General features: G+C 61.3%; 52 protein-coding genes (1 of these 52 running past the window's edge). 34 read left to right on the forward strand and 18 right to left on the reverse strand.

From position 1 onward, the window contains the following. The 4 genes from xdhA to guaD all read left to right on the forward strand — a co-directional run. Positions 1 to 979, forward strand: the 3' portion of a protein-coding gene (xdhA, locus tag VMP31_RS17395) for a xanthine dehydrogenase small subunit (RefSeq protein WP_325508963.1). It extends 461 nt beyond the left edge of the window; 979 of the gene's 1,440 nt are visible here — the last part of the coding sequence; the start codon falls outside the window, past its left edge; the stop codon is at positions 977 to 979. Continuing rightward, positions 972 to 3,368, forward strand: a complete 2,397-nt coding sequence (xdhB, locus tag VMP31_RS17400; protein ID WP_325508964.1) for a xanthine dehydrogenase molybdopterin binding subunit — start codon at positions 972 to 974, stop codon at positions 3,366 to 3,368. The genes xdhA and xdhB overlap by 8 nt, the downstream gene beginning before the upstream one ends. 247 nt (positions 3,369 to 3,615) lie before the next feature. Then, positions 3,616 to 4,452 carry a xanthine dehydrogenase accessory protein XdhC gene (gene xdhC / locus VMP31_RS17405; RefSeq protein WP_325508965.1) on the forward strand — a complete coding sequence of 279 codons (837 nt, stop codon included), beginning with the start codon at positions 3,616 to 3,618 and terminating at the stop codon, positions 4,450 to 4,452. A gap of 61 nt (positions 4,453 to 4,513) precedes the next feature. Further along, entirely contained in the window at positions 4,514 to 5,818 is a 1,305-nt protein-coding gene (gene guaD / locus VMP31_RS17410) for a guanine deaminase (protein WP_325508966.1), read from the forward strand. A 250-nt stretch (positions 5,819 to 6,068) separates the two neighbouring features. On the opposite strand, the gene VMP31_RS17415 is transcribed toward guaD, so the two are convergent. After that, positions 6,069 to 6,839 (reverse strand): GntR family transcriptional regulator, encoded by a 771-nt coding sequence (locus tag VMP31_RS17415; RefSeq protein WP_325508967.1) that lies wholly within the window; start codon positions 6,837 to 6,839, stop codon positions 6,069 to 6,071. A 639-nt stretch (positions 6,840 to 7,478) separates the two neighbouring features. On the opposite strand from VMP31_RS17415, the gene VMP31_RS17420 reads away from it, so the two are divergent. Beyond that, entirely contained in the window at positions 7,479 to 8,828 is a 1,350-nt protein-coding gene (locus tag VMP31_RS17420; RefSeq protein ID WP_325508968.1) for an NCS2 family permease, read from the forward strand. A 65-nt stretch (positions 8,829 to 8,893) separates the two neighbouring features. Next, positions 8,894 to 9,520, forward strand: a complete 627-nt coding sequence (locus tag VMP31_RS17425; RefSeq protein WP_325508969.1) for a LysE family translocator — start codon at positions 8,894 to 8,896, stop codon at positions 9,518 to 9,520. Between the two features lie 155 nt (positions 9,521 to 9,675). Here VMP31_RS17425 and uraH read toward each other — a convergent pair whose 3' ends face one another. Next, positions 9,676 to 10,029 (reverse strand): hydroxyisourate hydrolase, encoded by a 354-nt coding sequence (gene uraH, locus VMP31_RS17430; RefSeq protein ID WP_325508970.1) that lies wholly within the window; start codon positions 10,027 to 10,029, stop codon positions 9,676 to 9,678. 406 nt (positions 10,030 to 10,435) lie between these two features. On the opposite strand from uraH, the gene puuE reads away from it, so the two are divergent. The 7 genes from puuE to VMP31_RS17465 all read left to right on the forward strand — a co-directional run bounded on the left by puuE (position 10,436) and on the right by VMP31_RS17465 (position 17,898). Further along, positions 10,436 to 11,380 (forward strand): allantoinase PuuE, encoded by a 945-nt coding sequence (gene puuE / locus VMP31_RS17435; RefSeq protein ID WP_325508971.1) that lies wholly within the window; start codon positions 10,436 to 10,438, stop codon positions 11,378 to 11,380. Continuing rightward, the gene (gene uraD, locus VMP31_RS17440; RefSeq protein ID WP_325508972.1) at positions 11,377 to 11,892 is read left to right on the forward strand and encodes a 2-oxo-4-hydroxy-4-carboxy-5-ureidoimidazoline decarboxylase; all 516 of its coding nucleotides are present in this window, start codon (positions 11,377 to 11,379) and stop codon (positions 11,890 to 11,892) included. Before puuE ends, uraD begins: the two co-directional genes overlap by 4 nt. A gap of 44 nt (positions 11,893 to 11,936) precedes the next feature. Beyond that, positions 11,937 to 12,932 (forward strand): allantoicase, encoded by a 996-nt coding sequence (gene alc / locus VMP31_RS17445; RefSeq protein ID WP_325508973.1) that lies wholly within the window; start codon positions 11,937 to 11,939, stop codon positions 12,930 to 12,932. Positions 12,933 to 13,089: 157 nt separating this feature from the next. Then, on the forward strand, positions 13,090 to 13,593 hold the full coding sequence (locus VMP31_RS17450; protein WP_325508974.1) for an ureidoglycolate lyase: 504 nt from the start codon (positions 13,090 to 13,092) through the stop codon (positions 13,591 to 13,593). A gap of 48 nt (positions 13,594 to 13,641) precedes the next feature. After that, on the forward strand, positions 13,642 to 14,955 hold the full coding sequence (locus VMP31_RS17455) for a urate hydroxylase PuuD (RefSeq protein WP_325508975.1): 1,314 nt from the start codon (positions 13,642 to 13,644) through the stop codon (positions 14,953 to 14,955). A 476-nt stretch (positions 14,956 to 15,431) separates the two neighbouring features. Further along, on the forward strand, positions 15,432 to 16,931 hold the full coding sequence (locus tag VMP31_RS17460) for a nucleobase:cation symporter-2 family protein (protein WP_325508976.1): 1,500 nt from the start codon (positions 15,432 to 15,434) through the stop codon (positions 16,929 to 16,931). Positions 16,932 to 17,025: 94 nt separating this feature from the next. Then, the gene (locus VMP31_RS17465; RefSeq protein WP_325508977.1) at positions 17,026 to 17,898 is read left to right on the forward strand and encodes an outer membrane protein OmpK; all 873 of its coding nucleotides are present in this window, start codon (positions 17,026 to 17,028) and stop codon (positions 17,896 to 17,898) included. A 116-nt stretch (positions 17,899 to 18,014) separates the two neighbouring features. Here the strand turns inward: VMP31_RS17465 and VMP31_RS17470 are convergent, their stop codons facing one another. From VMP31_RS17470 to moaA, 3 genes are all read right to left on the reverse strand, one after another. Next, entirely contained in the window at positions 18,015 to 18,464 is a 450-nt protein-coding gene (locus tag VMP31_RS17470) for a PA2169 family four-helix-bundle protein (protein WP_325508978.1), read from the reverse strand. A 243-nt stretch (positions 18,465 to 18,707) separates the two neighbouring features. Beyond that, positions 18,708 to 19,529 (reverse strand): transporter substrate-binding domain-containing protein, encoded by an 822-nt coding sequence (locus tag VMP31_RS17475; protein ID WP_325508979.1) that lies wholly within the window; start codon positions 19,527 to 19,529, stop codon positions 18,708 to 18,710. A 70-nt stretch (positions 19,530 to 19,599) separates the two neighbouring features. Next, positions 19,600 to 20,595 carry a GTP 3',8-cyclase MoaA gene (moaA, locus tag VMP31_RS17480; protein ID WP_325508980.1) on the reverse strand — a complete coding sequence of 332 codons (996 nt, stop codon included), beginning with the start codon at positions 20,593 to 20,595 and terminating at the stop codon, positions 19,600 to 19,602. Between the two features lie 216 nt (positions 20,596 to 20,811). On the opposite strand from moaA, the gene VMP31_RS17485 reads away from it, so the two are divergent. Then, positions 20,812 to 21,456 carry a TetR/AcrR family transcriptional regulator gene (locus VMP31_RS17485; protein ID WP_325508981.1) on the forward strand — a complete coding sequence of 215 codons (645 nt, stop codon included), beginning with the start codon at positions 20,812 to 20,814 and terminating at the stop codon, positions 21,454 to 21,456. A gap of 230 nt (positions 21,457 to 21,686) precedes the next feature. Here VMP31_RS17485 and VMP31_RS17490 read toward each other — a convergent pair whose 3' ends face one another. After that, positions 21,687 to 22,127: a GlcG/HbpS family heme-binding protein gene (locus VMP31_RS17490; RefSeq protein ID WP_090386575.1), complete on the reverse strand. Its 441-nt coding sequence runs from the start codon at positions 22,125 to 22,127 to the stop codon at positions 21,687 to 21,689. Between the two features lie 337 nt (positions 22,128 to 22,464). On the opposite strand from VMP31_RS17490, the gene gcl reads away from it, so the two are divergent. The 8 genes from gcl to VMP31_RS17530 all read left to right on the forward strand — a co-directional run bounded on the left by gcl (position 22,465) and on the right by VMP31_RS17530 (position 32,016). Continuing rightward, positions 22,465 to 24,240, forward strand: a complete 1,776-nt coding sequence (gene gcl, locus VMP31_RS17495) for a glyoxylate carboligase (protein ID WP_325508982.1) — start codon at positions 22,465 to 22,467, stop codon at positions 24,238 to 24,240. Between the two features lie 95 nt (positions 24,241 to 24,335). Beyond that, positions 24,336 to 25,118, forward strand: a complete 783-nt coding sequence (gene hyi, locus VMP31_RS17500) for a hydroxypyruvate isomerase (RefSeq protein ID WP_325508983.1) — start codon at positions 24,336 to 24,338, stop codon at positions 25,116 to 25,118. A 154-nt stretch (positions 25,119 to 25,272) separates the two neighbouring features. Beyond that, positions 25,273 to 26,163 carry a 2-hydroxy-3-oxopropionate reductase gene (locus VMP31_RS17505; RefSeq protein WP_325508984.1) on the forward strand — a complete coding sequence of 297 codons (891 nt, stop codon included), beginning with the start codon at positions 25,273 to 25,275 and terminating at the stop codon, positions 26,161 to 26,163. Between the two features lie 238 nt (positions 26,164 to 26,401). After that, complete coding sequence (locus tag VMP31_RS17510; RefSeq protein ID WP_325508985.1) at positions 26,402 to 27,688, forward strand: glycerate kinase; 1,287 nt, start codon at positions 26,402 to 26,404, stop codon at positions 27,686 to 27,688. Further along, positions 27,685 to 29,100: a pyruvate kinase gene (pyk, locus tag VMP31_RS17515; RefSeq protein ID WP_325508986.1), complete on the forward strand. Its 1,416-nt coding sequence runs from the start codon at positions 27,685 to 27,687 to the stop codon at positions 29,098 to 29,100. Before VMP31_RS17510 ends, pyk begins: the two co-directional genes overlap by 4 nt. 189 nt (positions 29,101 to 29,289) lie before the next feature. Continuing rightward, positions 29,290 to 30,243, forward strand: a complete 954-nt coding sequence (locus VMP31_RS17520; protein WP_325508987.1) for an urea transporter — start codon at positions 29,290 to 29,292, stop codon at positions 30,241 to 30,243. 198 nt (positions 30,244 to 30,441) lie between these two features. Beyond that, entirely contained in the window at positions 30,442 to 31,287 is an 846-nt protein-coding gene (locus tag VMP31_RS17525; RefSeq protein WP_325508988.1) for an ion transporter, read from the forward strand. Between the two features lie 312 nt (positions 31,288 to 31,599). Then, a complete protein-coding gene (locus tag VMP31_RS17530; RefSeq protein ID WP_325508989.1) occupies positions 31,600 to 32,016 on the forward strand; it encodes a CopD family protein in 417 nt (138 codons plus the stop codon). A 56-nt stretch (positions 32,017 to 32,072) separates the two neighbouring features. On the opposite strand, the gene VMP31_RS17535 is transcribed toward VMP31_RS17530, so the two are convergent. Then, positions 32,073 to 32,531, reverse strand: a complete 459-nt coding sequence (locus VMP31_RS17535) for a DUF2231 domain-containing protein (protein ID WP_325508990.1) — start codon at positions 32,529 to 32,531, stop codon at positions 32,073 to 32,075. Positions 32,532 to 32,675: 144 nt separating this feature from the next. Here VMP31_RS17535 and coxB point away from each other — a divergent pair, with 144 nt between their 5' ends. Genes coxB through VMP31_RS17555 form a run of 4 tightly spaced genes read left to right on the forward strand, consistent with a single transcriptional unit; the run spans position 32,676 to position 37,253 of the window. Further along, on the forward strand, positions 32,676 to 33,566 hold the full coding sequence (gene coxB / locus VMP31_RS17540) for a cytochrome c oxidase subunit II (RefSeq protein ID WP_325509465.1): 891 nt from the start codon (positions 32,676 to 32,678) through the stop codon (positions 33,564 to 33,566). Next, complete coding sequence (gene ctaD / locus VMP31_RS17545; protein WP_325508991.1) at positions 33,563 to 36,088, forward strand: cytochrome c oxidase subunit I; 2,526 nt, start codon at positions 33,563 to 33,565, stop codon at positions 36,086 to 36,088. Before coxB ends, ctaD begins: the two co-directional genes overlap by 4 nt. Next, complete coding sequence (locus tag VMP31_RS17550) at positions 36,088 to 36,441, forward strand: hypothetical protein (protein WP_325508992.1); 354 nt, start codon at positions 36,088 to 36,090, stop codon at positions 36,439 to 36,441. The genes ctaD and VMP31_RS17550 overlap by 1 nt, the downstream gene beginning before the upstream one ends. Then, positions 36,432 to 37,253, forward strand: coding sequence for a cytochrome c oxidase assembly protein (locus VMP31_RS17555; RefSeq protein ID WP_325508993.1), 822 nt, complete (start codon positions 36,432 to 36,434; stop codon positions 37,251 to 37,253). The genes VMP31_RS17550 and VMP31_RS17555 overlap by 10 nt, the downstream gene beginning before the upstream one ends. Before the next feature lie 5 nt (positions 37,254 to 37,258). On the opposite strand, the gene VMP31_RS17560 is transcribed toward VMP31_RS17555, so the two are convergent. From VMP31_RS17560 to VMP31_RS17605, 10 genes are all read right to left on the reverse strand, one after another. After that, positions 37,259 to 38,014 carry a transporter substrate-binding domain-containing protein gene (locus VMP31_RS17560; protein WP_325508994.1) on the reverse strand — a complete coding sequence of 252 codons (756 nt, stop codon included), beginning with the start codon at positions 38,012 to 38,014 and terminating at the stop codon, positions 37,259 to 37,261. A gap of 124 nt (positions 38,015 to 38,138) precedes the next feature. Further along, a complete protein-coding gene (argR, locus tag VMP31_RS17565; protein ID WP_325508995.1) occupies positions 38,139 to 39,122 on the reverse strand; it encodes a transcriptional regulator ArgR in 984 nt (327 codons plus the stop codon). 67 nt (positions 39,123 to 39,189) lie between these two features. Further along, complete coding sequence (locus tag VMP31_RS17570) at positions 39,190 to 39,954, reverse strand: ABC transporter ATP-binding protein (protein WP_325508996.1); 765 nt, start codon at positions 39,952 to 39,954, stop codon at positions 39,190 to 39,192. A gap of 18 nt (positions 39,955 to 39,972) precedes the next feature. After that, positions 39,973 to 41,085: a succinylglutamate desuccinylase/aspartoacylase family protein gene (locus VMP31_RS17575; RefSeq protein WP_325508997.1), complete on the reverse strand. Its 1,113-nt coding sequence runs from the start codon at positions 41,083 to 41,085 to the stop codon at positions 39,973 to 39,975. Positions 41,086 to 41,095: 10 nt separating this feature from the next. Continuing rightward, on the reverse strand, positions 41,096 to 41,794 hold the full coding sequence (locus VMP31_RS17580; protein ID WP_325508998.1) for an ABC transporter permease: 699 nt from the start codon (positions 41,792 to 41,794) through the stop codon (positions 41,096 to 41,098). A gap of 15 nt (positions 41,795 to 41,809) precedes the next feature. Next, positions 41,810 to 42,499 carry an ABC transporter permease gene (locus tag VMP31_RS17585; protein WP_325508999.1) on the reverse strand — a complete coding sequence of 230 codons (690 nt, stop codon included), beginning with the start codon at positions 42,497 to 42,499 and terminating at the stop codon, positions 41,810 to 41,812. A 176-nt stretch (positions 42,500 to 42,675) separates the two neighbouring features. Further along, positions 42,676 to 43,455, reverse strand: a complete 780-nt coding sequence (locus tag VMP31_RS17590) for an ABC transporter substrate-binding protein (RefSeq protein WP_325509000.1) — start codon at positions 43,453 to 43,455, stop codon at positions 42,676 to 42,678. Positions 43,456 to 43,993: 538 nt separating this feature from the next. Then, positions 43,994 to 45,949 (reverse strand): acetate--CoA ligase, encoded by a 1,956-nt coding sequence (acs, locus tag VMP31_RS17595; RefSeq protein ID WP_325509001.1) that lies wholly within the window; start codon positions 45,947 to 45,949, stop codon positions 43,994 to 43,996. Between the two features lie 319 nt (positions 45,950 to 46,268). Next, positions 46,269 to 47,186: a DUF4824 family protein gene (locus tag VMP31_RS17600; protein ID WP_325509002.1), complete on the reverse strand. Its 918-nt coding sequence runs from the start codon at positions 47,184 to 47,186 to the stop codon at positions 46,269 to 46,271. Further along, positions 47,183 to 48,256: a DUF2157 domain-containing protein gene (locus VMP31_RS17605; protein WP_325509003.1), complete on the reverse strand. Its 1,074-nt coding sequence runs from the start codon at positions 48,254 to 48,256 to the stop codon at positions 47,183 to 47,185. Before VMP31_RS17605 ends, VMP31_RS17600 begins: the two co-directional genes overlap by 4 nt. A gap of 367 nt (positions 48,257 to 48,623) precedes the next feature. Between VMP31_RS17605 and VMP31_RS17610 the strand changes: the two genes are divergently transcribed. Genes VMP31_RS17610 through VMP31_RS17620 form a run of 3 tightly spaced genes read left to right on the forward strand, consistent with a single transcriptional unit; the run spans position 48,624 to position 50,334 of the window. Further along, positions 48,624 to 49,292 (forward strand): CsgG/HfaB family protein, encoded by a 669-nt coding sequence (locus tag VMP31_RS17610; protein WP_325509004.1) that lies wholly within the window; start codon positions 48,624 to 48,626, stop codon positions 49,290 to 49,292. A 17-nt stretch (positions 49,293 to 49,309) separates the two neighbouring features. After that, positions 49,310 to 49,666: a DUF4810 domain-containing protein gene (locus tag VMP31_RS17615; RefSeq protein ID WP_325509005.1), complete on the forward strand. Its 357-nt coding sequence runs from the start codon at positions 49,310 to 49,312 to the stop codon at positions 49,664 to 49,666. Between the two features lie 5 nt (positions 49,667 to 49,671). Next, on the forward strand, positions 49,672 to 50,334 hold the full coding sequence (locus VMP31_RS17620) for a DUF799 domain-containing protein (protein ID WP_325509006.1): 663 nt from the start codon (positions 49,672 to 49,674) through the stop codon (positions 50,332 to 50,334). A 70-nt stretch (positions 50,335 to 50,404) separates the two neighbouring features. Here VMP31_RS17620 and VMP31_RS17625 read toward each other — a convergent pair whose 3' ends face one another. After that, positions 50,405 to 51,958, reverse strand: coding sequence for a sigma-54-dependent transcriptional regulator (locus tag VMP31_RS17625; RefSeq protein WP_325509007.1), 1,554 nt, complete (start codon positions 51,956 to 51,958; stop codon positions 50,405 to 50,407). A 261-nt stretch (positions 51,959 to 52,219) separates the two neighbouring features. Here VMP31_RS17625 and phhA point away from each other — a divergent pair, with 261 nt between their 5' ends. From phhA to VMP31_RS17650, 5 genes are all read left to right on the forward strand, one after another. Then, complete coding sequence (phhA, locus tag VMP31_RS17630; protein WP_325509008.1) at positions 52,220 to 52,999, forward strand: phenylalanine 4-monooxygenase; 780 nt, start codon at positions 52,220 to 52,222, stop codon at positions 52,997 to 52,999. Between the two features lie 110 nt (positions 53,000 to 53,109). Then, positions 53,110 to 53,463 (forward strand): 4a-hydroxytetrahydrobiopterin dehydratase, encoded by a 354-nt coding sequence (locus VMP31_RS17635; protein WP_325509009.1) that lies wholly within the window; start codon positions 53,110 to 53,112, stop codon positions 53,461 to 53,463. Beyond that, positions 53,460 to 54,656, forward strand: a complete 1,197-nt coding sequence (locus tag VMP31_RS17640; RefSeq protein WP_325509010.1) for an amino acid aminotransferase — start codon at positions 53,460 to 53,462, stop codon at positions 54,654 to 54,656. Before VMP31_RS17635 ends, VMP31_RS17640 begins: the two co-directional genes overlap by 4 nt. A 94-nt stretch (positions 54,657 to 54,750) precedes the next feature. Then, positions 54,751 to 56,127 (forward strand): DUF2254 domain-containing protein, encoded by a 1,377-nt coding sequence (locus VMP31_RS17645; RefSeq protein WP_325509011.1) that lies wholly within the window; start codon positions 54,751 to 54,753, stop codon positions 56,125 to 56,127. A gap of 201 nt (positions 56,128 to 56,328) precedes the next feature. Beyond that, on the forward strand, positions 56,329 to 57,609 hold the full coding sequence (locus tag VMP31_RS17650; RefSeq protein WP_325509012.1) for an MFS transporter: 1,281 nt from the start codon (positions 56,329 to 56,331) through the stop codon (positions 57,607 to 57,609). Positions 57,610 to 57,671 lie beyond the last annotated feature (62 nt).

The following is a 57,671-nucleotide window of genomic DNA, read 5'->3' on the forward strand; positions in this document are numbered from 1 at the left end:
GCAAGCCTGCTGCCAGAAGCAGCCGGACCAGTTCGACGCCGCCGAAGCGCAAACCGTCGCCCAACTGAAAGCCATCGCCCCGCAAGACACCGCTGAGCTCAACAGCGGCGACAAACGCTGCCTGCTGCCACTGACCGTCGCCGACCTAGCCGATATCTACGCGGCTAACCCGGAAGCGCGCCTGCTCGCTGGCGGCACCGATCTGGCCCTGGAAGTCACCCAATTCCACCGCGAACTGCCGGTAATGATCTACGTCGGCCATATCGAATCGATGAAGCGCGTGGAAGTCACCGCCGAGCATATCGAGATTGGCGCCGCTACCGCGCTGTCCGACTGCTACGAAGCGCTGGCCCAGGACTACCCGGACTTCGGCGAGTTGCTGCACCGCTTTGCCTCCCTGCAGATCCGCAACCAGGGCACCCTGGGCGGCAATATCGGCAACGCCTCGCCGATTGGCGATGCCCCGCCGCTGCTGATCGCCCTCGGCGCACAGATCGTCCTGCGCAAAGGCAACAACAGCCGCACCCTGCCGATCGAAGACTACTTCCTCGACTACAAGGTGACTGCGCGCCAGGAAGCCGAATTTATCGAGAAAATCATCGTGCCGCGCCATCAGGCCAGCCAGGCGTTCCGCGCCTACAAGGTGTCCAAGCGCCTCGACGATGACATCTCCGCCGTCTGCGCCGCCTTCAACCTGGTGGTCGAAGATGGCGTGGTGCAAAGCGCGCGTATCGCCTTTGGCGGCATGGCCGCCATCCCGAAACGCGCCGCTGCCTGCGAAGCCGCGCTGCAAGGTTCGGCCTGGTATCCGGGCGTGATCGAACGCGCCTGCGCTGCACTGGCCGAGGATTTCACCCCGCTCAGCGACTTCCGCGCCAGCAAGGAATACCGCCTGCTCACCGCGCAGAACCTGCTGCGTAAATTCTTCCTCGAGCTGCAAGCTCCCGAAGTCGAAACCCGGGTGACCGCCTATGTCTAACCACATCCAGCACAAAACCCAGGCCGAACTGGCCGAACTGTTCCGCGCCGATATCACCACCGGCGTCGGCCGCAGCGTCAAGCACGAGAGCGCGGACAAGCACGTCTCCGGCGAAGCCATCTACGTCGACGACCGCCTGGAATTCCCTAATCAGCTGCACGTCTATGCCCGCATGAGCGACCGCGCCCACGCGCGCATCGTCAGCATCGACACCGCGCCCTGCTATGCGATTCCCGGCGTGGCCATCGCCATCACCAGCAAGGACGTACCCGGCCAACTGGATATCGGCCCGGTAGTCGCCGGTGACCCGCTGCTGGCGGACGGCAAGGTCGAATACGTCGGCCAGGTGGTGATCGCTGTCGGCGCCGACAGCCTGGAAACCGCGCGTAAGGCGGCCATGGCCGCAATCATCGAATACGAAGACCTTGAGCCGGTATTGGACGTGGTCGATGCGCTGCGCAAGAAGCATTTCGTCCTCGACAGCCATCAGCACAAGATCGGCAACTCCGCAGCCGAACTGGCCACCGCGCCGCGCCGCCTGCAAGGCAGCCTGCATATCGGCGGCCAGGAACACTTCTACCTGGAAACCCAGATTTCCTCGGTAATGCCGAGCGAAGACGGCGGCATGATCGTCTACACCTCGACGCAGAACGCCACCGAGGTGCAGAAGCTGGTGGCCGAAGTGCTCGGCGTGCCAATGCACAAGATCGTCATCGACATGCGCCGCATGGGCGGCGGTTTCGGCGGCAAAGAAACCCAGGCCGCAGGCCCGGCGTGCCTGTGCGCCGTAATCGCGCACCTCACCGGCCGGCCGACCAAGATGCGCCTGCCGCGTGTTGAAGACATGCAGATGACCGGCAAGCGCCATCCGTTCTACGTCGAATACGACGTGGGCTTCGATGACAACGGCCTGCTGCATGGCATCGAGATTGAACTCGCCGGCAACTGCGGCTACTCGCCGGATCTGTCCGGCTCGATCGTCGACCGCGCGATGTTCCACTCCGACAACGCCTACTTCCTCGGCAACGCCACCATCAATGGTCATCGCTGCAAGACCAACACCGCGTCGAATACCGCCTACCGCGGCTTCGGCGGCCCGCAAGGTATGGTCGCTATCGAGGAGATCATGGATGCGGTGGCGCGCAGCCTGGGCAAAGACCCGCTGGAAGTGCGCAAGACCAACTACTACGGCAAGACCGAGCGCAACGTCACCCACTATCACCAGACGGTCGAGCACAACGTTATCCACGAGATGACCGCAGAGCTGGAAGCCAGCAGTGACTACGCCAAGCGCCGCGAAGAAATCCGCGCATTCAACGCCAAAAGCCCGGTACTGAAGAAAGGCCTGGCGCTGACCCCGGTGAAATTCGGTATCAGCTTTACTGCCACTTTCCTGAACCAGGCCGGCGCGCTGATCCATATCTACACCGACGGTTCGATCCACCTGAACCACGGTGGCACCGAGATGGGCCAGGGCTTGAACACCAAGGTCGCGCAAATCGTCGCCGAAGTGCTGCAGGTGGATATCTCGCGTATCCAGATCACCGCGACTAACACCGACAAGGTGCCAAACACCTCGCCGACTGCTGCATCCAGCGGTGCCGACCTCAACGGCAAAGCCGCACAGAACGCCGCTGAAACCCTCAAGCAGCGTCTGGTTGATTTTCTGGTGCGCGAATACAAGGTTACCCCGGAAGACGTCGAGTTCCGCAACAGCCAGGTGCGCGTGCGCGATCTGTTCCTGAGCTTCGAGGAAGTGATCCAGAAGGCCTACTTCGGCCAGGTATCGCTCTCCAGCACCGGCTTCTACCGCACGCCGAAGATCTTCTATGACCGTGACAAAGCCGCCGGACGCCCCTTCTACTACTTCGCCTACGGCGCAGCCTGCTCGGAAGTGATAGTCGACACCCTGACTGGCGAATACAAGATGCTGCGCACCGACATCCTGCATGACGTCGGCGCCTCGCTGAATCCGGCCATCGACATCGGCCAGGTCGAAGGCGCATTCGTCCAGGGCATGGGCTGGCTGACCATGGAAGAGCTGGTGTGGAATGGCAAAGGCAAGCTGATGACCAACGGCCCTGCCAGCTACAAGATCCCCGCCATCGCCGATATGCCGCTGGACCTGCGCGTGAATCTGGTGGAAAACCGCAAGAACCCGGAAGACACCGTGTTCCACTCCAAGGCCGTGGGTGAGCCGCCCTTTATGCTCGGCATCGCCGTGTGGTGTGCGATCAAGGACGCCGTGGCGAGCCTGGCGGACTACCGCGTACAACCAAACATCGACGCCCCGGCAACTCCTGAGCGCGTGCTCTGGGGGGTGGAGCAGATGAAGAAATTACAGCAACTGGCCAAAGCCGAAAACGCGACCGAGGTCGAACCGGCCTAATGCGAACCGCCGATCTGGTGGATGTGCTGCGCGACATCCACCCTACGCCAGGTAGGGTGAAAAACCGCGAAGCGTTTTACACCAGGGTCGCGAAAGAAGAACAAAGCAGGTGTACAACAATGACAAAACACACCGAACCGAATAGCAAAACACCGCGACCAATTCCGGTACCGATACTGGACCCGTCGCCGAGCAACTGGCGCTTACCGCGCCCCGGACAACTGCCGCCAACCTGGAGGCTGAGCAAATGAGCTGGATCAGCGCCCTCGCCGAACTGCAGCAGCAAGGTCAGCCTTGCGTGCTGGTGACCATCATCGAAGAACGCGGCTCAACCCCGCGCAATGCGGGCTCGAAAATGGTGGTCACCGCTGACCGCATCTTCGAGACCATCGGTGGCGGTCATCTGGAATTCAAGGCGATGGAGCTGGCCCGCGAAATGCTCAGCAGCCGCAGCCAGGACACCCGCCTGGAGCGTTTCAGCCTAGGCGCCAGTCTCGGCCAGTGCTGTGGCGGCGCCACCGTGCTGCTGTTTGAGCCCATGGGCCAACCCCAGGCGCAGATCGCCGTATTCGGGGCAGGCCATGTTGGCCGCGCCCTGGTGCCGCTGCTCGCCAGTTTGCCGTGCAAGGTGCGTTGGATCGACTCGCGGGAAAACGAATTCCCCGAGCAGATTCCCGCCGGGGTGGAAAAGGTGGTGAATGAAGAGGTGATCGACGAGATCGAACGCATGCCCGCTGGCAGCTACTTTGTCGTCATGACACACAACCATCAGCTCGACCTGGAGCTGACTGCAGAAATCCTCAAGCGCAATGATTTTGCCTACTACGGGCTGATCGGCTCGCAGACCAAACGCGCCAAGTTCGAACACCGCCTGCGTGATCGCGGCTTCGACCCAGCGGTAGTAGCGCGCATGCGCTGCCCGATGGGCCTGGCTGAGGTCAAAGGCAAATTGCCGGTGGAGATCGCTGTGTCCATCGCCGGTGAAGTAATCGCCACCTACAACGCCGCCTTTGGCCAAGAAAGCAAAAAGGGCCAGCCCAGCGTTGCCAAGCTGCTGCCCGCCTCTCGCCGCACCCAGGCCTGACTATCTGCCCAGGCGCACGCGCGCCTGGGCGACCAAATCCATAGATTGAGATAAGCGTTACATGACTAGCCCAGTGAAAGCCTACCGCGCCGCCATCCTGCACAGCATTGCCGACCCTGCCGTGGTGGGCGTTGAGCAATCCTATGAGTATTTCGAAGACGGCCTGCTGGTCATCGACAACGGCCAGGTGGCCAAAGTCGGCTACGCCGCCGACCTGCTGCCTACCCTCAAGGGCGTGGACATCACCGAATACCGCGATGCGCTGATCACCCCCGGTTTTATCGACACGCATATCCACTACCCGCAAACCGGGATGATCGCCTCCTACGGCGAGCAACTGCTCGATTGGCTGAACACCTACACCTTCCCCACCGAGCAGCAGTTCGCCGACAAGGCCCACGCCGCCGACGTGGCCGGTATCTTCCTGAAAGAGTTGCTGCGCAACGGCACCACCACCGCGCTGGTGTTTGGCACCGTGCACAAGCAATCGGTGGACGCCTTCTTCGAGGCTGCAGAAGCGCTGAACCTGCGCATGATCGCCGGCAAGGTGCTGATGGATCGCAATGCCCCGGACTACCTGACCGATACCCCGGAATCCGGCTACGCCGACAGCAAAGAGCTGATCGAACGCTGGCACGGCAAGGGCCGCCTGCATTACGCCGTCACCCCGCGCTTCGCCCCGACCAGCACCCCGGAACAACTGACCCTGGCCGGCAAGCTACTGGGCGAGTACCCGGACCTGTATATGCACACCCACCTGTCCGAGAACCGCAAGGAAATCGAATGGGTGAAAGCGCTATTCCCCGAGCGCAAGGGCTACCTGGATGTGTACGACCACTACAAGCTGATCGGCGCGCGCTCGGTGTTCGCCCACGGCGTGCACCTGTGCGACGACGAATGCAAACGCCTGGCCGAAACCGGTTCGGCGGTGGCCTTCTGCCCGACCTCCAACCTGTTCCTCGGCAGCGGCCTATTCGACCTGAACAAGCTGGAACAGCATGGCGTGCGCGTCGGCCTGGGCACCGATGTCGGCGCTGGCACCAGCTTTAGTCAGCTGCAATCGCTGAACGAGGCCTACAAGGTGATGCAGCTGCAGGGCAAGAAGCTCGATCCGTTCAAGTCGCTGTACCTGGCCACCCTCGGCGGTGCCAACGCGTTGTACCTGGACGACAAGCTCGGCAACTTCGAGAGCGGCAAAGACGCCGACTTCGTAGTGCTCGACTACAACGCCACACCGCTGATCAGCTACCGCATGCAGCAGGCCAAGACCCTGGACGAAAGACTCTTCGCCCTGACCATGCTCGGCGATGACCGCGCGATCAAGGAAACCTTTGCCGCCGGCGTGTCGGTGCATCGCAGGGATTGAGACAAACCGTGGGAGGCGCTTCAGCGGCGACTGTCGCGGCGAAAGCCCATCCCGTAGGGTGGGTTAGCGACGCCAAACTCCGAATGATCAGACACCTCGATAATGGCGCGACGCGTAACCCACCAGGCACTCCGCCTCGAAACTGGGCCGGGTTGCACCTATGGTGGGTTACGGTGCAGCGGATTTCGCTGGTTCATCGCTATTGGCAACATGCACCTAACCCACCCTACGGGTCGATTTCGATAGCTAATCAGCGACTAGCCGGACTACGCCCCGGCTTTTTCTTGTTGCTGGGCAACAGATGGGAGAACACCGCATGCAGATCATCGGAGGCGGTTTCGCCATCCAGATTGAGCTTGGCATCGACGCTGTCCATATGGCGCATCATCAGGTCGACGGCCACTTCAACATTGCCAGCCTCGATGGCATCGATCACCTGGTCGTGCTCGGCATCCGAGCAGTGGGTGCGACTGTTGCTCTCGTACAGGGCAATGATCAGCGAGGTCTGCGAGATCAGGCTGCGTAGAAAACCAAACAGGGTCTGGTTACCCGCGGCCTCAGCCAGTTTGAGGTGGAACTCGCCGGACAGGCGAATCCCCATGCCACGATCACCGCGGGCAAAGCATTCGCGCTCGTCGATCACCATCTGACGCAAGCCGGCGATCTGCTCGGGCGTAGCGTTTTTGCAAGCCAGTTCGGTAATGGCGCGCTCGATCATGCGCCGCACATAGAAAATCTGCTTGGCCTCTTCCGCCCCGGGGCTGGCGACTACCGCGCCGCGGTTAGGCCGCAGCAGCACCACACCTTCATGGGCCAGGCGCGACAGGGCGCGGCGGATAATGGTGCGGCTGACACCGAAGATCTCGCCCAGGGCTTCTTCGCTGAGCTTGGTGCCAGGAGCCAGACGCTGCTCCAGAATGGCATCGAAAATATGCGCGTAAACGACATCATCCTGAGTCCCGCTGCGAGTGCTTTTGCCTTCGCGCGACTGCTTCTTTAGGGGCTGCAATTGTTCGTTCATTCTGGCTCGCGTGAAAAAGTCCGGCGGTTTCTACTCGGGCAACCCTTCTGCCGTGCACTTGCTGGTTGGGCCAAGCAACGGATAGCGGAAAAGTTACAGATAAAATGCCCCAGCATTGTACACAATGTGACCAGTTCGTACACCGTCAGCGCAACAGCCCAGGGCCCACCGGGCCGGCTCCAGCCTCGCTGGCCCCTTCCCGCCTTACCGCTGAGCGGAATCGGTAAATTTATTTCTTCTAAGCAATCCCAATCTGTATCGATTAATCGCCTTAACACCCGAGCCAAAACACCGCGAGACGTCTCCGCGCGAATGGCAGCGCTACCTGGATAATCGCGAAAAAATCACACAAGCTTTTGTTTTTATTAATCTTTATCAAGAAACACGACTTAAATTAAGCGTGCATTTTATGTATCGACCGTGCATCACAATCCAGCTTCAGATACAGAACCACTCTAAAAACATTATTTGCTTTTTTTGTATACAAACGCATAATCGCGACAGTGTGCCTTCCTGACCGCTCGGTCAACAAGCAGGCCGACAAGCACACCGCAACGCACCATCTGCCTCAGAGAGTTGAAACCGTGCGCAGCACAGACTCTGGGTGGTACACAACAAGAGAGATAAGGAGTACCCACTGTGGAAAGCGCTAAACAAGAACAACATGCGACTCACGCCCAAGGGCTGATAAAGCCGGGTCTACTGGACCGTTTCTTCAAGTTGACTGAACACCGCACCACCATCAAAACCGAACTCCTGGCTGGCCTGACGACCTTTGTCACCATGGCCTACATCATCTTCGTCAACCCCAATATCATGGCCGGTGCCGGCATCGATCATGGCGCGGCGTTTGTCGCCACCTGCATCGGCGCGGCCATCGGCTGCTTCCTGATGGGGCTGTATGCCAACTGGCCGGTGGGCCTGGCACCAGGTATGGGCCTCAATGCCTTCTTCACCTACACGGTGGTCGGCGAGATGGGCTACAGCTGGCAGATCGCCCTGGGCGCGGTGTTTATCTCCGGCATCCTGTTTATGATCATGAGCCTGTCACGCATCCGCGAATGGCTGCTCAACAGCATCCCCATGAGCCTGCGTTTCGCCATGGGTGCGGGGGTCGGTTTGTTCCTCGGGCTGATCGGCCTGAAGACTGCCGGTATCGTCGTCGACAGCCCGGCCACCCTGCTGACCATGGGCTCGTTCGGCGAACCCAACGCGCTGCTCGCGGCCGTGTGTTTTCTGATGATCGCCGTGCTTAGCCATCGCAATGTATTCGGGGCCATCCTCTTCAGCATGCTGGCTGTTACCGCTGGCGGCTGGGCCCTGGGTCTGGTCGAGTACAACGGCCTGGTCTCGATGCCGCCAAGCCTGGCCCCGACCTTCCTGGCCATGGATATCGCCGGGGCCTTCAACGTGGCGATGATCAGCGTGATTCTGGCCTTCCTCTTCGTCAATATGTTCGACACCGCCGGCACCCTGATGGGTGTGGCCCATCGCGCCAACCTGGTGGATGAAGACGGCAAGATCCAGAACCTGTCCAAGGCCCTCAAGGCCGACAGTACCTCCAGCGTGATTGGTGCCATGGTCGGCTGCCCGCCGGTAACCAGCTATGTGGAAAGTGCCTCGGGCGTGGCCGCTGGTGGCCGTACCGGGTTGACCGCGGTCACCGTCGGCCTGCTGTTTCTCGCCGCGATGTTTTTCGCCCCACTGGCCGGCATGATCCCCGCCTACGCCACCGCTGGCGCGCTGATCTATGTAGCAATGCTGATGATGAGCGGCATGGCGCATATCGACTGGAAAGACCACACCGACACCATCCCGGCGATTGTCACCGTGGTCATGATGCCGCTGACCTTCTCCATCGCCAACGGTATTGCCTTGGGCTTCCTGACTTACGCCACGCTGAAACTGCTGACCGGTCAACGCGACAAGGTATCGCTTAGCCTGTACGTTCTATGCATTATTTTTATCGCCAAGTTCGCCTTCCTCTAAGGAAAGCCTGGCAGTAACCAGCCCCGGCGCGCGCGTTGGGGCTTTTCCACATCTGGAGAATAGGAATGAGTCTGGAAACCTGGCTGTTGTTCGCAAGCGCTGCACTGGTGGTGATTCTGATCCCCGGGCCGCTGTCGCTATTGATGGTCAGCAACAGCCTGAACTACGGCCTGCGCCGCTCGCTGCCGGCCTTTATCGGCGGGGTGTCAGCCTCGATCTGCCTGCTCAGTGCTTCAGCCCTGGGCCTTGGCGCGCTGCTGCTGGCCTCGGAGCAGCTGTTCAGCCTGCTGAAGATTGTCGGCGCGCTGTACCTGTTCTATCTCGCCTGGCAAAGCTGGCAGGCCTCACGCCAGGCCGCCAAGCCGGTGACGGCCGAAGAGCAGCCAGTCAACCCAGGCTTTCGCAGCATGTTCTGGAAGGCCTTCGGCCTGGGTGCGAGCAACCCCAAGGACATCCTGTTCTTCGCCGCTTTTCTGCCGCAATTTATCAGCGCCGAACGGCCGATGCTCGGCCAGCTGCTGCTGATGATCGCCACCTGGGCGGTACTGGATCTGGCCTGCAAGCTGTTCTACGGCCTCAGCGCCCAGGGCGCGGCACGCTACCTGCGCTCCGGCAAGGGCCAGGTGTGGTTCAACCGCATCAGCGCGGGATTGTTCGGCGGCGCGGGCGCGGCTTCGTTGCTAAGTCGCTAAAGCAGTGCAATGAAAGGAGGCAGGCGCATCACCCCGTAGGGTGCGCCGTGCGCACCGGCATCATTACCGCCCGATAAATCGCAGACAAAAAAAGGCCCGCAGTGTGGGCGGGCCAGGGACTCTTGAATGAGTCAGAGGGTGACAAGCATTCGCTCTCAACTACCGCGATAGGTGGAGTAGCTGTATGGGGAAATCAGCAGCGGCACGTGGTAGTGCTCCTGGTCGGCATCGATACCGAAACGCAGCACCACCACATCGAGAAAGGCCGGCTCAGGCAGGGCAACGCCACGGGCGCGGTAGTAATCGCCGGCATGGAAATGCAGCTGGTAAACGCCGGTGCGGTAGTCATCGCCCTGCAATACCGGCGCGTCGCAGCGGCCATCGCTATTGGTCTGTACGCTGTTAAGCAGCTCCAGCCGAGCCCCTTCAACGCGGTACAGCTCGATTTTCAGGGCGCTGCCAGGGCAGCCGTGCGCGGCATCTAGAACATGTGTAGTCAATCGTCCCATCGGTTAGGGGTGTCTACGCTGAGCAAATACCCAGGCAGGCACCACACCTCCTCTACTTGTAGTGAATTCGACAGATTACTCAGGCTTTGGCGGCCTTGACCTGCTGGCAGCATAGCATGTCAAAAACAAAATATAAGACACTTTTTAAAATAATTGTACACAATGCCAACAGCCAAATTCCCGCACAGCCGCCACCTGCTTGCCACGACCTAAAGCCAACCAGCGCTGCATCGGCGAGCGGGGTTAAAGCGTGGGCGGTTTTGTGGAAATGGCGTTTTTTTACAAAATAGGTAAATTTTCGATTTACAAAATGCAATGCACTTTGTATACAATTGAGCCATCGCGGTTACCCACCCTACCCTGGGCCAACCCAGTGACCGCAACAACACCAAGAAGGAAGACTGCAGTGAGCGCTGACTACCCACGCGACCTGATCGGTTACGCCAACAACCCGCCCCATCCGCACTGGCCGAATGATGCGCGTATCGCCCTGTCGTTTGTGCTCAATTACGAGGAAGGCGGCGAGCGCAATGTGCTGCACGGCGACAAGGAGTCCGAGGCGTTTCTTTCCGAGATGGTCTCCGCCCAGCCGCTGCAGGGCGCGCGCAATATGAGCATGGAGTCGCTCTATGAATACGGCAGCCGCGCCGGCATCTGGCGTCTGCTCAAGCTGTTCCAGCAACACGATATCCCGCTGACCATCTTCGCTGTGGCCATGGCCGCCCAACGCCACCCCGACGCGATCAAGGCCATGGCCGCCGCTGGTCACGAGATCTGCAGCCACGGCTACCGCTGGATCGACTACCAATACATGAGCGAAGCCGAAGAGCGCGAGCATATGCTCGAAGCCATCCGCATCCTCACCGACATCACCGGCGAACGCCCGCTGGGCTGGTACACCGGCCGCACCGGGCCGAATACCCGGCGGATCGTCATGGAGGAAGGCGGCTTCCTCTACGACTCGGACACCTACGACGACGACCTGCCCTATTGGGACCCGGCCAGCACCGCGGCCAAGCCGCACCTGGTGATCCCCTACACCCTGGACACCAACGATATGCGCTTTACCCAGGTGCAGGGCTTCAACACCGGCGACGACTTCTACCAGTACCTCAAGGACGCCTTCGACGTGCTCTATGCCGAGGGCGTGGCCGGCGCGCCGAAGATGCTCTCGATCGGCATGCACTGCCGCCTGCTCGGCCGCCCGGCGCGCATCGCCGCCCTGGCGCGTTTTATCGAATACGTCAAAGGCCACGAAAAAGTCTGGTGCGCCCGCCGCGTCGATATCGCCCGCCACTGGCACGCCACCCATCCCTTCTTCTTGAATCAACAGCACGAGAACAGCAAATGAGCCGCTTTCAGACCCTGACGCCTTCGAGCCTGAGCCGCGAGGATTTCGTCACTGTCTTCGCCGACATCTATGAGCACTCGCCCTGGGTTGCCGAGAAGGCCTTCGACCTGGGCCAGGACGAGAGCCTCAACCAGATCGACGGCCTGCATCAGCGCATGGCCGACCTGTTGCTCAGCGCCAGCCATGCGACACAGCTGGCGCTGATCAATGCTCACCCGGACCTGGCCGGCAAGGCAGCCGTACGCGGTGAGTTGACCGCCTCCTCCACATCGGAGCAGGCCGGTGCGGGCATTCACGCCTGTACCGCAGAAGAGTTCGCCCGCTTTACCGAACTGAACGATGCCTACAAGGCCAAGTTCGGCTTCCCCTTCATCATGGCGGTGAAAGGCAGCAATCGGCACCAGATCCTGGCGGCCTTCGAGGAGCGCATTCATAACTCCCCGGAGCAGGAATTCGCCTGCGCCCTGGCCGAGATCAACAAGATCGCGCTGCTGCGCTTGCAGCAGCTGTAAGCCCTCCGCCCTCTCCTAACGCCATCACCTAAGGCAGACACGATATGAAAGCTTACGCCGTACCCTTCGAGAAATACGTCAACCTGGCCGACGCGCGCCTGGGCACCCAGGCCATCTCGGTCACCGACGACTGGTTCGCCGACGTTAACCGTCTGTTCCAGCCGACCCCGGCCGTATGGAAGGAGGGCGTGTTCGATGACAACGGCAAGTGGATGGATGGCTGGGAGTCGCGTCGCAAGCGCTTCGAAGGTTATGACAGCGCGGTGATCCGCCTGGGCGTGGCAGGCTCGATCAAGGGTGTGGACATCGACACCAGTTTCTTTACCGGCAACTTCCCGCCGTCGGCGTCCCTGGAAGGCTGTTTTGTCGCCGCAGGCGACCCGACCGACGCCACCGAGTGGACCGAAGTGCTGGGCGCAGTCGAACTGCAGGGCAACAGCCACCACTACCATGAAATCGCCAATGCCCAGGCCTTCACCCACCTGCGCTTCAATATCTATCCGGACGGCGGCGTCGCCCGTCTGCGCGTATACGGCGTGCCGTTCCGCGACTGGAGCAATGTTGGCGACAACGAGCAGATCGATCTGGCTGCCGCGCTGAATGGCGGTCGCGCCCTGGCCTGTTCGGACGAACACTTCGGCCGCATGAGCAATATTCTCAACCCGGGCCGTGGCATCAATATGGGCGACGGTTGGGAAACCGCACGTCGCCGTACGCCCGGTAACGACTGGGTGATTGTCGCCCTTGGCCATCCGGGCGAGATCGAACGCATCGTCGTCGACACCCTGCACTTCAAAGGCAACTACCCGGACAGCTGCGGGGTCCAGGCGGCCTTCGTCAAAGGCGGCACCGACAACCAGATCGAGACCCAGAGCCTGTTCTGGCGCGAACTGCTGCCAAGCCAGAAGCTCTCGATGCACGCCGAGCACGAGTTCAGCGAGCAGATCAAGGCACTGGGCCCGATCACCCACGTACGGGTGAACGTGTTCCCGGACGGTGGCATCAGCCGCCTGCGTTTGTTCGGCAAAGTCGCCAAGTAAATGCACGACTGTAGGAGCGGGCTTGCCCGCGATACCTTTGAAAACTCACAGCATCGCGGCCAGAGCGGAATGCCGCCCTGCCGCTCCTACAAAAAGCCCCTCACCCCCGGCCCCTCTCCCAAGGGAGAGGGGAGACAATCAAAAACAGAAGACCAACATGCGTAAATTGATCATCGAGCCGCTGAGCAAAGAAGCCTTCGCCCCCTTTGGTGACGTTATCGAAACCGAGGGCAGCGAGTTCTTTATGATCAATAACGGCTCCACTCGCCGCTATCACAAACTGGCCACGGTCGAGACCGCCCAGCCGGAGGATACGGCGATCATCAGCATCTTCAGTGCCGAAGCGCTGGAAATGCCGCTGACCATTCGCATGTTGGAGCGCCACCCGCTGGGCAGCCAGGCGTTTATTCCGCTGCTCGGCAACCCCTTTCTGATTGTGGTCGCGCCAGTTGGCGATGCACCTGAATCGGAGTTGGTCCGCGCCTTCCGCAGCAACGGCAGGCAGGGCATTAATTACCATCGCGGCGTCTGGCACCACCCGGTGCTGACGATCGAAAAGCGGGATGACTTCCTGGTGGTTGATCGCAGTGGTTCTGGCAACAACTGCGATGAGCATTTCTTTAGTGACGAGGAACAACTGCTCCTCGCCCCCCACCAATAAGAGAAGCCCAGGAGACCGGCGTGCCGGCACTGGGAAGAGGTACTGATAATGGAAGCGCATTTTACTGAGTGGCTGAACCTGGGTATCCGCTGGATCCATATGATCACCGGCATCGCCTGGATCGGCGCGTCGTTCTATTTCGTCTGGCTGGAAAACAACCTCAACCGTTCCAACCCGCGCGAAGGGCTGTCCGGTGACCTCTGGGCGATCCACGGTGGCGGTATCTACCACCTGGAAAAATACAAGCTGGCTCCGCCGAAAATGCCGGAGAACCTGCACTGGTTCAAATGGGAAGCCTATTTCACCTGGCTGTCGGGCGTGGCCCTGATGCTGGTGGTCTACTACCTCAATCCGAGCCTGTACCTGGTCAAGCCGGGCGTTGATCTGGCACCAGAGCTGGCTATCGCCATCGGCTTCGGCTCGATGATTGCGGGCTACGTGGCGTATCACTTCCTCTGCGACTCACCCCTGGGCAAGCGCCCGGCCCTGCTTGGCGCTGTGCTGTTCGTTCTGCTGATCGCCGCAGCCTATGGCTTCAACCTGATCTTCAGCGGCCGCGCCGCTTATATCCATGTCGGCGCCATTATCGGCACCATCATGGTCGGCAACGTGTTCTTCACCATCATGCCGGCCCAGCGCGCGCTGGTTAAGGCCATCGAAGACAACACCACGCCGGACCCAACCCTGCCCGCCAAAGGCCTGCTGCGTTCGCGTCACAACAACTACTTCACCCTGCCGGTGCTGTTCATCATGATCAGCAACCACTTCCCGAGCACCTATGGCAGCCAATACAACTGGCTGATCCTGGCGGGCATCGCGATGTTGGCGGTACTGGTACGGCATTACTTCAACACCCGCCATGACAGCAGCAAATACGTCTGGACCCTGCCCGCCGCAGCCCTGGGCATGATCTGCCTGGCCTTTGTCACCGGCCCGCAAATGAAGGCGAAAGCGACCGACGCACCCCAGGCCGCCGTAATCAAATATGCGCCGGTACCGGCCACTGGCGTCAGTGGCAACCCGCAGGCGACCAAGGCCGCCGAGCCGGCAGCAGCGGAACCCGTTGAGCCCAGCGCCCCTGCTGAAGCTGCAACTGGCGCTGGCGACTTTGCCCAGGTCAACAGTGTGATTCAGGAACGCTGCAGTGTTTGCCACTCGGCCACGCCAAGCAGTCCGATGTTCAGCGCGCCGCCTGCCGGTTTTATCCTCGACACGCCGGAACAGATCAAGGCCCAGGCGGCGAAGATCCACGCGCAAAGCGTCGTCTCGCAGATCATGCCGCTGGGCAATATCACCCAGATGACCCAGGACGAACGTGACCTGATCGGAGCCTGGATCGACCGGGGCGCACAGCTCAACTGATACGCCCGAATGTATCCATTTCAAACTACGAAATAGATTTGTCATCCCGTCAATTTGCACCCACCGTACAGGCCAGCCCCTCTCCCTAACCCTCTCCCCAGGGGGGCGAGGGGACTGATCGAGGCACGCCCAAGAAACGCCCTTCTCCCTCCGGAAGAGGGGCTGGGGCGCGCCGCGTTCGAGTGAGGGCCTGCGGTTCAGGATTTGCGCCTGTTGGGCCACTCCGTTCTCCCTGCCTCGCCCCTCCGCGTGACTTAAGCCCCTCTCCCGCCAACCTAAAGCCTCGCTGTCAGCCATCAGACTAACGGTCAATTTATTGTGCACAATTCACAAATAAATTGTTTTTAAGACTGTAAACAAGTTGCTATAGTCGGATCATTCTGACCGGTTAGACAGATTCTCTCCTAATCAGAAAGAGGCGCCGTGAAGCCTCGTGCAAGCCCATGACCATATAAAAACAACTGGCAGGCTATGAGATGACCACGACTCGCACCACTCCCGCCACAGCTGCGCCTGTGGCCAACAACGACCTGATCTACCAACTGGATGACTGTCCGGCTTTCGCACCGGCGATCTTCGCCGCGCTGCAGCATGTACTGGCCAGCTTCGTCGGCATCATCACTCCCACCCTGATCATCGGTAACGTACTCGGCCTGGGTGCCTATGTGCCCTACCTGGTCAGCATGGCGCTGTTCGTCTCTGGCCTGGGCACCTTTATCCAGGCCAAGCGTATCGGCCCGATCGGCTCCGGTTTGCTGTGCCTGCAAGGCACCAGCTTCGGCTTTCTCAGCGTGATTCTCAGCGCCGGCTTTATCGTCAAGGGCCGTGGTGGCAGCGAGGAAGAAATTCTCTCGACCATCTTCGGCGTGTGTTTCTGCGCCGCCTTTGTCGAGATCGCCTTCAGCCAGTTCATCAACAAGCTGCGCCGGGTGATCACCCCCGTGGTCACCGGCACCATCATCTGCCTGATGGGCCTGTCGCTGATCAAGGTCGGCATGACCGATATCGCCGGCGGCTACGGCGCGCCAGACCTGGGTGCCCTGCACCATCTGGCCCTCGGCGGTCTGGTGCTGGGCACCATCGTGCTGCTCAACCGCTTCAAATCCCAGGTGGTACGCCTGTCGGCGGTGATTATTGGCCTAGCCCTGGGCTTTACCGTGGCCTGGTTCACCGGCAAGGTGGATTTTGCCAATATGGCCCAGGTGCCGCTGATCAGCGTGCCGGTGCCGTTCAAATACGGCTTCAACTTCGACTGGGTGGCCTTTGTACCGATTGCGGTGATCTTCCTGATCACCCCGCTGGAAACCGCCGGTGATCTGACCGCCAACTCGATCATCTCCAAGCAGCCGGTCAAAGGCCCGCTGTATATGCGCCGGATCAAGTCCGGGGTACTCGCCGATGGCTGCAACTCGGCCATGGCGGCGATGTTCAACAGCCTGCCGATGACCACCTTCAGCCAGAACAACGGGGTGATCCAGCTCACCGGCGTGGCCAGCCGCCACGTGGCCTTCTATATCGCCGGCATTCTGGTGCTGCTCGGCCTGTTCCCGGCGGTCGGCGCGGTGTTGCAGCTGATGCCTAAACCGGTACTCGGCGGAGCCACCCTGATCATGTTCGGCACCGTGGCCGTGGCGGGGATCAAGATCCTCACCGAGGCCGGCCTGCACCGTCGCAACGTGCTGATCGTGGCCATCTCCCTGGGCTTGGGTCTGGGCGTGGGCGCGGTTCCGGAAGTGCTGTCGCAGATGCCCGACGCGCTGAAAAACATCTTCGGCTCGCCCATCACCATCGGTGCCTTCAGCGCCATCCTGCTCAATCTGTTCCTGCCGGAAGAGTACGTGGAACAGGAAGAAGACGACTTCGACCCGGAAGCGCACCTGCATACCGTGCTGCAGAACCGCCAGGACGACGATGCCTTTGACCCGAACCTCAAGCAGCTCGGCAACGAGTTCAAAGCGGACACCCGGTTGAGCTAAGCCAGCCGTCCCGCCCAACACATTTCCCTGTCCAACCCTGTGGTTCGCCACAGGGTCGATCAACCTTGTAAGTCCTAAAAATAAGGAAGACCCGATGAAGCTTAATCATCTGCCCCACGGCCTCGCCCTTTCGGCCGGCCTGCTCGTTGCCCAAGGTGCCGTCGCTGGCGACATGCTCTACTGGCAGGACAACAGCCTGTCCTACCTGTACGGCAGCAACTTCCAGCGCCTCAACTTCAATGAAGGCGAACAGCGCTCGCAAACCACCTTCACCTTCGAGCATGCCAGCGGCTGGAAATGGGGCGACCTGTTCTACTTCGCCGACTATATAAAGGCCGACAACCAGCAAGCCCGCGGCAGCAACTTCGCCAACCTCAAGGTTCGGGAAAAGGACAGCTTCTACTATATGGAATTCTCGCCGCGCGTCAGCCTCAGCTGGCTGACCGGCCAGGACCTCTCAGCCGGCCCGCTGAAAGATGTATACGCCGCCTTTACCTTCGAACACGGCAACGGCGGCCCGGGTACCGAAAACTACCTGTACGGCATCGGCACGGCCTGGAACGCGCCGGGCTTCAAATACCTCAACGCCAACCTGTACGCGGTCAAGGTCAACAACCACATCTTCTTCGACCATGACTTCAAGGCGTCGGGCAAAGGCAACGGCCACACCTACCAGCTGACGGTGAGTGCGGCCTACCCCTTCGCCATCGGCGAGCAGAGCTTTGTCGTCGACGGTTTTATCGACTGGCGCGCGCCATCCAAAGACGCCGGCACCCAGACCTCGGTCGGCTCCTCGATCCAGGTCAAGTGGGACGCCGGCAAGTCGCTGTTTGGCGACGAAGGCAAGCTCTATGTCGGTACCGAAGTAAACATGTGGCACAACAAGTACGGCATCAAACCCATCGACGGCTCGACCAGTGGCTTCGACCAGACGGCCGTGCAAGCACTGGTGAAGTACCACTTCTAACGCCTAACGCCGGGCATCCTTGCTGGGCTTCGCGCTGGAAAGAAAAAGGGGATAACGCACTGCGTTATCCCCTTTGTCATGGACCCGGCCAAACACCGGGTCACCCTGCATCAGACTTAGCTGGCACGAGCCAGGTTGCGCAGGGATTTAATCTGATCGTGGTTGCGCTGCACACCCTGCAACTGCTTTTCAACCACCATACGGATGGAGGCCGGCAGAGGCTTTTCCAACGCCTCGCGGTACTCCTTCAGCGCCACATCCTCACCACGCTCACACTCGTTGAGAATGGCTTCGTCGTCTTTACCGGTGACCATGGCTTTCAAATCCACCCAGCGGCGATGCAAATCACCCGCAAAACTGGACGTGGTTTCCGGCTCGCCACCCAGGCCGCGTACCAGTTGTTGAAGATCGCTGGCAGCCATCGCGCATTCTTGCGCACGTTGATTGAACAGAGTCTTGAGCTGAACGGTTTTGATATTTTCGGCGCACTCCTGAAAACCTTTTTCGCCGTCTTTGCTGGTTTCGATCAAATCATTGAGTACTGAAGTTACGTCTTTGTTATCCATTTCGATTTCCTCGTTTTGATCCATCTAACCGGCCAGGCACATACCCGACCACTCGGAAAAGTGGAGTGCCCTGTTTGCGCGAAAGTTCAAGGAAACTGCCCAATGGACAAATTTGACGCCGCTCGATAAGCCTTGTGGATCTTGAATATCGGCCCCACGCCTACGGCCCCGCAGGGCGGGCACACAGAAGCTGATGCCGCCACTGAATAGCCGGCAGCGGCGGTATCAGGGCGGGGCTTTCGCCTAACCGCCGTTGGCGTCCTTGCTTTGCTGACGCTTGAGAAAATCCACCTTCCATTGCTCCAGGCCGATGTGCTCGGAATCCAGATTGGCTTCGACCTGGTAGCGCGCCTTCAGCTCGGCCACCTTGGCGTGCTGCTCGACCAGAAAGCGATCGAAGCGCTCCAGCAAACCAGGGTGTTTCAAGGTCGAGAGATGGAAGCTGCCACGGTTGTGCGGCAACTCAGGATCGAATACCAGAGCCCCCGGCCGCGCACGGATGTTGTCCAGATAATGGGTGGCCACCACCACATTAAAGTAGGCCCCGTCGGTGTCCTTGCGCAGGGCCTGGCGAATCATCTGGCGTAGATCATCGCTGTAGGTCAACTCGATCTGCCCGGCGTCGATGCGCTCCTGATAACCCCGGGGCGTCCAGCCGTTGACCATGGCCAGCCGCTTGAGCTGCTCCATGGGCTGGCCCTGGCGCTGCGGCGCGACCAGCATGCCATCCACGTAATCGACCACGCCCTGGCTGTAGCTCAGGGTCTTGCCGGCCTTCTGCTCCTGCGCCCAGCTTTCGCTATCGGGGTATTTGAAATCCACCTGGCCGCTAAGCAACGCGGGCAACAGCTGCTCAACAGGCAGCACCTTGTAGCTCAGCTCCACCCCGCTGGTCTGTGCGAACAGGTCGAACAGCTCACGGGCAAAGCCCTGGTACTGGCCTTGCGCATCGATGCTGTAGTGCGGCGTAAAGGCCAGTTTCTCTACACCGATCACATAACTTTGCGCGCTAACCGCGCTGGAACAGACAAGGGCGAACAAACTGCAGACGTGCGAGGGCTTCACAGAAAACCTCCTGTTTAATCGTGGTGTTGAAATAAATGGAACCGCCAAGGCGGTGGAAAGCAGTTCGGCGCTAGCCGCCGGTCATGCTCATAAAGCGCACCACCTGAACCTGTGCATCGGCCTCGAAGTGGTGACGTTCGGGTTTCAGTTGCAAGGCTTGCATCAAGGCTTCACGCAGGCACTGGCTATCGCCGGGGTGGGCACGCATCAGACCTTTCAGATCCAGGGCATTTTCATGGCCCAGGCAGAGCACCAGCTTGCCCTCGGCGGTGACCCGCACGCGGTTACAGTCACCGCAGAAGTTGTGGCTGTGGGGCGAAATAAAACCAACCTGGGTATCGCTGCCGACCACTTGCCAGTAGCGCGACGGGCCACCGGTCTGCTTGCTGCTGCGCACCAGGGCATAGCGCTGTTCGATGCGCTCGCGTACCTCGTCGCTGGAGCAGAAGGTCTGCTCGCGCTGATGGCTGGAAATACTGCCCAACGGCATTTCTTCGATAAAGCTGATGTCCAGGCCGCGGGCCATGGCGAACTCGACCAGGTCGAGCACTTCATCGTCGTTGCGGCCTTTCTGCACCACGGTGTTGAGCTTGATTCTGGCGAAGCCCGCGGCTCGCGCCACCTCGATGCCGGCCAGCACTTGGTCGAGCTTGTCGCGCCGGGTAAAGGCGGCAAAGCGTTCGCGCTTGAGCGAATCCAGGCTGATATTCAGGCGTTTGACCCCAGCGGCACACAGTGCGCCGGCCATCTCGTGAAGCTGCGAGCCGTTGCTGGTGATGGCTAGGTCGTCCAGCTCCGGTCGCTGGCCCAGGCGGGTTAGCAAACTCAGCAGGTTCTTGCGTACCAGCGGTTCGCCACCGGTGATGCGGATGCGTCTGACCCCCAGGCCGATAAAGGCATCGGCCACCGCATAAAGCTCTTCAAGGGTAAGGATCTGCTCGCGCGGGGCGAACACCATGTCCTCACTCATGCAGTAGGTGCAGCGGAAATCGCAGCGGTCGGTAACCGACAGCCGTAGGTAGGTGATGCGCCGCCCGAAAGGGTCAACTAGCTGAGTGTCGTGCACAGCATGTCTCCTGGGCTCAGTGAGCCGAGACTTTTTGTTATGAAAGCATGGGTTCAAATAAAAACAGAAAACCCAAACCTTGTATACAAATACCTGACCTACGGGTCAGGCAATCGCTGCAGGCCGCCGCCCGTCGGCTTGAGCCCCGCGCAAAGCCGGTGCTACCATGCCCGACCGCCGCCCAGCGCCGGGTGGTATACGGAAGCACAGGGGCTTATGACCAGTATTCGCGAGCGCAACAAAGAGCTGATTTTGCGCGCAGCCAGTGAAGAGTTCGCCGACAAGGGTTTTGCCGCCAGCAAGACCAGCGACATCGCCGCCAAGGCCGGCGTCCCCAAGCCCAACGTCTATTACTACTTCAAGTCGAAAGAGAACCTCTACCGTGAGGTGCTGGAAAGCATTATCGAACCGCTGCTGGAAGCCTCCGCGCCGTTCAACCAGCCCGGCCAGCCAGCCGAAGTGCTCAAGGCCTATATCCGCTCGAAGATCCGCATCTCCCGCGAACTGCCCTTCGCCTCCAAGGTATTTGCCAGCGAAATTATGCATGGCGCGCCGCACCTCTCCGCCGAGCAGACCGAACAGCTCAACGCCCAGGCCAAACACAATATTTCCTGCATCCAGCGCTGGGTCGATCAGGGCCTGATGGCCAGGATTGATGCGCACCACCTGCTGTTCAGCATCTGGGCCGCGACCCAGACCTACGCCGACTTCGACTGGCAGATCTCCACCGTCACCGGCAAGGCCAGCCTGGACGAGGCCGATTACGAAGCCGCCGCGCAAACCATCATCCGCCTGGTGATCAAGGGCTGCGAGATCGACGAAACCCAGCCCGCCGCCTCCGAGCAGGTCACCCGCGCGTAAGCCTGGTTATCCGTCCTGGCCCTTGGCTTAAAGCGGCAATCAATAAAAAACGGTGAATGCCGCAAAGCATTCACCGTTTTTTATTGCGATTTCACATACAGCAGAGCTGTGGGAGGCACTTTAGCGGCGAGCTTTTAATCGCAGTTATCGCGGCTACGACTGCATGGATGCAGGAGGTAGGGCGAAGCAGGATGCCAGAGCCGAAAGCCCCTCCCACAAGCCGCGCACTATCAGGCAGCGATACCTGCGTCCGGCTTCAGCCCCACCGACTCCACAGCGCTCACCGCGCACTGCTCATCGATATCCGAGGTATCGCCAGTGATGCCCACAGCGCCTATCACCTCGCCGCGCTCATCACGAATCAGCACACCACCCGGTGCCGGCACCAGCTGACCGTCTGCCAGGTTGTTTACCGCGCCAATAAACGCCGGGCGCTGTTGTGCGTCGGCGGCGATCAGGCGCGAGCCCTTGCCCAGTGCCAATGCGCCCCAGGCCTTGCCGATGGCGATTTGCGGACGCAGCAGGCTGGCACCGTCTTCACGCTGCAGGCTGATCAGGTGCCCGCCGGCATCCAGCACGGCCACGGTCAGTGGTGCTGCAGAGATTTCCCGGCCGACAGCCAGGGCGCGGTTACTAATGGTGGTAGCGATTTGCAGATTCAACGTACTCATGTTGGGTCTTCCTCGATGCTGATAAATCCTACGAAACACCCGGAACCACAGCGCCTACAGGGCGATTGACAGCTGACGGGCAATCCAAAGCTCAACACCACTATCCCACCAGAAACAAAAAACTCAATAGACGAATACAATACAAACATAGTTTGTATACAGTATTGCTATCTGCATTCCGCAGCAACTCAGGCACCCCAGCTAAAACGGGCGTTTTAAAAGATTTTACCCACGGGCAAGCCAGGCAAGAAAAGCGGTTGACCAACAGGTCAGCCCATGAATAGAATCCAAGCCAGCTGTTTTGTATACAATCTGATAACAAACGAGGCACAAGACAATGGCCAAAATGAGAGCAATCGAGGCCGCCGTACTGGTGATGCGCCGCGAAGGCGTTGACACTGCGTTCGGCATCCCCGGCGCCGCCATCAACCCCCTGTACGCTGCACTGAAGAAAGTTGGCGGTATCGACCACGTCCTGGCTCGCCACGTCGAAGGTGCCTCGCACATGGCTGAGGGTTACACCCGCACCAACGCCGGCAATATCGGCGTGTGCATCGGCACCTCCGGCCCGGCTGGCACCGACATGGTGACCGGCCTGTACTCGGCATCCGCCGACTCCATCCCGATTCTGTGCATCACCGGCCAAGCGCCGCGTGCCCGTATGCACAAGGAAGACTTCCAGGCCGTCGACATCACCAGCATCGTCAAGCCGGTGACCAAGTGGGCGACCACGGTAATGGAGCCGGGCCAAGTGCCACGCGCCTTCCAGAAAGCCTTCTATGAAATGCGCAGCGGCCGTCCAGGCCCGGTGCTGATCGACCTGCCGTTCGACGTGCAGATGGCCGAGATCGAATTCGATATCGACGCCTACGAGCCTCTGCCACTGGCCAAGCCGGCGGCAAACCGCGTGCAGGCTGAAAAAGCCCTGGCCATGCTGAATGACGCCGAGCGTCCGTTGCTGGTTGCCGGCGGCGGTATCTTCAACGCCGATGCAGCCGACAAGCTGGTCGAGTTCGCTGAACTGACCGGCGTACCGGTTGTGCCAACCCTGATGGGCTGGGGCGCGATTCCGGATGACCACAAGCTGATGGTTGGCATGGTCGGCCTGCAAACGTCGCACCGCTACGGCAACGCCACCCTGCTGGAATCCGATCTGGTATTCGGTATCGGTAACCGTTGGGCCAACCGCCACACCGGCAGCATCGATGTGTACACCGAAGGCCGCAAGTTCATTCACGTCGACATCGAACCGACGCAGATTGGCCGCGTGTTCAACCCGGACCTGGGCATCGTTTCCGACGCCGGGGCAGCCCTGGACGCCTTTATCGAAGTGGCCCGCGAGTGGAAAACCGCTGGCAAGCTGAAAGACCGCAGCGCCTGGGTTGAATCCTGCCGCGAGCGTAAGCGCACCCTGCAGCGCAAGACCCACTTCGACAACGTGCCGGTCAAGCCGCAGCGCGTCTACGAAGAGATGAACGAGTTCTTCGGCAAGGACACCTGCTACGTCAGCACCATCGGTCTGTCGCAGATTGCCGGCGCGCAGTTCCTCCACGTTTACAAGCCGCGTCACTGGATCAACTGTGGCCAGGCCGGCCCGCTCGGCTGGACCATTCCAGCAGCGCTGGGTGTGGTCAAGGCTGATCCGACCCGCAACGTCGTGGCGCTGTCGGGCGACTATGACTTCCAGTTCATGATCGAAGAACTGGCCGTGGGCGCGCAGTTCAACCTGCCGTATATCCACGTGGTGGTGAACAACTCCTACCTGGGTCTGATTCGTCAGTCGCAGCGCGGTTTCGAGATGGACTACTGCGTGCAGTTGGCCTTCGAGAACATCAACGCACCTGAGATCAACGGTTATGGCGTCGACCACGTTGCCGTGGTGGAAGGCCTGGGCTGTAAAGCCGTGCGGGTATTCGAGCCGAACGACATCCAGGCGGCATTGGCCAAGGCCAAGGCGCTGATGGAAGAGTTCCGCGTACCGGTCATGGTCGAAATCATCCTGGAGCGTGTCACCAACATCTCCATGGGTGTGGAAATCAACGCGGTCAACGAGTTCGAAGAACTCGCCGAACGCGGTGCCGACGCCCCGACTGCGATCTCACTGCTGGACTGATGCAACTGTAGGGTGGATGTCGCGAAGCACATCCACCAACTCCACGGTGGAAAACGCTGCGCGGTTTTCCACCCTACGCAACCGAGGAATGCTTTATGCCCCGTTTTGCCGCCAACCTGTCCATGCTGTTCACCGAAGTGGACTTTCTGGACCGTTTCGACGCCGCCGCCACCGCAGGCTTCAGCGGTGTCGAATACCTGTTCCCTTATGACTTCGCTGCCGAAGTGATCAAGGCGCGCCTGGATGCCAACCGTCTTGAGCAGGTGCTGTTCAACCTGCCAGCCGGCGATTGGGCCAAGGGCGAGCGCGGTATCGCTTGCCACCCCGACCGCGTTGAAGAGTTCCGCGCCGGTGTCGACCAGGCCATCGCCTACGCCAAGGTATTGGGCAACAAGCAGATCAACTGCCTGGCCGGTATCCGTCCGCAAGGTCTGGATTGCGCCACCGTCGAGCAGACCTTTGTCGACAACCTCAAGTTTGCCGCCGGCAAGCTTGAAGCCGCCGGCATCAAGCTGGTCATGGAAATGATCAACACCCGAGACATCCCGGGCTTCTATCTGAACACCACCAAGCAGGCGCTGGCCATTCGCGACAAGGTCGCCAGCAGCAACCTGTACCTGCAATACGACATCTATCACATGCAAATCATGGAAGGCGATCTGGCCCGCACCGTGGAAAGCAACCTGGCCGTGATCAACCACGTGCAGCTCGCCGACAACCCGGGCCGCAACGAGCCGGGCACTGGCGAGATCAACTACCGCTTCCTCTTCGAGCACCTGGATCGCATCGGCTACCAGGGCTGGATCGGCTGTGAATACAAGCCGGCAACCACCACCGCTGCCGGCCTCGGCTGGATGAAAGCGCATAACGCAATCTGATCACTGACTCTGGACCTGACACCGAACCTGTAGGAGCGGGCTTGCCCGCGAAAGCGGCAGTGAAAGCACCACTGCATTCGCGGGCAAGCCCGCTCCCACAAGGTCTGCGTCGCCCCGAGCATTAAGACTGACAAATATAGAGAGGCATATTCTCATGGCAAAAATCGGATTTATCGGCACCGGCATCATGGGCAAGCCTATGGCGCAGAACCTGCAGAAAGCCGGGCACACCCTGTTCTTCTCCGAGCACTTCGACAAGGCTCCGGCCGACCTGCTGGGTGACAACGGCATCGGCCTGGCCAACCCGCGCGAAGTGGCGCAGGAAGCTGAGTTCATCATCATCATGGTGCCGGATACGCCGCAGGTTGAAGACGTTCTGTTCCGCAAGGACGGCATCGCCGAAGGCGTTGGCGCCGGCAAAGTGGTCATCGACATGAGCTCGATCTCCCCTACCGCTACCAAGGTCTTCGCCGAGAAGATCAAAGCCACTGGCGCTGCCTACCTCGACGCGCCGGTATCCGGCGGTGAAGTGGGCGCCAAGGCTGCCACCCTGTCGATCATGATCGGCGGCTGCCCGAATGCCTTCGAACGCGCCCTGCCGCTGTTCCAGGCTATGGGCAAGAACATCACCCGCGTTGGCGGTAACGGTGACGGTCAGACTGCCAAGGTCGCCAACCAGATCATCGTTGCTCTGAACATCCAGGCAGTGGCTGAAGCCCTGCTGTTCGCCGCGAAGAACGGTGCCGATCCAGCCAAGGTGCGTGAAGCGCTGATGGGCGGCTTCGCCGGCTCGAAAATCCTCGAAGTGCACGGCGAGCGCATGATCAAGGGCACCTTCGATCCGGGCTTCCGCATCAGCCTGCACCAGAAGGACCTCAACCTGGCACTGGCCGGCGCACGCGAACTGGGCCTTAACCTGCCCAACACCGCCAACGCCCAGCAAGTGTTCAGCACCTGTGCGGCCATCGGTGGCAGCAACTGGGACCACTCAGCGTTGATCAAAGGCCTGGAACATATGGCCAACTTCAATATCCGTGGTGAGTAAGTAGCACCGTAGGATGGGTCGGGCCGCGTAGGTGGAGCGTAGGGATACCCATCGCGTGAGATATCGATCCCTGATGGGTATCGCAGGCTCAACCCATCCTACACAACCCTTTCGATCTGCCCGGCAGGCGGTGTCACGGCCTGCCTGCCGGGTGGGTCGATTCTAGCGCGCAGCGTCTTTGCGAAGGACGTTGCGCACTAGAATCGAAGTTGATCAAGCCATAACAAGAGAGATCGCCATGTCCATCGATCCGTCTTTCAATCCAACATCCCTGCTGCGCGAGCTGTTCGCCAGCGCCATCGACGCCGCCCACCCGCGCCAGGTTCTGGCTGACTACCTGCCGGAAGATCGCAGCGGCCGCGTCATCGTGATCGGTGCCGGCAAGGCCGCCGCAGCCATGGCCGAAGTGATCGAGCAGGAATGGCAAGGCGAAGTCTCCGGCCTGGTGGTCACCCGTTACGAACACGGTGCCAACTGCAAAAAAATCGAAGTAGTCGAAGCCGCCCATCCGGTGCCGGATGACGCCGGTGAGCGCGTGGCGCGCCGCGTGCTGGAACTGGTCAGCAACCTGACCGAATCCGACCGGGTGATCTTTCTGCTGTCCGGCGGCGGCTCTTCCCTGCTCGCCCTGCCCGCCGAGGGCATCAGCCTGAAAGACAAACAAGCGATCAACAAAGCCCTGCTCAAGTCCGGTGCCTCGATTGGCGAAATGAACTGCGTGCGCAAGCACCTTTCCGCAATCAAGGGCGGCCGCCTGGCCAAGGCCAGCTGGCCGGCCAGCGTCTACACCTATGCGATTTCCGATGTGCCGGGCGATGAAGCCACAGTGATCGCCTCCGGCCCAACCGTGGCCGACCCGACCACGTCCGCCGAAGCCCTGGCGATCCTCGCCCGCTACAACATCGAGATCCCGGCCAACGTACGCGCCTGGCTGCAGAACCCGGCCTCGGAAACCGTCAAACCGGGCGACCCGTGCCTAGCCCGCAGCCACTTCCAGCTGATCGCCCGTCCGCAGCAATCCCTCGACGCCGCTGCCGCCAAGGCGCGCGCCGCCGGCTTGCCGACGCTGATCCTCGGTGATCTGGAAGGCGAATCGCGAGAAGTCGCCAAGGTGCACGCCGGTATCGCCAAACAGGTGCGCCTGCATGGCCAGCCGGTCAAAGCGCCTTGCGTGATTCTCTCCGGCGGTGAAACCACCGTGACCGTACGCGGCAATGGCCGTGGCGGGCGCAACGCCGAATTCCTCCTCAGCCTCACCGACAGCCTCAAGGGCCTGCCTGGGGTCTACGCCCTGGCCGGTGACACCGACGGCATCGACGGCTCGGAAGACAACGCCGGGGCCATCATGACCCCCGACAGCTATGCCCGTGCCCACGCCCTGGGCCTGAGCAGCAGCGATGAGCTGGATAACAACAACGGCTACGGCTACTTCGCCGCCCTCGATCAACTGATCGTCACCGGGCCGACACGTACCAACGTTAACGATTTTCGCGCCATCCTCATTCTTGAGAACCCTGAAAAATGAACGCCGACAAGAAAGTAAAAATCCTCGCCACCCTTGGCCCAGCGATCAAAACCATCGACGACATACGCCAGCTGGTGGAAGCCGGGGTCAACCTGTTCCGCCTTAACTTCAGCCACGGCGAACACGCCGATCACGCTCAGCGCTTCGACTGGGTGCGTGAAGTCGAGCGGCAGCTGAACACCCCGATTGGCATCCTCATGGACCTGCAAGGGCCGAAGCTGCGCGTCGGCCGTTTCGCCGAAGGCAAGGTCAACCTGCAACGCGGCCAGACCCTGCGCCTGGACCTCGACAGCACCCCTGGCGACGTCAACCGGGTCAACCTGCCGCACCCGGAAATCATTGAAGCGCTGCAACCAGGCATGAGCCTGCTGCTCGACGATGGCCGCCTGCGCCTGCAGGTCACCGCCAAGCACAGCGATGCGGTAATCACCGAAGTGATCGCAGGTGGCGAGTTGTCCGACCGCAAGGGCGTCAACGTGCCGGAAGCCGTGCTGCAACTGAGCCCACTGACCGAGAAAGACCGCCGCGACCTGAGCTTCGGTCTGGAGTTGGGTGTGGACTGGGTCGCGCTGTCGTTCGTGCAGCGCCCAGAAGACATTATCGAAGCCCGTCAGCTGATCGGTGATCGCGCCTTCCTGATGGCCAAGATCGAGAAGCCGTCTGCGGTGATTCACCTGGAAGAGATCACCAAACTGTGCGACGCAATCATGGTTGCCCGCGGCGACCTGGGCGTGGAAGTGCCAGCCGAGAACGTGCCGCGCATCCAGAAGGACATCATTCGCACCTGCCGCCAGCTCGGTAAGCCGGTGGTGGTGGCCACGCAGATGCTCGAATCCATGCGTTTCTCCCCTGCGCCGACTCGCGCCGAGGTCACCGACGTGGCCAACGCCGTGGCCGAAGGCGCCGATGCGGTGATGCTCTCGGCGGAAACCGCTTCCGGCGACTACCCGCTGGAAGCTGTGCAGATGATGAGCAAGATCATTCGCCAGGTGGAAAACGGCCCGGACTTCCAGGCTCAGCTCGACGTCAGCCGCCCACAGGCCGAAGCCACTGCATCGGATGCAATCAGCTGCGCGATCCGTCGCATCAGCACCATCCTGCCGGTGGCCGTGCTGGTCAACTACACAGAGTCGGGCAACTCCAGCCTGCGCGCCTCACGCGAGCGGCCGAAAGCGCCGATCCTCAGTCTGACGCCGAGCCTGGATACCGCGCGACGTCTAAGCGTGGCCTGGGGCGTGTACTCGGTAGTCAACGAGCGCCTGCACAAGGTTGAGGAAGTCACCCGCACCGCCCTGGAAACCGCCCGCTCCGCCGGGCTGGCGAAAACCGGCGACACCGTGGTGATTACCGCCGGCGAGCCGTTCGGCCAACCGGGCAGCACCAACAGCCTGCGTATCGAAATTCTGCACTGAAGCTGAGTGCAAACTCGTAGGGTGGATGACGCTTCACCCATCCACCAACCGCGATGGTGGATGAAAAAAGCGTCATCCACCCTACAGCACTATCCCACGCTGGCTTTGCCAGTTTTGTAGGCACCCACTGTTCCCGCGGTGGGTGCCTCTTTTTATGGCCCTGGTAATCGTCTACTCAGGTTCGTTTGTATGTCGCCACTCCCGCTCGCCCCTCAGGCCTTGCAAGGCTCTCGCGCCCTGCTTAACGGCTTTAGCCAGATATTTCTACAAGCCCATCCTGGCTGCGGTTTGCTGGTGCTTTTGGCGATTGCCATCGGCGCGCCGCAGCTGCTCGGCGGCGCTCTGCTCGGTTGTCTTGGCAGCACGCTGACGGCGCAACACCGCGGCTATGCCAAAGCCGATATCGAGCTCGGCCTATATGGCTACAACGGGGTTCTGCTGGGCATGCTGATCAGCCTGCACTTCGCCTGGTCGGCGTTGCTGCCGCTGCTGATCATCGTCAGCTCCGGGGCTTCCAGCCTGCTGCTGGCCGCCTGGATGCAGCGCATGCGCGAGCGCCAATGGTTGCCCGCCTTTACCTTCCCCTTTGTCGGCTTGAGCTGGCTGCTGTTGTGGCTGGCACCGGCTCTGCAGCTTGAATTAGCGCTGGCCATCCCCAGCCAGGCGCAGCCGCTCGACTGGTGGGCCAGCCTGATCGCCATGGCACGTGGGTTGGGTCAGGTGATCTTTCTCGATCAGCCGTTGGCCGGCGTTTGCCTGCTGCTCGGCCTGTTGCTGGCCGATCGTCGCGCCGCTTGCTGGGCGCTGCTGGGTTCCACCGGCGGGTTGGCTCTGGCGCTGTATCAGGGCTTGCCGCAACACAGTGCGCTGACCGGCCTGTATGGCTACAACGCCGCCCTCGCGGCCATCGCCCTCAGCCAGGTGCATCGCCGCCCCTGGTTACCGGCCCTCGGTATCGCCCTGGCGCTGGTGCTGCAACCAGGCTTTAGCGCACTGGGTCTGCCGGCACTGACCATGCCGTTTATCCTCACCTGCTGGCTGGTCAGTGCCACCCAGCGGCTACTGCGCAAAGCCGCGGCCGACTGCACACCACTGCCGCCTAATAAAGGCAAAGGCTTGCATAACCACGATAAAACTCCCTAGCAGGTGGTTGAAAACTACCTACGTTGACAATACTGCGTTAAAAACAGGCTCGGAATGCTCATTTACAGCTTGTAAACTCCACTTCCTCGCCTGTTTTTGCCTTGTCTTGCCTGCCTCGCCTACGCTTTCAACAACCTGCTAGGCTGCCCGCCTGTTCGCACGATCAGCGAACAGCGCATACGGAGCAACCAGAACACCATGAACACGCGGCAAAACCTGTACAGCATCATCTTCCACACCGACACGCCTGCCGGGCAGCGCTTCGACCGTTACCTGCTGCTGGCCATCATGGCCAGTCTGGTGGTGGTAATGCTCGACAGCATCGACAGCGTGCACAGCCAGTACGCACCGCTGCTGGCGGGGATTGAATGGGGCTTTACCGCGCTGTTTGCCATCGAATACGTGGTGCGCCTGTACTGCTCGCCGAAACCGCTGCGCTATGCCTTTAGCTTCTTCGGCCTGATTGACCTGCTGGCGATCCTGCCGGGCATCCTCGCCCTGCTCTACGCCGATGCGCAGTACCTGCTGATCATCCGGGTGATCCGCATGCTGCGGGTGTTCCGTGTGCTCAAACTCAGCCCCTACCTGCGCCAGGCCAACTTTCTGCTCACCGCGCTGCGCGGCAGCAAGCAGAAGATCATCGTGTTCTTCGCCTGCATCGCCACCATGGTTACGGTATTCGGCACCCTGATGTACGTGATTGAAGGCCCGGCGCACGGCTTTACCAGCATCCCCAAGGGCATCTACTGGGCGGTGGTCACCCTGACCACCGTCGGTTTCGGCGACATCGTGCCGAAAACTCCACTGGGCCAGGCGCTGTCGACCCTGGTGATGATCACCGGTTACTCGATCATCGCCGTACCCACCGGCATCTTCACCGCCGAACTGGCCGCAGCCATGCGTGCCGAAGGCGAGCTCGAGCACACCTGCCCGAGCTGCAAAAAATCCCACCACGAACAGGCTTCAGCCTTCTGCAGCCGCTGCGGCCACGCCCTTTACCCGCTCGCATCGCCACCCCAAAAACCGTCAACGGACACAGACTGAAGCAAACCAACCCTCTCGGCGGTTTTACCCTGGCCCGGCCATGCAGCGCCGGCCCCTGCCCAAGCGCATCGCCCTGCTGACGGGCCATAGCGCTTTTTGTAGCCCGGATAAAATCCGGGAGCGGTCTTGCCTTGGACACCGTCCCCGGATTTCATCCGGGCTTCTGCCCGCCGCACTTCGCGCCCGATCCGCGCCTTCTCCAGCCCCGGCAGAAATCCACTCGAACCCCTGCGTCCCTTTGGCAGTCACAGTCAAAGGACAGGTTATCCAGACCTGAAGGTCCGCATCCGCGGCCGGCAATGGAGGGCAGCTATGCCACTACTCAAACTGCTGCATTTCACTGCCTTGATCTGTTGGTGCGGTGCCTTGCTCTACCTGCCTGCGCTGATTGCCGCCGGCACGCGCAGCAGTGAGGCGTTGTTCTATCGCGATCACGCCCATCTGACGCGCATGGTTTTCACCCTGATCGCCACGCCGGCGGCATTGCTGGCGATAGGCACGGGCACGCTGTTGTTTGTGCGCGAGTCGGTGTTCGATCCCTGGCTGATTCTCAAGCTCAGCGCCGTGGCCGGCATGGTGTTGTGCCATGCGTTGTGCGGCGTGCTGGTTCTGCGTATCGAGCGCACCCCGGAGCTGGCCATCGGCCGCCAGTGCCTGGGCATAGCGGCGCTGACAGTCGCGCTGATCGCCGCCACGCTCTGGCTGGTCCTGGCCAAGCCGGCATTCTGAACAAGGAAGCGAAACACCCTATGGATACCCCCTGCCCCAGCGCCGAATCAGCAAATTCAGAGCTTCACCTCCACGCCCACCGCTTGCTCATAGACCAGTCGCCCGCCCAGATAAGCAGCCAGGGCGATCAAGCCTGCGGTCAGCAGCGACAGGTACAGGCACCACAGCTGCATGCCTTCGACCCCCTGGTAGCGCAGCAACCAGTTGAGGGTGGCCAGCGAGAGCATCATCACGGCGATGATGGCGTGACACCAGGCGGTGATTTTCAGGCGGATACGCTCGACCGTGAGCAAGTCGACCAGGCCGGCCAGGCTCGCCAGCCAACCACCCAGGGAACCGATACCCGCCAGCCAGATGCTAGCGCGCAGCCAGAACAAGTCGCCGCTCCACAGGTAGGCCAGGTCGCTGGCGACCAGGCCAAGCAGCGCCGCCACCGGAAAGTGGATCATCATCGGGTGCAGCGGGTGCCCGGCAATGGCGGCACGGCTGACAATGGGCTGGTGTTCGGCGGCCATCAAAAACTCCTCAAGTGGATCAAAAAAGCGGCGGCGCTGTGCTCGCGGCGCAGCGCCTCTATGCAGTTGACCGTGCTGACCCTGGCAGTTCCCATTCTTTCTGCCTGCAGCGGGCCGCAATCGGCGCTCGACCCGGCCGGGCCCATGGCCCGCGAGGTGGCGCTGCTGTGGTGGCTGATGTGCGGTTTTGCCGGCCTGGTGCTGCTGGTGGTCAGCGCGCTGTGGATTTACGCCATGCGCCGCACGCCGCGACAAACCACACCCGAGCAGGCCAAGCGAATCACGCTGCGCTGGATAATCGGCGGCGGCATCCTGCTGCCCGGGCTGAGCATTATCGTCCTGCTGGTCTTCGGTGTGCCCATCGGCCAGCGCATGCTGCCGTTGCCGCTGCTGGGCGAGCAGCCCCTGCGCATCGAGATCACCGGCCATCAGTGGTGGTGGGAAGTGCGCTACCCGGAGAGCGGCGTGGTTACCGCCAACCAGTTGCATATTCCAGCCGGCCGCCCGGTGGACTTACAGGTCAGCAGCGCCGATGTGATCCATTCGTTCTGGGTGCCGCGCCTGGGCGGCAAGATCGACATGATCCCCGGCCGGGACAACCAGATCCGTCTGCAAGCCGACCAGCCCGGTATCTATCGCGGGCAGTGCTCGGAGTTCTGCGGCACCCAGCACAGCCATATGATTTTGCATGTGCAGTCCCATAGCGAAGACGACTTCGCCGCCTGGCTTAGCGCCCGCCAATCACAGCAAATCACCGCGCCACCTGCTGACGCAGGGGAAACCTTTGTCGCCCGCTGCGGCACCTGCCACCGCGTCGCCGGGGTCAGCGACGGCCAGCGCGCGCCAGATCTGTCTGACCTGGGGTCGCGGCCGACCCTGGGCAGCGGCGTGCTGACCAATGAGCCCGGTGCGATCCTCACCTGGCTGCGCGAGCACCAGCGCTTGAAACCCGGCAATGCCATGCCGCTGCATGACGATATCGACCCCACCCACCTGCAAACCATCGCCACCTGGCTGGAAGGTCTCGAACCATGAGCAGCCACAACGATATGCCCGCCACCGAACCCAGTCAGCAGCACGACCAGTTCAATGCGGTATGGGGCAACCCCCGGGGTTGGCGCGCCCTGACCATCGTCAACCACACCACCATCGGCCTGCGCTTTATGGTCACCGGGGCGGTTTTCTTTCTCTTCGGCGGCCTGCTGGCGATGCTGATCCGCACCCAGTTGGCGCTGCCGAACCATGAGCTTATGGCCCCGGACGTCTACAACCAGGTGTTCACCATGCACGGCACGGTGATGATGTTCCTGTTTGCCGTGCCGATGATGGAGGGCATGGCGGTCTACCTGATCCCGAAGATGATCGGTGCCCGCGACCTGGTGTTCCCGCGGCTGTCCGCGTTCGGTTATTACTGCTACCTGTTCGGCGGCCTTATCCTGATCTCCAGCCTGTTTCTCGACCTCGCGCCCAAGGCCGGCTGGTTTATGTACACGCCGCTGTCCAGCGCCGCCCATACGCCGGGGCCCAACTCGGACTTCTGGCTGATCGGCATCACCTTTGTGGAGATCTCCGCGGTCAGCGCCGGGGTCGAGCTGGTGGTGTCGATTCTGCGCACCCGCGCCGTCGGCATGGCCCTGCACAAGATGCCGATCTACGCCTGGTACATCCTGGTGATGGCGATGATGATCGTGGTCGGCTTTCCGCCGCTGATCCTCGGCTCGATTCTGCTCGAGCTGGAACGCGCCGCCGGTATGCCGTTCTTCGAGGTCGCCCGCGGCGGTGATCCGATCCTCTGGCAGCACCTGTTCTGGCTGTTCGGCCACCCCGAGGTGTACATCATCTTCCTGCCCGCGGCGGGCATCGTCTCGACCCTGTTGCCGGTGTTCTGCCAGCGCCCGCTGGTGGGTTACCGCTGGGTGGTGCTGGGCGTGCTGACCACCGGCTTTATCAGCTTTGGCCTGTGGGTGCACCACATGTTCACCGTGGGCATCCCGCAGCTGGCTCAGCTGTTCTTTTCCGCGGCCAGCATGCTGGTGGCGATCCCCACTGGGGTGCAGGTATTCGCCTGGCTGGCGACCCTGTGGCAGGGCAAACCGGTGTACCACGTGCCGATGCTGTGGCTGGTGGGTTTTCTCATTGTGTTCGTCTGCGGCGGGCTGACCGGGGTGATGCTGGCGCTGGTGCCGTTCGACTGGCAGGTGCACGACACCCATTTTGTGGTCGCCCATATGCACTATGTGCTGGTCGGCGGCATGTTCTTTCCGATGATGGCCGGCATCTATTACTGGCTGCCGCACTTCTCCGGGCGCATGCCCTCGGTGCGCCTGGGCAAGTGGGGCTTCTGGCTGGTATTTATCGGCTTCAACATCACCTTTCTGATCATGCACTGGACCGGCCTGATGGGCATGCCGCGGCGCATCTACACCTACCAGAGCGGCCTGGGCTGGGACATACCCAACCTGATCTCCTCGGTGGGCAGCTTTATCATGGCCATCGGCATCGCCACCCTGCTGCTGGATATCATCCTGCACTTTCGCTTCGGCCAACCGGCCAAGGCCAATCCATGGCACGCCGACACCCTGGAGTGGGCCACCAGCCTGCCGCCCAGCGCCTACAACTTTGTCAGCCTGCCAGAGATTCACAGCCGTCATCCACTCTGGGATAACCCCGAGCTGCCGCACAGCATCGCCCGTGGCGAACACGCCCTAGGGGTGATCGACCATGGCCGACGCGAAACCTGGGGCACCGACCCGCTGACCGGCAAGGTGCGCGAGATCATCCACCTGCCCGGCAATAGCTGGTTGCCGCTGATCGCCGCGCTGTTTATCGCCGTGCTGTGCATCAGCCTGCTGCTCAAGGTCTACTGGCTAGCCGCCGTGGGCTGTGTCGCCGCCGTCATGGTGCTGCTGCGCTGGAGCTGGGAGAACGGCACCCACCCCGCCGCCGCCCCGGATGCCCGCGTGCAACCCGGCGAGCCGCCGCTGCACTCGCGCACCCTGGATGGCCCCGGCTTATGGGGCATGGGCGTGACCCTGCTGGCCAACGGCGCGCTCTACCTGGCGCTGCTATTCGGCTGGTTCTATCTATGGACGGTAGCGCCGAACTGGCAGGTGCCGGAGCACATGCCGTTCAACCACTGGTTGCTGCTGGCCAGCGCCCTGTTGCTAAGCCTGGCGACCTGGTGGCAGGCGCGCGCGATCAAGCGTTTACGCCGCGGCGATGCACGCAACTTGCGTGGCCATCTGGCCCTGGTGGCCGGCCTGGGCCTGGGCCAGACCGGCCTGCTGCTGTGGACCCTGCTCGGCGGCGAGCTGGCCCCGCGCGCCACCGCCCACGACGCGGTGATCGTGGTGATGCTGGTCTACAACCTGCTGCACTGCGCCCTGGCGGCCGTTCTCAGCGCCCTGCAGGCCCTGCGCGTGCACTACGGCTATGTCGGTGCCCACGCGCCTTATGAACCTCTGGTGGTCGGTCAGCTCTGGTACTACAACCTCGGCGTGCTCTGGAGCAGTTACTTCGCCCTGGCTCTGTTCCCAAGCACCTGGGGAGGCAGCTAATGAAAGGCCTGCGCTCGCCCTATCACCCCGGCCATATCCCACTCGGCCTGGTGTTCTGGAGTCTATGGTTCGTCGCCCTCTACGGCGGCCTGTCCGTGGCCTGTTCGCTCGCCCCGCCCGAACCTCAGCATGGGCCATGGAACTGGCTCAATGCCCTGCTTGGCGTCAGCGCCCTGCTCACTGCTGCAGCGCTCGCCGCCCTGGCCCTCTGGTGCTGGCGCGCCGGCAAACCGATGCGCCAGCCAGGCCATGAGCGCTTCGTCGCCCTGGTCGCCGCCAGCACCTACGCGGTGGCCGCGCTGGCCACCCTGTTTATCGCGCTGCCGATTCTAAGCCTGCCGCCATGCGTGTAATAGCGACCATCGGCCTGTTGCTGTCGGCGCAAACGGCAACAGCCCACAGCCTGGTGGAGAACCCGCTCAGCCAGCGCCTACCGCTGCTCCTGAGCGCTCTGCTTCTGGGCGCGGCCTGGGTGCTTTATGGCTTCGGTGCACGACGGGTACGGCCCCACGGCCTGGAAGCGCTGTGGCTGCACCTGGCCATGTTGATCGCCGTGTTCGCCGTGTTCGGCCCCCTGGACGACTGGGCCGAGACCAGCACCAGCTGGCATATGCTTCAGCACATGCTGTTTATGCTGGTAATCGCCCCGCTCTGGGCACTGGCCAGACCCTTGCCGCAATGGCGCGCAGTGTGCGGGCCGCTGCTGCAACCGCTATGGCGCGGCGTATTGCGGGCCGGTCGTTACCCCGTGCCGCTGGCCATGCTGCACGGCGCGCTGATCTGGATCTGGCACACGCCCAGCCTGTATATCCTGGCCCTGGAGAATCTCTGGTGGCATATGCTCGAACACGCCAGCTTCCTGTTCAGCGCCTGGCTGTTCTGGTGGGCCTGCCTGCGCGCACCGCCCCGGCAGGTACCACAGGCGCTGCTGGCGATACTGCTGACACTGATGCATACCGGCCTGCTCGGTGCCCTGCTGACATTCGGCAACAGCTCCTTCTATGGAGCCGAACGCGACCTTGCCGATCAGCAACTGGCGGGACTATTGATGTGGGTGCCTGGGGGACTGGTCTATCTGGCCGCTGCCGGCTGGATTACCTGGCGCTGGCTGGCGCGTAGCTGGCGGCTCCAGCAAGGCGCGCAGGCACCGAGCAACTCGGTTTAAGACGGCTATTCGCTGCCTACGGCCTGCTGCACCAGCTTGTCCAGCGAGCCGTCCGCACGCATCTCCAGCAGGATCTGGTCGAAGCGCTGCAACAGCGCCTGCTGCCGGGCCTGTTTGGCGAATACCAGATAGGTCGGGTTGATGCTCAGGGGCGGTGCCAGGGCCAGTATCTGGCGGATCTGCAGCTGCTGGATAATCCCCTGGCCGGCCAGTTCGATGGCAATTACCGCATCCAGCCTGCCGGAGGCGAGCATCTTGAAATTTGCCTTATCCGAGCTGCTTTCAGTCACCTTGATGCGGCCATTCCTGATCGCTTCGTCGAGGGCTTCGGTGTAACTCCAGCCGCGGATCACGCCGATTCGTTTGCCGTGCAGGTCGCTGACCTGGGTGAAGCGGAATGCCTTGTCCCGATGCACATAGACGATAAGTTTTTCTTCGAAGATGGGCTGCGAATAGTCATACAGCGCCATACGCCGGCTGGTCTTGTAGATGCCGCCCACGCCCACTTCGGCGTTCTCGCTGCGCCTCAGCGCGCGCTTCCACGGCATCGCCTGGATAGCTACCGGCTGCTTGGCGCGAGCGAACACGGCCTGTAGCACCAGGGGATACAGGCCTTTGGCCTGGCCGTCCTGCTGGTACATAAAGGGTGGGTTGGCATTGTCGATGGCGATCAGCGTTTCGGCCCGCAGCACAGGTGCAGCCAGGCCCAGAACAAGGGCCAGCAGAAGGCGCGCCAGGGTTCCCGTCGAGTCAGTATCCATACAGCCTATCTTCCAAAGTTGACGCCATTGGGCACCGCGAGCGCGGGCCAGCCGAGAGCACTGCAACATAGCGCCAGAATCGGGCCGATTCAAGGTGGCGCGGGCGGCCTCTGCCGCCTGCGGCTCAGGCGCGTTCGGTCGGCGGCGTCGAGGTCAGTTCGAAGGGGCTATTGCTGCGCCGCTGGTTGCGGTCTTCCCGCGGGGTGGCACCGAAGAAGTTGCGGTAGGCGCTGGAGAAGTGCGGGCCGGAGGAGAAGCCGCAGGACAGGCCGATCTGGATGATCGACTTGCTGGTTTGCATCAGCAGCTGGCGCGCCTTGTTCAGCCGCAGTTCCAGGTAGTACTGGCTGGGTACGCGGTTGAGGTACTGCTTGAAGATGCGCTCCAGCTGACGCCGCGATACGCACACATGCTGGGCGATTTCGTCGGTGGTCAGCGGTTCCTCGATATTGGCTTCCATCAGCAGCACGGCCTGGGTCAGCTTGGGGTGGCTGGAGCCCAGACGGTTCTGCAACGGAATGCGCTGGCGTTCGCCGCCTTCGCGGATGCGTTCAACCACCAGTTCCTCGCTGACCGCGCCGGCCAGTTCGGCCCCATGGTCGCGAGCCAGCAAGGCCAGCAGCAGGTCGAGCACGGCCATGCCGCCACAGGCAGTCAAGCGGTCGCGGTCCCAGTCGAACAGATGGCTGGTGGCGATCACCTTGGGGAAGCGCTCGGCAAAATCGTCCTGCCAGCGCCAGTGCACCGAAGCGCGATAGCCATCGAGCAGACCCAGTTGCGCCAGCGGGTAGACCCCGGCGGAGATGCCGCCAATCACGCAGCCAGCGCGTACCAGCTGCTTGAGCGCGCCGGACAGCGCCGGAGCCATGGCAGTGGGCGGCTCGTCGGCGAGCAGAAAGAGCTTCTGGCAACCCTCAAGCTTGCCCGCCCAGAGTTCGCCCGGCAGTCGCCAGGCACCCTCGCCCGGCGCTTCGGCCTGGAGGAACACCAGTTCGTAGACCACCTCGGGGTGGACGCGCTGGGCGACGCGCAGCGCTTCTTCGGCCAAGGCCAGGGTCAGGGGCTTGGTCGAGGGCCAAAGCAGGAAGCCAATTCGGTGGGCATTCATGGGGGGCAGTTTAGGCTCTGTTGGCGATTATGGGCATAGCTCGGATGCGTACAGATGTTGCCGTCGGTTACTTCAGGCTGCCAGAGAGAAACTGCTGCAAACGCTCGGATTGCGGATTGGCCAGCACTTCGCGTGGGCAGCCTCGCTCTTCCACCACGCCCTTGTGGAGGAATACCAGCTGGTTGGACACCTCGCGGGCAAAACCCATTTCGTGGGTCACCACGACCATGGTGCGACCTTCCTGGGCCAGGTCCTGCATGACTTTCAGCACCTCGCCGACCAGCTCCGGGTCGAGCGCCGAGGTGGGTTCGTCGAACAGCATCACCTCAGGTTCCATGGCCAGGGCGCGGGCAATCGCCACGCGCTGCTGCTCGCCGCCACTCATATGCGCGGGATAGGCGTCCTTGCGGTGGGCCACGCCGACCTTATTCAGGTAGTGCTCGGCCTTTTCCAGGGCTTCCTTCTTGCTCATGCCGAGCACGTGCACCGGCGCTTCCATGACGTTTTCCAGGGCGCTCATATGCGACCACAGGTTGAAGTGCTGAAACACCATGGCCAGGCGCGAGCGCATGCGCTGCAGCTGCTTGGGGTCGGCGGCCTTGAGCGCGCCGTCCTTGTTGGCCACCAGTTTCAGCTCCTCGCCGTTGAGCAGGATCTTGCCGCCATAGGGCTGCTCGAGCATGTTGATGCAGCGTAGAAAGGTGCTCTTGCCCGAGCCGCTGGAGCCGATGATGCTGATCACATCGCCGGCCTTGGCCGCCAGGGACACGCCCTTGAGAACTTCGTGGGTGCCGTAACGCTTGTGCAGATCCTGAACTTCGAGTTTGTACATGGTTTCCACTCTCTTGAATCAGTCGCTGAGCAAGCGACCCTGGCGAATAGGGGTACGGCCGGCGACCTTGGCCAGCCACAGACCGGGCTGGGCAAAGCGCATCCGTTCACGGGCATAGAGCACACCGTCGGTGGCGGCACAGACGATGCTGTGGCGATCATCCAGCGGATCGATTACTTCGAACAGCGGATCGCCGAGCTTGACCCGCGCCCCCACTGGTTGCAGAAAACTCACCACCCCGGCGTGGGGGGCGTAGGCGTACTGCGTGCCCGCGAACGGGGTGGCCTCGCAGCAGGGCTCGGGGGCGCTCGGCCAGTCGCCGGCAATCAGGCCCTGCTCGGCAAGACAGGCGAGGATCTGCTCGGCACTGGCCTCGGCCCGCGGCCGTTCGGTGTCGGCCATGCCGCCCAGCTCCACCGTCACCGCCAGGCAGGCCAGGGGAATGGCGGCTTCGGGAAAGCGGCGGCTCAGGTGCAACCAGGGCAGTGCGCAGTTCTCGTCGAATGAACCGCCGCCGGAATCCTCCATGGTCAGCACCGCCTCGGCCTGCAGGCGCGCAGCCAGGGAGCGCAGTTGTGGCCACTGCTGCGGCAACAGATAGAGGTGCACCACGGCATCGAAATCACAGTGCAGGTCGAGTACCAGATCGGCGTCGCAGGCATGCCTGAGCAGCAGATGCTGCAGGCCCTGCAACTCCGATGCGGCCGGCGGCAAGGCATCCAGGGCGGCCAACATGGCGGTGCGAATCAGCCGTACATTGGTCGGCCCGTCCGGCCCCAGGCAACCTTCGAGGGCCGGCGCAATGGCCTCGGCCAGGGCGAAGAAGTCGCGGTTGAAATTCTTCCCGCTGGCCAGTTCGAAACGCCCCTGGTGGCTGGCCTGGAGCATCTGCCCGAGGCCAATAGGGTTGGCCAGCGGTACCAGCTCGATCACCCCGGTCAGGCGACCCTGGGCTTCCAGCTCGCGCAAACGACGCTTGAGCTCCACCGCCACACGCATGCCCGGCAGCTCATCGGCGTGCAGGGAGGCCTGGATATAGGCTTTGCACGGGCCGCTGCCGAAACGGAATACGCTCAAGTGGCGTTCTGTGCCCGGGCAGCTCCAGGGCAGTAGGTGATCGATCCGTTGCATGGGAGTCTCCTCAGGCCTTGCGTGGGGCCAGGTAGGCCAGCCAGCGACGCTCGGCCAACTTGAACAGGCGCACCAGGATAAAGGTCAGGAAGAGGTAGAACAGGCCGGCGGTGATAAAGGCTTCGAAGGGCATATAGAAGCGCGAACTGACCGTGCGCGCCGCACCGGTGATGTCGATCAGGGTAACGATGGAGGCCAGCGACGTAGTGTGCAGCATCATGATCACTTCGTTGCTGTACTGCGGCAGCGCCCGGCGCAGCGCCGAAGGCAGGAGGATGCGCCGGTACAGTTTGAAGCGCGACATGCCCATGGCCTTGGCCGCCTCGATCTCGCCGTGGGGCGTGGCTTTGAGGCTGCCGGCGAGGATCTCCGCCGAGTAGGCACTGGTGTTGATGGCGAAGGCCAGGCAGGCGCAGAAGGTGGCGCTGGACAGGTAGGGCCACATAAAGCTTTCGCGCACCGCTTCGAACTGGGCCAGGCCGTAATAGATCAGAAACAGCTGCACCAGCATCGGCGTGCCGCGGATCACATAGGTGTAGAGCCAGGCTGGGAAGTTCACCCAGGGCGACTTGGAGACGCGCATCAGGCCCAGGGGAATGGCCAGCGCCAGACCGCCGGCCAGAGCAATCAGGAGGATCTGCAGGGTCACCATCACGCCACCGAAGTACAGCGGCAGGTTGTCCCAGATCACCGAGAAATCAAAAATCATCGTGGCATTCCCCTGTCAGAGATCGGCGGCTTTGATGCCGACCGAGTAACGTTTTTCCAGGAAACGCAGCGCCAGCAACGACACGCTGGTCAGCACCAGATACAGCGCCGCGACCGCCAGGTAGAAGGTAAAAGGCTCGCGAGTGGCATCGGCCGCGCTTTTCGCCTTGAACATCATGTCCTGCAGCCCCACCACCGAAATCAGCGCGGTGGCCTTGGTCAGCACCAACCAGTTGTTGGTGAAACCGGGAATGGCGAAGCGGATCATCTGCGGCACCAGGATGCGGAAGAACACCTGCATGCCACTCATGCCGTAAGCCGCACCGGCCTCGGCCTGACCTTTGGGGATGGCCATAAAGGCCCCGCGGAAGGTCTCCGACAGGTAGGCACCAAAGATAAAGCCCATGGTGAACACGCCGGCAATAAAGGGGTTGATATCGATATAGTCGTCATAACCGAGCAGCGGCGCGACACGGTTCACGATGTCCTGGCCGCCGTAGAAGATCAGCAGGATCAGCACCAGATCGGGCACCCCACGGATCACCGTGGCGTAGGTTTCCCCCAGCAGCGCCAGCCACTTGATCGGCGACAAACGAAAGGCCGCGCCCAGCAGGCCGAGAAAAATCGCCACCGCCATGGAAGTCAGGGCTAGGGTCAGGGTGAGCCATGCACCGTCGAGAATGGTCGAGCCGTAGCCGTTCAGCATGCTCTGGTTACCTCATACAAGCGCCAGGCGGCGCCAGGAAGCACAACAAAAAATTACCGGGAGCAATTTTTGACGTCGCCCCGCGACGGCCTGAAGGGTGACCACCACGGAGGGTGGTCACAAAAGGTGGCGCAGACCTACAGGCTGCAGGCCTGCGCCACCCTCAGTGAAGGCGATCAGTCGCCGTAGACGTTGAAGTCGAAATACTTGTCCTGCAGCTCCTGATACTTGCCGTTGGCGCGAATGGCGTCGATGGCAGCGCTGATCTTGTCAGCCAGTTCCTTGTCGCCCTTACGCACGGCGATACCGGCACCATGGCCGTAGTACTTCTCTTGGGTGAAGTCCGGGCCTACCAGGACGAAGTCTTTGCCGGCGTCGGTCTTGAGGAAGCCTTCGTCGATATTGACTACGTCGGCCAGGGTTGCGTCCAGACGGCCGGAGGCCAGATCGAGGAAGGCTTCGTTCTGCGAGCTGTAACGCACGACTTCAACGCCAGCCGGCTCAAACTCATCGCTGGCATGACGGTCGTAGATCGACGAACGCTGCACACCGACTTTCTTGCCCTTGAGGTCAACCAGCGGATCGTTGATCACAGTGCCGGCCTTCATCGCCAGCTTGCCAGGGGTGTGGTAGTACTTCTTGGAGAAGTCGACCGACTTCAAACGGTCTTCGGTGATGCTCATGGACGACAGCACGGCGTCGAACTTGCGTACTTTCAGGGCTGGGATCAGGCCGTCGAATTCCTGCTCGATCCATTTGCATTCCACTTTCATCTCTTCGCACAGGGCGACGCCGATGTCGTAGTCGAAGCCGCTGATGTTGCCTTCCGGAGTCTTGAACGCGAACGGTGGGTAAGCCGCTTCGATACCGATACGCAGAGGCTTGGCCTCTTCAGCCATGGCCAGTGGCGACAGCATGGACAGCGCCAGTGCGCCGAGAAGTGCAATCTTCTTCATTTTGTGACTCCTTCGAATGGGAATGGCATCGGTTGGCAGTGAGTGAAGAGCAAGCATCCAGCCATGCATAAATTGTAGTGAGTCGCCGCAAAGCTGCGTTACCTGCAGACCACAAGCGGCTCCAGCCGGGTGAGCGGCATTCTAGCGACAGCTCGAAAGTCGATATTTCTTCAATGCGACAAGTAATTACAAAAGGCCCGGACGGGCAACGCGAGGATATTGACAGCCACCCATAAATATGAGCAGACAGAAAAGACGATTAACCCATAGATAAAGCAATTAACGCGCCTACTATCGAAAAGCCCCAGTCTAAAGGCCTTGCGCAAGGTTTCTGGTTTTCCGGGCAGCGTCGAAACGGCTCCTAAACAGGGCAGAACGTTTCCATGCACCCCACCGCGGTGCGGCCACGTTACCGACGAGTGACAGTCGAAAAGTCGGATTTCAGTCCGACTGCCAATGAACAAGAGGCGCATAACGCACAACGCCCCAGCCGGCTTGTGGCCGAACTGGGGCGTTGCCTGCAGGGGCCGGACCGGAGTCAGGCGGCCTGCATACCGCGATGGGTGTCGATAAGGTGCTGCACCACGCCAGGATCGGCCAACGTGGAGATATCGCCGAGTGCATCGTATTCGGCGGTGGCGATCTTGCGCAGGATGCGGCGCATGATCTTGCCCGAGCGGGTTTTCGGTAGGCCTGGGGCCCACTGAATCACGTCCGGCGAGGCAATCGGACCGATTTCCTTGCGCACCCAGTTCTTCAACTCCTGGCGCAATTGTTCGGAAGGCTCTTCACCGCCATTCAAGGTGACGTAGACATAGATGCCCTGCCCTTTGATGTCGTGCGGCACGCCGACCACGGCGGCCTCGGCGACTTTCGGGTGGGCAACCATGGCGCTTTCGATTTCGGCGGTGCCCATACGGTGGCCGGAAACGTTCAACACGTCATCGACCCGACCGGTAATCCAGTAGTAACCGTCTTCGTCGCGGCGCGCGCCGTCACCGGTGAAATACATGCCCTTGAAGGTCTTGAAATAGGTGTCGACGAAACGGTCGTGGTCGCCGTACAGGGTACGCGCCTGACCCGGCCAGGAATCGATGATCACCAGGTTGCCTTCGGCAGCACCCTCGATCAGGTTACCCAGGTTATCCACCAGGGCCGGCTGCACGCCGAAGAACGGACGGGTCGCCGAACCCGGCTTGAGCGCCGTGGCACCCGGCAGCGGGCTGATCAGGATGCCGCCGGTTTCGGTCTGCCACCAGGTATCGACGATCGGGCAGCGTTCCTGGCCGACAGTCTTGTAGTACCAGTTCCAGGCTTCCGGGTTGATCGGCTCGCCAACCGAACCGAGCAGGCGCAGGCTGGAACCATCGGCCCCAGCAACGGCGGCTTCACCCTGAGCCATCATGGCGCGGATCGCGGTCGGTGCGGTGTAGAGGATATTGACCTTGTGCTTGTCGACGATCTTCGACACCCGGGTGATATCCGGGTAGTTCGGTACGCCTTCGAACAGCAGCGTGGTCGCGCCATTGGCCAGCGGGCCGTAAACGATATAGCTGTGCCCGGTGACCCAGCCCACGTCGGCGGTGCACCAGTAGATATCGCCCGGCTTGTAGTCGAACACCCGCTCGTGGGTCAGCGCCGCATACAGCAGGTAGCCCGCGGTGGTGTGCTGCACGCCCTTGGGCTTGCCGGTGGAGCCGGAGGTGTAAAGGATAAACAGCGCTTCCTCCGCACCCATTTCCTTCGGCGCGCAGACGCTGCCGGCTACCGCCATCAGGTCTTCGTACCAGATGTCGCGGTGCTGGTTCCACTTGATCGGGCTACCGGTGCGCTTGCACACGATAACCTTCTGCACGCTGGCGGTTTCCGGGTTGGTCAGGGCGTCATCGACGTTGGCTTTCAGCGGGGTTTTCTTGCCACCGCGCAGGCCTTCATCGGCGGTGATCACCACCTTGGACTGGCAATCGATAATCCGTCCCGCCAGGGCTTCGGGGGAGAAGCCGCCGAACACCACCGAGTGGATCGCGCCGATACGGGTACAGGCCAACATGGCCACCACGGCCTGCGGAATCATCGGCATATAAATGGTTACGACATCGCCACGGTGCACGTCCTGGCCACGCAAGGCGTTGGCGAACTTGCACACCTGCTCATGCAGCTGGCGGTAGGTGATTTCCTCGTGCTCGGACGGGTCATCGCCTTCCCAGATGATCGCCACCTGATCGCCACGCTCTTCCAGGTGACGGTCCAGGCAGTTGTAGGAAACGTTGAGGGTGCCATCGGCAAACCACTTGATATCGACATGGTGATCGTCGAAGGAGGTTTGTTTGACCTTGGTGAACGGTTTGATCCAGTCCAGGCGCTTGGCCTGCTCACGCCAGAAACCATCGGGGTTGATCACCGACTGCTGGTACATGGCTTTATAGGTGGCCTCATCGGTCAACGACTGAGCCGCCACCTCGGGCCGCACGGGATACAGGGACGCAGCACTCATTGGAAATACCTCGGTGGGTAGTTGTTGTTCTATGGTGCATTTTGTATCCACGACCCCACCTTTGAGCCATTCGACCATGGTCTTAACGGTCTACGACCATGGTTGCGGACACTTTTTCCGGATAAAAAATTGCCGGGAGCAATTTTTAACGTCGCATCGCGACGGCCCGCAGGGTGGCGGCCAGGGATGGCCCGCCATAAAAAAAAGGCGGTCATCTGACCGCCTACCCAAATCATTCCGGGGGGGAATGGAGAAACGCTTGCATCCAAACCACGCAGGATTGGAACGCCGCCACTTTCGCCCAGTACGCCGCACGGGGCTATTGCACCTTGGTCGTAGGCTGCGGCGCGCTCGCCGGCCGGGCGTTCAACGCAACAAACCAGGGCTCCAACCGCCGACCAAAAGCGACTTCGGCGCTAAACAGCTTCTGATAACCCGGGTAGTCCCCGCCCGGCTCCTCAGCCTGCTGTGGCAGGTTGTCGAACGTCGCATGCCAGCGCTGCGGCAGGTTCAGGCTCTGCACCCCTGGGGTGTCGGCCGAGCCACCGAGCTGCCAGGTCCAGCGCTGGTTATCCGGGCGCGGGTCATCGCCCTCGCCCGTCCAGTCAGCCGCCACATTACTGGCCTGCACCGCGATAATGCTGCGCACAATGGCGTAACGCGTGCGGTCCGGGTAACGCGCGCGCAGCGCCTGCTGATCCAGCCCGACATCGACCACCAGCAGACGACTGGCGCGGTGTTGCTCGTAATCCAGCGCATTGCCAGCGTACTGAGCCGCCTCACGCAGCTCCTTGCTGTCCGGCACGGCCTGCTGCAACCGCAGGGCCTCGGCATGGGCGGCGCGCAACAAGGCCACCTCGCGCAGATAGGCCGGGCCATCGAGCTCCAACACCAGCAACGCATCGCGGTCCAGCTGACGGCGGTAGCGCCGCACCGTCTGCTCGTTCAGCTCACTGGGCACCTTAAAGCCCAGTTCGGCCATCTTCTCGGCACTGATCGATAGGTAGTAGTGGTCATCATCCGCCCGGCTGGGCCAACGGTAGTCCAGGCGCAGCGCCAGGCTGCTGTTGTCCTTGCGCCAATAGGTGTAGGTATTGCCCAGCTCGCGCTCGGACAGCTGCAGGCGGCTTTCCTCAGGCGGCTGGCGATTCCAGGCCACACCCGCCAGGACAATGGCGTTGACTAGGCCGATCAGCGCTAGGCCGGCAATCAGATAACGCGCGCCCCCGCCGTTCATTGCGCACCTCCCAGCAGCCCGTGGCGACTGCGCAAGCGCCGCAGCACCAGCAAAATCAGCACCGCACTCAAGCCCAGCACCAGGAAGAACAGGTACTTGGGCATGCTCTCCCACCACCAGTCGAACAGCTTGCTGTAGAGGAAGATCACAAAGAAGCTCAGTCCGGTATTCACCACATCCGCCCACTCGCGGCGCACACCCAGCCAGATCACTAGGGCCGCGAGGATAAAACCGCCAATCTGGTAGGCATTCTCGATGTACTCGGACGAATAATCGAAGTAGCTACCCGCGCCCCAGTGTGACAACACCAGTACCGGCACAAACACCCCGAGCAGGCCAAATACCCGATAGATCACGGCAAAGCCATCGAAACGGCGCTGATCAATCAGCAGCGGCACCGCGAAGATCAGTAGCGCCGGTAGGATGAAATTCTCCGGGCGCTGGGCAAACCCCAGCCAGTAGATGCCATCCCAGCTACCAAGCCGCGCCGCGACAAAAGCCAGCAGACAGCTGAGCCCGGCCGCCAGCAACAGGCGCGTACCGCAGGCATAGGCCAGCAGCAGCGCATAGAGCGCCCAGGGCAGCAAGGCGTTGTTCGAAGGGGTGATATTGAAGATCTGCCCGAGCATGACGATGTTCAGAACAAAACAGGTAAAGGCCACCAACGCCGCCAGTTTGCTGAAATAGCCCGAGCTGTCGCGGCGCTGCACCCACAGCGTCAAACCAAACGAGGCGATGCTCGCAGTCAACAGAATCGCCACCTGGCTGAAGGTGCCGAACAAGCCCCAGAATTGGTAGAACAGAAAAAACACACTGGCCGCCAACGCCAACGCGCCGAGAAACGAGGCGATGCGCATGCCCAGCGAGAGCTGACGGGCCTGGATATCGTGGTCGATATCGAAAGCTGCCAGGTAGCTGTTAAGCAACTGCTGCTGGTAGCCGTGCAGGCTGGCGCGCTGGCTATCACTCAGGTTGAACACCTGCTCCGCCTCAAGGCGCGCCAATTCACGGTTGAAAACACCGATGTCATCGGCACGTTGCTGGGCATCACTGCGGTTTATGTTGGGCATGACAATCCTTGCTGCGGGTCCATCAGGTCGTAGGCTGATCGGCACACTCTAGCGACAAAAACTACGCAGCACACCCAGCTGCGCAGCTCTAATCAAAGTGAATAACGCTGCCCAGAACCACCGCCGCAGCGCGCATGGCATCAAATAGCCAGCAATTCTGGCAAAGCACTCTGATGCCGATTAGAATCGCCGCCGCAGGACGCCCCTTCCCCACCTCCTGGACCTACTGTCATGGATAGACTTATGCCGTCACTCTCGCTCAGCACATGCGACGGCAATCGCCTCCAGCGTTAGCATCTTACGCAATCCCTCGACAGCTTCCCGCCCGCCATTGGCTTTCCCATGCCTAATTATTAACGAGACTCGTATGAACAAGATCATCACCGCCAGCCTCGCAGGCTTGCTTGTACTGCTTAGCGGCTGCGCCACGGAACAATCGCGCACCCTGGAAGTTGCAAAAGTCACCACCGCCAGCAGCCATTACAACGGCCCACGCAGCCCGATTGCCATAGGCAAGTTTGATAACCGCTCCAGCTATATGCGTGGCATTTTTAGTGACAATGTCGATCGCCTCGGCGGGCAGGCCAAAACTATTCTGATCACCCATTTGCAGCAGTCGAACCGCTTCAATGTGCTCGACCGCGACAACCTGGCCGAACTGCAACAAGAATCGGGCTTTTCCAAACAGGCTCAGCAAGTTCGTGGGGCCAACTTTGTCGTCACTGGCGATGTAACCGAATTCGGTCGTAAAGAAGTCGGCGACCATCAGCTGTTTGGCATCCTGGGGCGCGGCAAACAACAGATCGCCTATGCCAAGGTCAACCTGAATATCGTCGATGTGCGGACCTCCGAAGTGGTTTATTCCGCCCAGGGCGCGGGCGAGTACAGCCTGTCCAACCGCGAGATCGTAGGTTTCGGTGGCACTGCCAGCTATGACTCGACGCTCAACGGCAAGGTACTGGATCTGGCGATTCGTGAAGCCGTGAACAACCTGGTTAGCGGTGTCGACAGTGGCGCTTGGCGCCCAGCCAAGTGAGCACGGAGAAATCGCCCATGAACTTCACTCGCCCCGCACTTGTTCTTGCTGCCTTGATTGCCGCAGCCACTCTAGGTGGCTGCGTGACTCAACCGCAGCCGCTCTATTACTGGGATGGCTACCAGCAACAGGTTTACCAGCGTTTCGAAAGCACCAGCAGCGCTGAGGCGCAGATTGCTGCCCTTGAGGAAAGCCTGCAAAAGGCCCGAGCTACTGATCGTGCACTGCCGCCTGGCTTCCACGCACATCTCGGCATGCTGTATGCGGAAATTGGCAAAGCCGATCAGGTGCGCCAGCAATTCGAGACCGAGAAAACCCTGTTCCCTGAGTCCACCCAGTACATGGACTTCCTCATGCGCAAATTTGCCAAGTGATCAGCATGCCCTTTCTAAACCCACTTAAAGCGCTCGCCGCGCTGGCTTCTGCCACGCTATTGGCGGGTTGTGTCACGCAACAACCCTACGATTACAGCGCATTCAAAGAGAGCAGCCCGGCCTCTATCCTGGTTCTGCCGCCCGTTAACAAGTCGCCTGATGTCAAAGCGTCCTACAGCGTTTACTCGCATATCACCCTGCCTCTGAGTGAGGCTGGCTACTATGTGTTGCCCGTTGCCGTGGTCGATGAAACCTTCAAGCAGAACGGCCTGATGAATGCGGATGAAATCCGCGAGGTTTCGCCGAAGAAACTTCACGAGATTTTTGCCGCCGACACGGTGCTGTATATCGACATCACCGAATACGGCAGCAGCTACATGATCATCAGCAGCGAGGTTGCGGTCGCGGTCACAGCAACACTGGTTGATCTGCGCAGCGGCAAGGAACTGTGGAAAGGCGTCGCCCGAGCCAGCACCGCCGAGCAGCAGCAGAACAGCGGCAGCGGACTGGCCGGCATTCTAATCACCGCACTGGTCAACCAGGTGGTGAATACCCTAAGTGAGCGCGGCCATGAAATCGCCGGTATCGCCAGTAACCGTCTGCTCTCGAGCAACCCGGTGAATGGCATTCTGCCTGGGCCAAGAGCGCGGCCGACTACCCCTCGCTAAAGCAGCAACCTACCAAGCCCCTTCGTTGGAGGGGCTGGTATCGTCAAGCGCAGACATGCAGTCGCGACGACTACTCCTTACCCAACCCATGCTGACGCAACTTGTTGGCAATCGTGGTGTGTGACACGCCAAGACGTTTGCCCAGCTGACGGCTGCTCGGGTGGTCGTGGTACAGGCGCTCCAGCACGGCCTTTTCGAAGCGGCCGAGGATATCGTCCAGCCCGCCTTCCACCGAGAACTCGCCCAAGGGCTGCGGCGCGCCGTAGTCCGGCAGGCGGATATGTTCGAGCTTTACCGTACCGCCATCGCACAAGGAAACGGCCTGGAACAGCACGTTCTCCAGCTGACGCACGTTGCCCGGCCAGTGGTAGTGGCCGAGTTTATCCAGCACGTTCGGGGCCAGCTTGGGCAGCGGGCAGCCGATCTGGCGACTGGCCTGGTCGAGAAAGTGCTCCACCAGCGGCGGCAGGCCATCCAGACATTCGCGCAGCGGCGGGATATGCAGGCTCAGCACGTTGAGGCGGTGATAAAGATCCTGGCGGAACTCACCCTTGGCGCACAGCTCGGACAAGTCGACCTGGGTGGCGCAGATCACCCGCACATCCAGATAGACCTCTTCATCACTGCCGACCCGGCGGAAGCAGCCGTCCTGGAGAAAACGCAGCAGCTTGGCTTGCAGGCGCGGGCTCATTTCGCCCACACCATCGAGAAACAGCGTGCCGCCGGCAGTCAGCTCCAGCAGGCCGAGTTTGCCTTCCGGTCGTGCACCTTCGAAGGCACCGGGGCCGTAACCGAACAGCTCGGTCTCAGCCATGGACTCCGGCAAGCCGGCGCAGTTGAGTGCCATAAACGGCGACTGCCCACGCGGGCTGGCCAAGTGGCAGGCGCGCGCCAGCAACTCCTTGCCGGTGCCGGTTTCGCCCTCGATCAGCAGCGGCGCATCCAGCGGGGCCATACGCCGGGCTTCGCGCACCACCGCGGCCATCACCTTGGAACTCTGGAAAATCGAATCGAAGCCGCGCAGTTCCTGCTTGCGCACGTTGTAGATGCGCTCACCAACGCGATCCGCGCGGTGCAGGGTCAATACCGCGCCGGCCATGGCATCGCTTTCGTCGTGCTCGGTTTGCAGCGGTGCGATATCGGCGAGAAACACATCGCCCTTCACTTTCACCCGCAGGCCATTGATCCGCGACTTGTTGGCGCGCACCAGTTCCGGCAGGTCGAAATCCTCGGCATAACGCGACAGCGGAATACCCGGCACCTCATCCACTCGCACCCCGAGCAGCTGCGCCGCGCTGCGGTTGGCCGCGACGATTGAGCCACCCATATCGATGGACAACACCGGGAAATCCAACGCACCAAGCAAGGCATTCAGCTCCAGATGGCGACGCTCGCTGGGCATCAGGCCCACGCGTTTGACGCCGAACACCCCGGAAATCGCCTCGAACTTGGGCCGTAGTGACTGAAACTGCAGGTTGATCAGGTTCGGGCAGTGCAGGTAGATGGCATTGCCCTGCTCGCCACCCACTTCGCCGCGTGCGACGTTGATGCCGTATTCGACCAGCAGATTGAGGATGTCGCGCAGGATGCCGATTCGGTTCTGGCAGTGGACTTTGATACGCATGGCAGGGCTCTTGTTGGTCTTGTTATAGGCCGCCAGCGCTGAGAAATCGACGGAGGCGGCGGATTATTCGTCAAGAATATGTGACAGATTAGCGCAGCAGCAAGACGATACTTCGCCACATCGCCGCACACGTAACCAATTCTTTACGAATTAGCCGCTCCTCTCACCTGCTTCCAGCCCTGCCTAGGGCTGCACAAGCGCACTCACAGGAGTATTTCTGGCTCAAACACAACAACAAAAGCCCCAGCAGGAGGCAGCAGCATGACCCAGTACGTGGCTCGCGAACCGGATGACAGTGGCTTTATCCATTACCCGGAGGCCGAGCATCAGGTGTGGAATACCCTGATCACCCGTCAGCTCAAGGTGATCGAAGGCCGTGCCTGCCAGGAATACCTGGACGGGATCGAGCAGCTCGGTCTGCCCCATGAGCGCATTCCGCAGCTCGGCGAGATCAACCAGGTGCTGCAAGCCACCACCGGCTGGCGCGTGGCGCGGGTGCCGGCGCTGATTCCGTTTCAGACCTTCTTCGAGCTGCTGGCCAGCAAGCAATTCCCGGTGGCGACCTTTATCCGCACGCCGGAGGAGCTGGACTACCTGCAGGAGCCGGATACCTTCCACGAGATTTTTGGCCACTGCCCGCTGCTGACCAACCCCTGGTTCGCCGAATTCACCCACACCTACGGCAAGCTCGGTTTAGCCGCCACCAAGGAAGAGCGTGTATACCTGGCGCGCCTGTACTGGCTGACCATCGAGTTCGGCCTGGTTGATACCAGCCAGGGCCAGCGCATCTACGGCGGCGGCATTCTGTCCTCGCCGAAGGAAACGGTCTACTGCCTGTCCAATGAGCCGCAGCACCTGGCCTTTGACCCAATCGAGGCGATGCGCACGCCCTACCGTATCGACATCCTGCAGCCGCTTTATTTTGTCCTGCCTGAACTCAAGCGCCTGTTCGAACTGGCCCACGAAGACATCATGGCCATGGTCCAGCAAGCCATGCGCCTGGGCCTGCACGCGCCGAAGTTTCCGCCGAAAGCCGCGTAGCTACCTTGTAGGATGGGTTGAGCATCGCGATACCCATCATTTCCCAGTTTGATGGGTATCGCTGCACTCAACCCATCCTACGGCTCACCTTTAGATCCCTGGAGAACCCAATGTCCCTTGCCCAAGCCCAATGCGAAGCCTGCCGCGCCGATGCGCCGAAAGTCAGTGACGAAGAACTGGCCGAACTGATCCGCGAGATCCCGGACTGGAATATCGAAGTGCGTGGCGACCACATGGAGCTGGAGCGGATCTACCTGTTCAAGAATTTCCGCCATGCCCTAGCCTTTACCAACGCGGTCGGCGCCATCGCCGAGGAAGTCGGCCATCACCCGGCGCTGCTCACCGAATGGGGCAAGGTCACCGTGACCTGGTGGAGCCATGAAATGCGCGGCCTGCACCGTAACGACTTCATCATGGCCGCGCGCACCGATGTACTGGCCGCCAGCGCCGAGGGCCGCAAGTGAGCCATTTCCACAGCATCAATCGAGTGCCGGGCGACCCGATTCTCGGCCTGATGGACGCCTATCGGCTTGATCGCAACCCGGCCAAGCTCGACCTCGGCGTGGGCGTGTACAAGGACGCCCAGGGCCTGACGCCGATTCCCCGCGCGGTAAAGCTGGCCGAACAACGGCTGGTGGAAAGCGAAACGACCAAGAGCTATATCGGCGGCCATGGCGACCCGCTGTTTGGCAGCCTGCTGAGCCAGCTTGTGCTGGGCGCAGGCAACCCGCTGCTGGCCGAACGTGCAGGCACCACCCAGACCCCCGGCGGCACCGGTGCGTTGCGCCTGTGTGCGGACTTTATCGGCCACTGCCTGCCGGGCCGTGGCATCTGGCTAAGCGACCCGACCTGGCCGATCCACGAGAGCATCTTTGCTGCCGCAGGCCTACGCGTTGGGCATTACCCCTATGTCGGCGCGGACAACCAGCTGAATGTCGAGGCGATGATTGCCGCCCTCGCCCACGTGCCCAAAGGCGATGTGGTGTTGCTGCACGCCTGCTGTCACAACCCTACCGGCTTCGACCTCACCCCGCGTGACTGGAAGCGCGTGCTGGAGGTGGTAAAAGCCCGCGAGCTGCTGCCGCTGATCGACTTCGCCTACCAGGGTTTTGGCGATGGCCTGGAGCAGGACGCCTTCGCCGTGCGCCTGTTCGCCGCCGAGTTGCCCGAACTGCTGATCACCAGTTCCTGCTCGAAGAATTTCGGCCTGTACCGCGAGCGCACCGGCGCGCTGATCGTCTGCGCTGAGACTGCGGACAAACTGCAGGATGTGCGCAGCCAGCTGGCGTTTATCGCCCGTAACCTGTGGTCCACCCCGCCGGCACACGGCGCGGCAGTGGTCGCCAGCATTCTGGCTGACAGTGAACTGCACAGCCTCTGGGTCAGCGAACTGGAAGCCATGCGCCAGCGCGTCGCCAGCCTGCGCGCCGGTCTGGTCGAAGCCCTGCAGCCTTACGGCCTGAATGAGCGCTTTGCGCATATCGCGCTGCAGCGCGGCATGTTCTCCTACACCGGCCTGAGCCCAACCCAGGTGCAACGCCTGCGTCATGAGTTCAGCGTCTACATGGTCGGCTCAGGCCGGGCGAATATGGCCGGACTCGACGCCGAGCACCTGGATCAGCTGGCCAGCGCCATTTCGCGCGTCTGCAGCAATTGACGCGTACCTGAGTCCCACAGCGACGGGGCTCAGGTAGCAGCATGTGCCGACAAGCTTGCTATAGTCGCCGCACGCCCATCGCACCGAGACGCCCGTGCCCCGCTTGTTGAACTTCGCCTTCCGCCTGTACCAGCGCATCTTGCACAGCCTGGCCCTCTATCCAACGCTGATCGCATTGGGCTTCTTCGTTTTGTGTCTGCTGAGCATGAGCATCGAATACCAGCCCTGGATGATGTCGCTCAAAGGCGAGTTTGATGTCGGCCTGGTGCGCAATGCCGACAATGCCCGCTTGATTCTCGGCACACTGGTCGGCGGCATCCTGTCGCTGATGGTGTTCAGCTTCTCCATGGTCATGGTGGTGCTCAACAATGCCGCCGCCGCGCTGTCACCGCGCGTAGTACCCGGCCTGATCAGCGATAAAAGCCACCAGAAAACCCTGGGTTTCTACCTCGGCACCATCCTCTTCTCGCTGCTGCTGATCACCACGATTGAACTGGACAACTCAACCCAGGTGCCCAGCCTCGGTGTATTGATGGCATTGGCGATGGGCCTCGCCTGCCTCGGCCTGTTTGTGCACTTTATCCACTCGATTTCCCGCTCGATTCAGGTGGAGTACATCCTCAACAACCTGTACCACACCACCCTGGCGAAACTCGCCGCGCGCGAAGCCAAGCTGGCCGCTATCGACGACCTGCCCAGCTGGCCAGAGGATCAAAACTGGCAGGAAATCTGCGCGCAACGCAGCGGTTATTTCAAAGAGCTCAACGTCGACACGATCAACAGCCTCTTGTGTGAGCACGATCTGCGCATGACCGTGATGATCCACCGCGGGTTCTTCGTGATGAGTGGCCGGCCGCTGTTCAAGCTCGACCGCGAGGTCGATCCGGCGATTAGCGATGCGTTGCTCGACTGCTTCGATTTCTTTCTCGAGGAATACGCCCACACCCACTACCTGTTTGGCTGCACGCAGATGTCGGAAATCGCCGTCAAGGCGCTCAGCCCGGGCATCAACGACCCCGGCACGGCGATTACCGCCATCGACCTACTCAGCGTGCTGTTCAGCAAGCGCCTGCCCCTGCCGGACCTGGATGTCACCCTGGCGGACGACGGCCCACCTCGCCTCTGGCATTACGAACTCTCGCTGGATGAGTTGCTGCAACGGGTATTCGGCCCCATTCGCCACTATGGTTGCGCCGATGTGAGTGTGCTGATTGGTTTGCTGCAGGCCTTCAAGAATCTGCTCTACCAGCCGCTGCGCACTACGCAGAAAACCGATCTGCTACGGCATGTGCGCAGCGTGCAGGAAGCCGCCGATCAGCACCTGAGCAACAGCCGCGATCGTGAAGCCATCAACCAGCTGCTCGAACGCATCAACCAGAGCAGTGCAGCCCTGGAGCCTATTGCGCTGCTTGCCATCCCCGGCACTACGAGCGCCGAACAACCTTCGAGCCCTTCGAAGACAACCTTGTAGCGGCCGAGGCCGCGAACGGTATTGGTGCAGCACGGCTTTGCAACGCCCTCGGCACGCGCAAAGCCAACGACTTAAAATATTCAAAGACCGTTTATCTATAAAAATAATCCTTTAATAACAATAACTTAATTAGTTACCTGGCTAAGCATTGGCACCCTTCATGCTTGCACTCAACGGCATTGTCCCCTAGGGTAGGTCGCCATGTGGTCCCTGATTGCCCCTATCAGCTCGTTGCTCGGTGGGGTTGCTTTACTCCTCCTCGGCAATGGTCTGCTCAACACCCTACTGACCCTGCGTGGCGTCGCCGAAGGCTACTCCACCGGGATGCTCGGACTGATTATGTCCGGGTACTTTGTCGGCTTTCTCCTTGGCACCTGGCTAGCGATTCCGCTGGTCCGCCGCGTTGGGCATATCCGTGCGTTTGCCTTTTGCGCCGCCCTCGCCGCCATCACCGCCCTGCTCCATGTACTGATCGTCGACCCCTGGGTCTGGCTGGGCCTGCGCGTGCTCTACGGCCTGGCGCTGGTCAGCCTGTATATGGTGATCGAGAGCTGGCTTAACGCCCAGGTGCCCAATGACAAACGCGGTCAGGTGTTTGCCGTGTATATGGCGGTCAACCTCGGCGCGCTGGCCGCCGCGCAGCAGCTGCTCAATCTGGCCTCCCCGAGCGACTTCGTGTTGTTCGTGCTGGCCGCCATGCTGATCAGCGCGGCCTTGATGCCCATCACCCTGACCCGCCAGGTGCAGCCCAGCGTGCCGGACACCCTGCACACCAACCTGCGCCAGATCGCCGGTATCGCGCCGTTGGCGCTGGCCGCAGCAGGTTTATCCGGTCTGGCTCTCGGCGCGTTCTGGGGCATGGCCCCGGTGTACGCCAGCCTGAACGGCTTCGACGCCACCGGCGTGGGTTTGCTGATGAGTAGCGCGATTCTTGGCGGCGCGTTGTTGCAATGGCCGATTGGCATCTACTCGGATAAACACGACCGCCGCCAGGTGCTGTTCTGGGTAGTCGCGCTGTCAGTAGTGGTCGCCGTGCTGATGAGCCTGCTGCCTGCCGGCCGCCTGCTGCTGGGGCTGATGTTTATCTGGGGAGGCTTGGCCTTTGCCATCTACCCCATCGCCGTGGCGCAGTTGATCGACCAGCTACACAGCGATGAAATTCTCGCCGGCTCCAGCAGTCTACTGATGGTTAATGGTATCGGTTCGGTATGCGGCCCACTGCTCGCCGGCCTGCTGATGCAGCACCTTGGAGCCCAGGCGCTACCACTGTATTTCGCCGTCACCCTAGGCCTGCTCGCGGCGTACACGCTGTACCGCCTGCGCCATGTCAGCGACCTGGTCAGCGCGCCTGCCGGGCACTTTATGCCCATGCTGCGCACCAGCCATACGGTGCTGGAGCTGATGCCCGACACGCCGCCCAGCGACCCCGAACAGCAATCCATGCCTCCAACTGAAGAGGAACCAGAGGCAAAAACCCCGTAGCCATGCGCTGTACTCACGCCCCGCCTGTGAGCACAGCACATGCCTGCCCTTTACCAGCACGT

Source organism: Pseudomonas sp., from assembly GCF_035512415.1.
Lineage (GTDB): Bacteria > Pseudomonadota > Gammaproteobacteria > Pseudomonadales > Pseudomonadaceae > Aquipseudomonas.

Coding starts and splice junctions, on each gene's coding strand:
- VMP31_RS17550 (WP_325508992.1), top strand. CDS start 36,088: ATGAAAGGCCTGCGCTCGCCCTATCACCCCGGCCATATCCCACTCGGC.
- VMP31_RS17470 (WP_325508978.1), bottom strand. CDS start 18,464: ATGGATAACAAAGACGTAACTTCAGTACTCAATGATTTGATCGAAACC.
- acs (WP_325509001.1), bottom strand. CDS start 45,949: ATGAGTGCTGCGTCCCTGTATCCCGTGCGGCCCGAGGTGGCGGCTCAG.
- VMP31_RS17510 (WP_325508985.1), top strand. CDS start 26,402: ATGTCCATCGATCCGTCTTTCAATCCAACATCCCTGCTGCGCGAGCTG.
- VMP31_RS17505 (WP_325508984.1), top strand. CDS start 25,273: ATGGCAAAAATCGGATTTATCGGCACCGGCATCATGGGCAAGCCTATG.
- VMP31_RS17575 (WP_325508997.1), bottom strand. CDS start 41,085: ATGCAACGGATCGATCACCTACTGCCCTGGAGCTGCCCGGGCACAGAA.
- alc (WP_325508973.1), top strand. CDS start 11,937: ATGAAAGCTTACGCCGTACCCTTCGAGAAATACGTCAACCTGGCCGAC.
- VMP31_RS17490 (WP_090386575.1), bottom strand. CDS start 22,127: ATGAGTACGTTGAATCTGCAAATCGCTACCACCATTAGTAACCGCGCC.
- VMP31_RS17535 (WP_325508990.1), bottom strand. CDS start 32,531: ATGGCCGCCGAACACCAGCCCATTGTCAGCCGTGCCGCCATTGCCGGG.
- coxB (WP_325509465.1), top strand. CDS start 32,676: ATGGCCCGCGAGGTGGCGCTGCTGTGGTGGCTGATGTGCGGTTTTGCC.
- VMP31_RS17525 (WP_325508988.1), top strand. CDS start 30,442: ATGAACACGCGGCAAAACCTGTACAGCATCATCTTCCACACCGACACG.
- VMP31_RS17580 (WP_325508998.1), bottom strand. CDS start 41,794: ATGATTTTTGATTTCTCGGTGATCTGGGACAACCTGCCGCTGTACTTC.
- VMP31_RS17520 (WP_325508987.1), top strand. CDS start 29,290: ATGTCGCCACTCCCGCTCGCCCCTCAGGCCTTGCAAGGCTCTCGCGCC.
- VMP31_RS17555 (WP_325508993.1), top strand. CDS start 36,432: ATGCGTGTAATAGCGACCATCGGCCTGTTGCTGTCGGCGCAAACGGCA.
- VMP31_RS17585 (WP_325508999.1), bottom strand. CDS start 42,499: ATGCTGAACGGCTACGGCTCGACCATTCTCGACGGTGCATGGCTCACC.
- VMP31_RS17465 (WP_325508977.1), top strand. CDS start 17,026: ATGAAGCTTAATCATCTGCCCCACGGCCTCGCCCTTTCGGCCGGCCTG.
- VMP31_RS17610 (WP_325509004.1), top strand. CDS start 48,624: ATGAACAAGATCATCACCGCCAGCCTCGCAGGCTTGCTTGTACTGCTT.
- VMP31_RS17450 (WP_325508974.1), top strand. CDS start 13,090: ATGCGTAAATTGATCATCGAGCCGCTGAGCAAAGAAGCCTTCGCCCCC.
- VMP31_RS17650 (WP_325509012.1), top strand. CDS start 56,329: ATGTGGTCCCTGATTGCCCCTATCAGCTCGTTGCTCGGTGGGGTTGCT.
- VMP31_RS17415 (WP_325508967.1), bottom strand. CDS start 6,839: ATGAACGAACAATTGCAGCCCCTAAAGAAGCAGTCGCGCGAAGGCAAA.
- hyi (WP_325508983.1), top strand. CDS start 24,336: ATGCCCCGTTTTGCCGCCAACCTGTCCATGCTGTTCACCGAAGTGGAC.
- xdhB (WP_325508964.1), top strand. CDS start 972: ATGTCTAACCACATCCAGCACAAAACCCAGGCCGAACTGGCCGAACTG.
- VMP31_RS17530 (WP_325508989.1), top strand. CDS start 31,600: ATGCCACTACTCAAACTGCTGCATTTCACTGCCTTGATCTGTTGGTGC.
- VMP31_RS17570 (WP_325508996.1), bottom strand. CDS start 39,954: ATGTACAAACTCGAAGTTCAGGATCTGCACAAGCGTTACGGCACCCAC.
- guaD (WP_325508966.1), top strand. CDS start 4,514: ATGACTAGCCCAGTGAAAGCCTACCGCGCCGCCATCCTGCACAGCATT.
- VMP31_RS17635 (WP_325509009.1), top strand. CDS start 53,110: ATGTCCCTTGCCCAAGCCCAATGCGAAGCCTGCCGCGCCGATGCGCCG.
- uraD (WP_325508972.1), top strand. CDS start 11,377: ATGAGCCGCTTTCAGACCCTGACGCCTTCGAGCCTGAGCCGCGAGGAT.
- VMP31_RS17600 (WP_325509002.1), bottom strand. CDS start 47,186: ATGAACGGCGGGGGCGCGCGTTATCTGATTGCCGGCCTAGCGCTGATC.
- pyk (WP_325508986.1), top strand. CDS start 27,685: ATGAACGCCGACAAGAAAGTAAAAATCCTCGCCACCCTTGGCCCAGCG.
- xdhC (WP_325508965.1), top strand. CDS start 3,616: ATGAGCTGGATCAGCGCCCTCGCCGAACTGCAGCAGCAAGGTCAGCCT.
- gcl (WP_325508982.1), top strand. CDS start 22,465: ATGGCCAAAATGAGAGCAATCGAGGCCGCCGTACTGGTGATGCGCCGC.
- VMP31_RS17455 (WP_325508975.1), top strand. CDS start 13,642: ATGGAAGCGCATTTTACTGAGTGGCTGAACCTGGGTATCCGCTGGATC.
- VMP31_RS17625 (WP_325509007.1), bottom strand. CDS start 51,958: ATGCGTATCAAAGTCCACTGCCAGAACCGAATCGGCATCCTGCGCGAC.
- uraH (WP_325508970.1), bottom strand. CDS start 10,029: ATGGGACGATTGACTACACATGTTCTAGATGCCGCGCACGGCTGCCCT.
- VMP31_RS17605 (WP_325509003.1), bottom strand. CDS start 48,256: ATGCCCAACATAAACCGCAGTGATGCCCAGCAACGTGCCGATGACATC.
- phhA (WP_325509008.1), top strand. CDS start 52,220: ATGACCCAGTACGTGGCTCGCGAACCGGATGACAGTGGCTTTATCCAT.
- VMP31_RS17615 (WP_325509005.1), top strand. CDS start 49,310: ATGAACTTCACTCGCCCCGCACTTGTTCTTGCTGCCTTGATTGCCGCA.
- VMP31_RS17620 (WP_325509006.1), top strand. CDS start 49,672: ATGCCCTTTCTAAACCCACTTAAAGCGCTCGCCGCGCTGGCTTCTGCC.
- VMP31_RS17560 (WP_325508994.1), bottom strand. CDS start 38,014: ATGGATACTGACTCGACGGGAACCCTGGCGCGCCTTCTGCTGGCCCTT.
- VMP31_RS17425 (WP_325508969.1), top strand. CDS start 8,894: ATGAGTCTGGAAACCTGGCTGTTGTTCGCAAGCGCTGCACTGGTGGTG.
- ctaD (WP_325508991.1), top strand. CDS start 33,563: ATGAGCAGCCACAACGATATGCCCGCCACCGAACCCAGTCAGCAGCAC.
- argR (WP_325508995.1), bottom strand. CDS start 39,122: ATGAATGCCCACCGAATTGGCTTCCTGCTTTGGCCCTCGACCAAGCCC.
- VMP31_RS17460 (WP_325508976.1), top strand. CDS start 15,432: ATGACCACGACTCGCACCACTCCCGCCACAGCTGCGCCTGTGGCCAAC.
- VMP31_RS17590 (WP_325509000.1), bottom strand. CDS start 43,455: ATGAAGAAGATTGCACTTCTCGGCGCACTGGCGCTGTCCATGCTGTCG.
- VMP31_RS17485 (WP_325508981.1), top strand. CDS start 20,812: ATGACCAGTATTCGCGAGCGCAACAAAGAGCTGATTTTGCGCGCAGCC.